Source organism: Streptomyces poriticola, from assembly GCF_036689765.1.
GTDB classification, from domain to species: Bacteria; Actinomycetota; Actinomycetes; order Streptomycetales; family Streptomycetaceae; genus Streptomyces; species Streptomyces poriticola.
The window spans coordinates 226,203-282,273 of record NZ_JBAGKH010000004.1 but is presented as its reverse complement, the minus strand read 5'-3'; the positions used below and the strand labels follow the sequence as shown (position 1 = coordinate 282,273).

The window sequence follows — 56,071 nt, the reverse complement described above, 5'->3', positions numbered from 1 at the left end:
ACCGCGGCGTTGGGCGGCAGGGTCCGCGGCAGCAGACTGCGCTGCAGGGCCAGCGTCGTCTCCCGCTCGCGCGAGTAGCGGCGGGCGTTGTCGATGCAGACGGCGGCGCGTGCCGTGACCTCCTCGGCCAGCAGCACGTCGTCGTCGGTGAACGGCTCCGGCCGCCGGAACCGGGTGAAGACCGCGACGCCGAGAGTGGTGCCGCGGGCCTGCAGCGGGACGGACATCGTGGAGTGGACGGCGTCGTCCACGGCCGGGCGGTGGCGCACCTCGTCCGAGGTCCGCCACTGCTCGGCGGCATCGGCGGGCACCGCGGCCACCACCGCGCCGCCCGTCGTCAGCGACTCGGCCTGCGGGGACCCGGCCGGGTAGAGGTCCACCTGCCCCGGCACCGCGACCGCTTCCGGGCAGCCCGGGGTGACCGACGCGTGTGCCGCCCGCCGCAGGCTCACCGGCGCGGTCGGCGGCCCCGCCGGCTCGGCGCCGTACTCGCGGGTGTCCAGCAGGTCGACGCTGACGAAGTCGGCGAGCGCGGGCACGCACACGTCGGCCAGCTCCTCGGCGGTACGGGTGACGTCGAGGGTGCTCCCGATCCGCACGCTGGCCTCGCTGACCAGTTGCAGCCGCTCGCGGGCCAGATGCTGTTCGGTGAAGTCGTGTGCCGTCACGCACACGCCGCGCACCTGCCCGCCGGCGTCGGTGAGCGGGGCGAGCCGGGCCAGCCAGGCGTGCGCGCCGCGGCTCTCGCCGGCCGCCTTCATGTAGGTGTGCATGTCATGGCCGTGACCGGTGTCGAGCACGCGCCTCAGATGGTCCTCGAGCTCGGTGTGCTGCGGCCGGCTGCCGATGTCGGTGGGGCGCAGCCCGCGCAGCCGGTCGGCGGGCATCTCCAGCAGCCGGGCCATGGCGTCGTTGACCCCGTGCAGCCGCAGCTCCCGGTCGAAGATCATCGTGGCGCAGGGGGACTGCGTCAGGGCCGCCCGGACCAGCGGGTCGTCCGCCGTCCCGGGGCCGTCGTGGTCCGCGGACCCGACCACCAGCCAGGTGCCCGGCCCGTCGTCCGGCCCGGGCCTGCGGTGGGCCAGCACCCACACGGATACGGTGCGGCCGTCGCGGTGGCGCAGCGCGAGGGTGCCGCTCCAGCGGTCGGCGCGCGGGACGGGCGGGGCGGCGCGGTCGCCGTCGGCGAGCAGTTCGGCGGCGGGCCGGCCCACGACGTCCGCCGAGGTGTGGCCGAGCAGCCGGCGCGCTCCCTCGTTCCACGCCAGCAGCGTGCCGGTGGCGTCGATGACGACCCGCGCCGTGGCGGCATCGTCGAATCGGTTGACCGGGCTCATCGTCGCCACTCCATCGCGCACACTCACCGTGAACAGGTGTGTCACTTGGGTCCCAGCCTAGTGCGTTCCGCCGCGGGTGCGGAGCCGAACCCCGCCGCCCGGGGAGCAGTTGCGCGGGACCGGAAGCTGTGCGCCACAGCCCCGCCGCGCTCTGCCGACCCTGGGTGCACGCGCTCGGTGGTACCGCTCGAACACAGGTCTGACCTGCTGCTATTTACGGGTCAGTACCCGCGCTGTACCGTGGGGCCATGCCAGCTCTGAACGTGGAGTTCAGCGACCGTGAGCTCGAGGACCTGCGGCAGATCGCCAAGGAGCGGGGTACGTCGATGAAGGCCCTCGTACGGGAGGCCGCCGCCGCCGACATCGCCCGGCACCGGGCGCTGCAGGAGGGCGCGGAGGAGTTCCGCCGGTTCTTCCGGAACCACGCGGCCGAGTTCGCCGCCGCCTTTCCCGACGACGAACCACCCGCCGGCGGCGAGGGGCGGGTCGCCTGACCCATGGCACCGGTCATCCACATCGATGTGCCCTGGCTGCTCCAGCGCCACGAGGAGGTGCTGCCGGACCAGCCGACGGTCAACGATTTCTCCGCCCTGGTCGCCGCCGTCGCCCGGCACCGCGTCGACCCGCCCCGCCTCGGTGTGGACTCCGACCCCGCCTGGCGGGCCGCCGCGCTGCTGCACACCCTCGCGATGCTCAAGCCGCTGCCGTCGGCCAACGCCCGCTTCGCCTGCGCCACGGCGGTGGCGTACATGTTCGTCAGCGGGGCCGGCATCGATCCCCCCTACGGGGCGCTCGTCGACCTCGCCCGCGATCTGATGTCCGGCAAGGCCGACGTCTACGGCGCGGCCGACCGGCTGCGCTCCTGGCAGATCTGACCCCGCCCCGGGCGGGGGAGCGCGGCCGGCGGTCCCGTGGCCTGTCGTGCCGGCCGGGCCGCCGGCGCCGGAGATCCGCCGTCCCGCGCGCGGCCCTTTTCCGGGGAGTGCCGGCATTTGCCGAATCTGACTTTCTTTCAAAGGTCTGCTCCGGTGGCGCAAGTTGCCCGAGCGCCTTGTTGACCATGAGGGTTTGTGCGAGAGTGAGGCACCCGCGCGGGGGGTAATGACCGGGTGTCGCACGCGCCTTGAAGAACTCGGGTCCGAATCATCGGTGAGATGTTCGAACTCCCCATGCGGCACCCAAAAGGTATGCACCAATTCGAGCTCCTTTTCGGGTGACACAGACTCGTGTGCACCGTGCGCGTGGGAAGGAACCGTCTCAGTGCCCACCCCCCACCCCCCTCGCCCCCTTCTCCGCCCCTCCGGCGGTGATCCCGGGGAGTCCGACGAGTCCCTCGCCGCCGGACTGCGGGACCGTCCGGAGTACGAAGCCGCCGACGCCGTGGCACAGCTGACCGCCCGGCACTGGCAGCCCGTCCATGACTACGCGTCCGTCTGTCTCGCCTCGTCGGGCAGCGTCGCCGCCATGGTCACCGCCGCCGCGTTCCACCGTGTCCTGGACCGGCTCGCCCAGGGCGAGTCGGCCACCGCGCTGCGCCCCCGGCTGCTGGTGGCCGTGCGGGACGCGGTCCGTCAGTGGTCGGCCGACGACCGGCTCTCCGGGACTCTGCCGGAACTGCTCAAACCCGCGGGCGGACGCGGTATGCGGACCGCCAAGTCGCTGATCGCGGAAAACCGCACCCTGGCCGCGCGGGCATTCGCCGCCCTTCCCGCCCCGTCCCGCTGTTTGCTGTGGCACGCCGAGGTCGAGGCCGAACCGATATCCGTGCCGGCCGGTCTGCTGGGCATGGACGCCGACACTGCGTCGGCCACCCTCGCGCAGGCTCGCGAGAAATTCCGTGACGGTTGTGTACATGCCCATCAGCAGCTGGCTCCGGGCCAGGACTGCCGGTTCTACAACCGCCTTCTCGACGTCCCCATTCGCCGGGGCGGCAAACTGCTGCCGGATGTCAAGGAACATCTCGCGCAGTGCCGGCACTGCCGGCACGCCGCGGAACAACTCAGCAACATCGAGAGCGGGTTGGGGCTGCTGCTCGCCGAAGCGGTGCTCGGCTGGGGGGCCCGCCGCTACTTCGACTCCCGGCCCGGGCGCGCGGCCCACGGCTCCCGCGGCCAGGGTGCCGCCCGGCACCGCGGCGGGCGCACCGGACCGCTGGCCCGGATCCCCGTCCCCGCCCTGCGGGGCGTGCGCTCCGTACGCTCGGTCCTCAGAGGGGTCGGTGCCGCCTCGGCCGGGGTGCTGGTCACGATGCTCGTGGTGAACGTGTGGTCCTACGACGGGGGCGGCGCCGACCCGGCCGCCTCCACCGGCGCCGCCGACCGCCGCGGCACTGCCACCCCGCCCGAACCCGGACCGGCCACCGCGCCCGGCCGGACCCGGCTGCGCAACGTCGGCGCCGGACTGTGCCTCGACGTACCCGGCGAGCCCCGGGCCGGGGCGGGCGCACGGCTCGCGGGATGCTCCGCGGCCTGGACCCAGCAGTGGACGTACGAGGACGACGGACGGCTGCGGAGCGTGGCGGACCCCGGGCTGTGCCTGGACTCGCGCGCGGACGCCGGCATCGTCGTCCTCGGCACCTGCGCCGACGAGGGCACCGCGCGCGCCGACGACGTCCGCTTCGACCTGACCGTGCGCGGCGAGCTGCTGCCCCGCTGGCAGAAGCAGCTCGCCCTCGCCGCCACCACCCCCGACACGAGCGCTGACATCGTAGTCAAGGTGCGCGACGGCTCGGAGTCCCAGCTCTGGCGGCCCGAGACGGTGACCGAGGGCTCCTCCCTGTCCCTGCCGGCCGCCGGGGCCCCGGCGGCCGCCGGCGGCGCCGGGTCCGGGCGGCCGGCCTGAGCAGGTCGGGCGAGGTCCGCTGCGGTTCGGCAGTGCCCCGAAGGGGCACGGGGAACTGCGCGACCGGCCACGACGGCGCCGCGGACGAGCGACGGCACAGCGCGGCACTCCCAGCGGAGCGCTCAGGCGTTCACCACGTCCCGGGGCGGCTCGCCCGACAGGAACGCGGTCACGTTCTCCACCGCGGCCAGGGCGATCCGGACCACCGTCTCCCGGGTCACCCCGGCGACATGCGGGGAGAGGACCACGTTGGGCGCCCTCAGCAGGCGCAGCGCCGGGGTGGGCGGTTCGGGGTCGAAGACGTCGATACCCGCCCCGGCCAGGGTGCCCCGCTCCAGTGCGTCCGCGAGGGCGTCCTGGTCGATCAGCGCGCCCCGCGCGGTGTTGATCACATACGCCGTCGGCCTGAGCAGCGCCAGCCGCCGGGCGTCGAGCAGCCGGTGGGTCTCGTCGGTCAGCGGCGTGTGCAGGGTGACGTAGTCGGCGGTGCGCAGCAGTTCGTCCAGCGGAAGGTGCCGGGCGCCGCCGAGCCGCTCCTCGGTCTCGGGGGAGACCCGGCGCCGCCCGGCGTAGACGACGGTCATGTCGAAAGCGGCGGCGCGGCGCGCGACCTGCTGCCCGATCTGCCCCAGGCCCACGATGCCGAGCGTCTTGCCGGACAGCTCGGTCAGCGAGCCCTGCAGCCGGGGCAGCGCCCAGTCGGCCTCGGCGAGCGCCAGATGGGCCGGCACCAGCTGCTTGGCCAGCGCCAGCATCAGGGCGAAGGTCTGCTCGGCCACGTTCTGCGCCTCGGCGCCGCTGGATCCGATCGTGCACACCGGGATCCCGCGTGCCCGCGCCGCGCCGACGTCGACGTAGTCGAAGCCGTGGCTGGCGCACTGGACCAGTTCCAGCTGCCGCGCGGCGGCGAGCTGACCCGCCGTCACCGGGGCGAGGGCGGTGACGAGGACCTGGGCCTCGCGCAGCGCCCGGGGGTCCTCGTCGGCCGTTTCCACGACGGTGACCTGCGCGTCGCCCGGGAACAGCGAGGCGAGCCCGGCCCCTGCCGAACGGCCCCCGACATGCGGGGAGACGACGGCGAGCACCTGCTTGCGGCGGTCGTCCCCGGCCGCGCCCCCGCCGACGGCGACGCCCTTGTCCGTCTGCTCGTTCATGCCGGCTCCGCCACCAGGTCGGCGGGGCCCACCGTGGCGGGGGTGGCGTGGCCGGACAGGGCGAGGGTGAGGTCGAGTTCGGCCAGCAGACACCGGATCACGTGCTCGACGCCCGCCTGCCCGTCCAGGCCCAGGCCGTACACGTACGGCCGGCCCACCAGGACCGCCCGTGCCCCGAGCGCGAGCGCCTTGACCACGTCGTCTCCGGTGCGCACCCCGCTGTCGAACAGGACGGTGAGCCGGTCTCCGACCGCCTCCGCCACCCCGGGCAGCGCATCGGCCGCCGCGACCGAACCGGCCACCTGCCGGCCGCCGTGGTTCGACACCACCACGCCGTCCATCCCGGCGTCGGCGGCCAGCCGGGCGTCGTCCGGGTGCAGGACGCCCTTCAGCACGATCGGACCGTCCCAGTGCTCGCGCAGGAACGCCAGGTCGGGCCAGGTCTTGCCGGGGTCGGCGAACATGCCGACGAAATGCATCACCGCCGCGTCCGGGTCCTCGTGCACCGGCTTGGCCAGGCCCGCCCGGAACGCCGGGTCGGAGAAGTAGTTGGCGGTGCCCACCCCGCGCAGGAACGGCAGATAGGCCTGGTCCAGGTCGCGCGGGCGCCAGGACAGCAACGGGGTGTCCAGCGTGACGACCAGCGCCGTGTACCCGGCGGCCCCGGCCCGCTGCAGGAAGCTGCGGGCCACCTCGACGTCCTTCGGCCAGTAGAGCTGGAACCAGCGCTCGCCGTCGCCCATCGCCTCCGCCACCTCCTCCATCGGTGTGCTGGAGGCCGAGGACAGGATGTACGGCACACCCTGCACGGCGGCGGCCCGGGCGGCGGCCGGCTCGGCGTCCGGATGCATGATCGACAGCACCCCGACCGGTGCCAGCGCCAGCGGGGCGGGCAGGGCGCGGCCCAGCACCTCGACGGACAGGTCCCGCTCGTGCACGTCGCGCAGCATCCGCGGGACGATCCGGCGCCGCCGCAGCGCCTCCCGGTTGGCGCGGGCGGTGCTGCCGTCGCCGGCGCTGCCCGCCACGTATCCCACGGGGCCCGGGCCGAGCCGCCGCTCGGTGAGCTCCTCCAGGCGGGTCAGATCGGTGGGCAGCCGGGGCACGGCACCCGTCGTCCCGTTCAGATAGATCTCGTACTGGAAGTCCGCCCAGTGCTTCGCCATCCGCACGTCCCGCCTCTCGTCGTCGAGTTCGCGTCGTCCCGACGATACTCGCGAGTAGGCGCGCGGAATGTTTCAGGCCGATTGCGGAACGCGGGAAACACGCCATCCAGCCACCGCGCTCGATCAGAAGCCGCTTGGTAACCGCGTAGAAACGTTCGCAGTCCGTAACTTCACGCCACTGATTCAATACGCAATGTTACTCAAACCCGAGGGGTCGACGTGTGTTTCGGCGCCGGACTAGGCAGACTCGCGCTCGCCGTCCCCGGCACCGACCGGTCCGGGCCGGCACACCCCCGTCGAATCGAGCGGAAGGAAGCACACAATGCGGAACACCGCGCGCTGGGCGACCACCCTGGGCCTCGCGATCACCACCGCCCTCGGGCCCCTCGCCGGCGCCGCAGGCGCCGCCCCGGCCGGACCGGCCGCCCAGGCCGCCCCGGACAGCGCCCCCGCATCGCTCTACGCGCCCTCGGCCCTGGTGCTCACCGTGGCACACGGCGAGAACGCGGCGTCGGCCACGCCGATGCGCGCCGCCACCCTCAGCTGCGCCCCGACCCCCTCGGGCACGCATCCCGACCCGGCTCTCGCCTGCGCCGAACTGCGCGGTGCCGGAGGCGACCTGCACGCCCTGACGGCCACGGACGGCGTGATGTGCACCAAGGAGTACGACCCGGTCGTCGTGACCGTCGAGGGCGTCTGGGAGGGCCGCCGCATCGCCGACGAACGCACCTTCGCCAACCCCTGCGTGAAGAACGCCCACAGCGCGAGCGTCTTCGCGTTCTGAGGACCGGGACCGTATACCTTCCCGCGGCGTGACCGGCGGCTCGTGACTGGGGAGTGCGAGCGCCGCCGCGGAGTCTGCGGTCCCGCAACGGGGGCGGCGGGCGGAGTGGGGCCGCCCGCCGTTCCCCGGATCTTCCCCCCTCGGTGCCGGCGTCCCGCCGGCACCGCTCCGGTGCGGCGGCGGCCGGCGGGTCTCACGCCAACTGCCGCCGCACCAGCTCGTGCAGCCGGCCCCCGGTGTCCGCCAGCAGCTGGGCGGGCGGACCCTGCTGCGCGACCCTGCCGTCCTCCATCACGACCACCCGGTCCGCGTCCAGGACCGTCGACAGACGGTGCGCGATCACCACACGGGTGGCGTTGAGGGCCTTGGTCGACTCGATCACCGTGCGCTGCGTCTCGTTGTCCAGGGCGCTGGTCGCCTCGTCGAAGAACAGGATCCGCGGCCGCCGGACCAGCGCCTGAGCGATCATCAGCCGCTGCCGCTGACCGCCGGAGACCGCTCCGCTGCCCGAGACGACGGTGTGCAGCCCCATCGGCATCCGCTCGATGTCCTCGGCCAGCCCCGCCATGGCGGCGGCGGCCATCGCCTCCTCCGGCGTATACGGCTCGGTGCCGCAGATGACGTCCAGGATCGACCCCGTGAACGGCTGCGCGTGCTGCAGCACCACCCCGCACTGGCGGCGCACCGCCGACCGGTCGAGGGCGGCCAGATCCTGACCGTCGTACAGGACACTGCCGGACAGCGGCCGGTCGAAGCCGATCAGCAGCCGAAGCAGCGTCGACTTGCCGCAGCCGCTGGGACCGACGACCGCCACGAACTCACCCGGCCGTACCTCGAGCGACACGTCGTCCAGCACCAGCGGACCGTCGTCGGAGTACCGGAACGACAGCCGCCGCGCCTCGATCGCCCCGGACAGCGGCCCCGGCCGGGTGCTCGCCGTGCGCACCTCCGGCGTCGCCTCCAGCACCGGCCTGATCTGTTCGAACAGCGGCAGCGCGGCCACCGCCGAGACGAACGCGCCGGTCAGCTGGGTCACCGAGGTGAGCAGCATGGTCACCGAGGTGTTGAAGGTCAGGAACGCCGCCGCCGACATCGATCCGCGCGCCGGACCCGCCAGCAGCATGAACATCAGCAGCGTGCACAGCGGCAGATACACCGCGCCGAGCACCGCGTTGAGGTTCTTGACGCGGCCGGCCCCCTGCTGCAGCTCCCGGCTGCGCGCGAACTGCGCCGCCCAGGCCGCGTACGCGTAGTTCTCCGCCGCCGCCACCCGCAGCTTGGGCAGGCCGCGCAGCGTCTGGAAGGCCTGGTTGTTCAGCTTGTTGGTGAGCACCACCAGCCGCCGCTGCCAGCGCACCTGCCACAGCCCCAGCCCGAGGAACACCCCGGCGACCACGACCAGCATGCCGATCGCCGCGAGGGCCATCGGCACGCTGAACCACAGCAGCAGCCCGAGGTTCATCGCACCGACCGTCACCGACTGCGCCACCGTCGGCCCGACCCCGGCGAGCAGTCTGCGGATCTGGCTGACGCCCATGGCCGCGCTCGCCAGCTCACCGGTGGACCGGTCGGCGAAGAACGACGTCGGCAGCCGCAGCAGACGGTCCCACACCGCCGGTTGCAGCGTGGCCTCGATCCGGCCCTCCAGCCGCAGGATGGTGAGGTTCTGCAGCAGCATGAAGGCCGCCGCCACCACGCTGCTGAGCATCACCGCCAGACAGACCTGCACGATCAGCCCGGTCCGCGCCGCCGGCACGAACTCGCCGAGCACCTGGCCGGTGGCGAGCGGGACCAGTGCCCCGACGGCCACCGTCACCAGCCCGCCGGCCAGCAGCGCACCCAGATCGCCGCGGGTGCCGCGCAGACTGAACCGCAGCAGCCGCAGCGGACCGAGCCGGCGCTCCGGCAGCGGCCGGTAGAACACCACCGCACGAGGCTCGAACTCCCCGGCGTTCGCCTTCTCCACCGGCGTCTCCCGGCCGGTCGCCGGATGCACCGCCACATAGCCGCCGCGCCGCCACAGCAGCGCCACCGGCGCCCCCGACAGCGCGCGGTGCCCGACCAGCGGCCCGACGTTCTCCCGCCACCAGCGCCCGTCCAGCCGCACCGCCCGGGTGCGCACCCGCGAGGCGAGCGCCACCTGTTCCACCGGGTCGAGCCGGTCGGCCCCGGTGCCGCCCTGGGTGGGCTCGGCCAGCGTGATCCCGGCCGCCTTCGCGACCACCTTGCAGACCGCGTAGGTGGCGTCCGCGTCGGCGCCCGTGGCCCGCTGCCGGGACCGCTTGCCGATCGACGCCAGCAGCGTCCGGTCGGCCTGGACGCGCACCGCCTCCCCGGCCCGGATACCGGCCGCCGTACGGGACTCGTGGGTGCGCTCCAGCTGCTCGATCCAGCGGTCCAGCGTGGTCAGCAGCCGGTACTGCTGGTCGACCATGCCCTGCCACAGCGCCGGGTCCATCAGCAGATCTGCGGCGGCCTCGGCGCCGTACAGCGAGCCGTACTGCACGCTGCCCGGCGGCACCTGCATCCAGAACACGTCGTCGTCGGCGGGCGCGGCCGCCCCCTCGGTCGCCATCGGCGCCTGGAACAGGATCGACAGGCTGCGGCCGGCGCCGAGCGCGAGCGCGTACTCCAGCGGACTCGTCGTCGGCGAGACGTACTGCGGGTTGCCGTACGCGTCGTACGACCACGTCTCGGTGGGCGCCGGCTGGTACAGCTCGCGCAGCCCGATGCGGTGCACCACGCAGTCCCGCAGCGGCCGGGCGACCAGTGTGTGCTGCGGACCGGCGACCGGACCGAGCAGCAGCGAGCCCGCCTCCAGCCGGCCCAGGTGGTGCCAGTGGCCCTGCTGGGCGGCGTCCACCGCGAACAGGTCCACCGCGCCCGCCGCCACCAGCCACAGCACCTGCGGACCCGCCAGGTCCAGCCGGTTCAGCCCGGCGCAGTCGACCGGGGTGCCCAGCGCGCCGAACGCGCCCAGGACGAGGTCGTCCCCCTCGTGCACAGCCGTCATCTCACCGCTCCCTGACCAGCGCCGCATACGCGCCGCCGCGCGCCACCAGCTCCGCGTGCCGGCCGCGCTCCACGACCGTGCCGTGCTGCAGCACCACGATCTCGTCGCTGTCCCGGACGGTGCTCAGCCGGTGCGCGATCACCACACAGGCACAGCCCCGCCGGCGCAGGTTGTCCATGACCACCAGCTCGGTCCGGGCGTCCAGGGCGCTGGTCACCTCGTCCAGCACCAGGATGCTGGGCCGGCGCACCAGCGCCCGCGCGATCTCCAGCCGCTGGCGCTGTCCGCCGGAGAAGTTCCGGCCGTCCTGCTCGACCCGGCTGTGGATGCCCCCGGGGCGGCGCATGACGACGTCGTGCAGCGCGGCGTCCCGCAGCGCCTCGAGAACCGCCTCGTCCGGGACGGACGGGTCCCACAGCGCCACGTTGTCCCGGACGGTGCCCTCGAACAGGAACAGCTCCTGGTCGACGAAGGAGACGGAGGCCGCCAGCGCCCCGCGCGGAATGTCCTGCAGACGCTGCCCGTCGATGCGGATCACCCCGTCCCACGGCGTGTACAGGCCCGAGATCAGCCGGGAGACCGTGGACTTGCCGCTGCCGGAGCCGCCGACCAGCGCCACCTGCTGCCCGGGGCCCACGGTCAGGTCGAAGCCGGTGAGCAGCGGCTTGTCGAGCGGGTTGTAGCCGAAGGAGACGTTCTGCAGTTCGACGTGGCCGTGCAGCCGCCGGGCGGAGTCGCCGCCGCCCGGGCGGTCGTAGAGCGGGTCGGCGCGGAAGTTCTCCACGTCCTTCAGCCGGGCCACGTCGGCCGCGAAGTCCTGGATGCGGCCCGCCACGCCGTTCAGCCGGGTCAGCGGGGCGGTGAACCGGGTCACCAGCGCCTGGAAGGCGACCAGCAGCCCGATGGAGACATGCCCCTCCACCGCCCGCAGCCCCCCGATCCACAGGATCAGCGCGCTGTTGAGGGTGGCCAGCGTCGGCGCCACCACGCCCAGCCACGCGGTCGGCACCCCGAGCCGCTGCTGCTCCTCCAGCGTGGTCGCGTGCTGCCCGGCCCACTTGCGGAAGTAGCCGTCCTCGCCGCCGGTCGCCTTCATCGTCTCGATCAGCTGCAGACCGGTGTACGCGGTGTTGGTGAGCCGGGCGGTGTCCGCGCGCAGCTTCGCCGTGCGCGTCGCCCGCAGCCGGACCACGACCCGCATCGCCACCACGTTCAGCAGCGCCACCCCGACGCCCACGAACGTCAGCTGGGGATCGTAGGTGTACAGCAGCAGCGCGTAGACCACCACGACCACCGCGTCCACGCCCGCCGCCGCCAGGTCGCGGGCCAGCGTCTCGGCCACCGCGTCGTTGGACTGCAGCCGCTGCACCAGGTCGGCCGGGCTGCGCTGACCGAAGAACGTCACCGGCAGCCGCAGCAGATGACGCAGGAAGCGTGCGCTGGAGAGGGTGGAGGAGATCAGCCTCCCGTGCAGCAGATTGGCCTGCTGGAGCCAGGTCAGCACGAGGGTGAGCAGCACGCAGGCCGCCATGGCCGCGAACAGGACGCCCAGCAGCGAGGTCTGTCCCCCGATCAGGAACATGTCGATATAGGTGCGGCTGAGTGCCGGCACCGCCGCGCCGACCAGCACCAGCAGCAGACTGGCCAGCACCGCGGCCGGCAGGGTGCCCGCGGTGCCGCGCAGCCGGGCCGGCATCGCCCCGAGCACGCCGGGCCTGCGCCCGCCCCGGGTGAAGTCCTCGCCGGGCTCCATGGTCAGCACCACGCCGGTGAACGAGCCGTCGAACTCCTCCAGCGGCACGAACCGGCGGCCCTTGCCGGGGTCGTTGACGAAGACGCCGCGGCGGCCGAAGCGGCGGCCCATGCCGTCGTAGACGACATAGTGGTTGAACTCCCAGAACAGCACGGCCGGCGCCGGTACCCCGGCGAGGGCGGCCAGGTCCATCTGCATGCCCTTGGCGGTCAGCCCGTAGGAGCGGGCCGCCTTCAGCAGATTGCCGGCGCGCGAGCCGTCGCGGGAGACACCGCAGGCGATGCGCAGCTCCTCCAGCGGGACATGCCGGCCGTAGTGGCCGAGCACCATCGCCAGGGCGGCGGCGCCGCACTCCACGGCCTCCATCTGCAGCACGGTCGGGGTGCGCACGGTCTTCGCGCGCGCCCGGGGCACCGTGCGTTTCGGCGGGGCGGCGCGGCGTCTGCCCCGGGCCTCCGGTGCGGCGCTCACGGCAGCAGCCAGTCGACGGGACGCTCGTCGGCCAGCCGGATCGAGCCGGTGGCCAGGGTCATGGAGGTGAGCGGATACGGCGGCCCGGCCGCGGAGGACCACGCGTAGCCGCTCCGCGTGGCGGAGGACCTTCTCAGCTCGACGGTCACGGCCACCGGCCTGCCCCCCTGGGCGAACTGCTCGGCGAGCTGCGCATCCCCGAGGAACGCGGCGATCTGCCGAGCCGACTGGGCGGTGCGGTCCACCGACTTCACCTCGCCGCGCAGTACCCCGTACTCCTGGCTGGGCACCGACTGCACGGTCAGGTCGACCGCGGCGTGCGCGGGAATGGCCGCGGCGTTCCGGGCGGGGACGTAGACGGTGGCGTACAGCGGGTCGTCGGCGCCGGCGATCCGCTCCACGGCGGCGACGTCGGCACCGGTGGTGATGATCTGGCCGACGGTCGCGGCGAGCGCGCTGATCCGGCCGGCCTCGACCGTGCGCACCACGGTCTCGCCGTCGCCGGTACGGACCTTCAGGACCGGGGCGTCCGCCGGGAGCCGCCGGCCCTGCTCGGTGAGCACGGCGGTGACCTGACCCGCGACGGGGCTCTGCAGCAGGTAGCTGCCCTGCCCGTGGGTGAGGACGGCGGGCGCGCCGACCGTGGAGGTCACCGAGCCGGTGACCGCCCACACGGAGGCGGCGGCCATCGCGAGCACGGTCACGGACAGCACCAGCCAGCCCTGGGGGCGGGCGAGGCGCACGGGGATGTCGAGCTCCTCCGGTGACTGGAGCTTGGCGAGGGCCTGTTGGCGGAATTGCACGTCAGAGGGTCCAGCGGTGCGAAGGGAGCGGGCTCTCGGGGGGAGCGGGTCTCCGGGGGAGCGGGTTCTCGAGAGCGGGACGGCCGAAAGCCCCGGAGCCGTCAGGGGCTCCGGGACCTCGGCGGCACCAGGGCGCGATCAGAGACCGGCGACCAGGTTGGTGACCGGGGCGGTGTTCAGGCCGGTGACACCCTCGACGGTGCCGACGGCCGTGTCGACCAGGCCCGAGACCGGGGCGACGCCGTCCAGAACGCCGGCGGCGGTGCCCACGGCGTTCACGGAGAGGCCGCCGGAGACGTTGTCCAGCTCGGCGTCGGAGATCTCGACGGTCTCGACCTGGGGGGTGGAGTTCATGTGGGAACTTCCCTTCCTGTAGCCAATTCACAAGGGGGGAGCGGCCCCCTCTGGGGACAGATGACGGCCGCGACACGGGCGCCGGGCGCCCCGGGAAGGGCTCTCCGCGGCCCCCGCGGTGCGATGGATCAAAGCACGCGGCAGCGCCCCCCTTCCAATCAACCACCCCCTCCCACCTGGGCACTTGCGTCCGGCAGGCAACCAAGCGTGCAGGTGTGCGCACGCCTTCGCGGCGACTTCTTCACATGCCCCACGGCATCGGTGCACCCCGGCCCTTGCCGCCGGGGCCGCGAATCCGGCACTCCCGCCCCAAAGGCGTGTGCGGGACCGGGCGGGTGTGCAGAACCTCGGGCGGCGGTGACCGGCTTGGGCATTGGATGTGCAGATTCCCTGAAGCAGTGATTCCGCTCAGTGACCGGAACTGACCGTCGCCGATCGGTCGCGGAGTGTGCCGGTCGCGGGGGATTGAACGCCCCACCGGGCCCCTGCGTACCAACAGCCAGCCAGGCGCCCGGAATTGCCGCCGACCGGCGGCACGGACCCCGATCCAGGAGGCGGAGTAGGTTGAGTCACAAGCGAATGCCGAAGCGCAAGGCGGCGATGGCCGCAGGCGGTGTCGTCGCGCTCGGCGCGGCCGCGATCCTGCTGCCGCACGCCAACGCCTCGCAGGACGGTGCGTCGGACGACACCGCCGCAGCGCCGCGGACCCTGAAGGCGGCGGACGCCCCGGATCTCGCCTCACAGCTCGCCGGCCTGCTCGGCGACGCCTTCGCCGGCTCGTACTACGACGCCGACGAACAGCAGCTCGTCGTCAACGTGATCTCCGGCGACAACAACAACGTGATCGTGCAGGCCAAGAAGGCGGGCGCGGCGGTCCGCGAGGTCGACAACAGCATCGCCGAACTCCGCGCCGGGGCGCAGACCCTGAAGGCCGAGGCGACCATCCCCGGCACCTCCTGGGCCGTCGACCCGCGCACCAACAAGATCCTGGTGACCGCGGACTCCACCGTCACCGGCGACAGGTGGGACCGGCTGGAGTCGACCGTGGGCAAGCTCGGCGCGGGTATGGCGACCATCAAGAAGTCCCCCGGCACCTTCAAGACGTTCGCCTCCGGCGGCGACGCCATCTTCGGCGGCGGTTCCCGCTGTTCCCTCGGCTTCAACGTCACCGCGGGCGACGGCTCGCCCGCCTTCCTGACCGCCGGGCACTGCGGGGTCGCCACCGCCCAGTGGTCCGACCAGCAGAACGGCGCCCCCATCGGCACCGTCGACCAGGCCGTCTTCCCGGGCCAGGGCGACTTCGCGCTCGTCACCTACGACGACCCGGCCACCGACGCCCCGAGCGAGGTGAACCTCGGCAACCAGACCGTCCCGATCAGCGCGGCGGCCGAGGCCACGGTCGGCCAGGAGGTGTTCCGGATGGGCAGCACCACCGGTCTCGCCGACGGCCAGGTGCTGGGGCTGGACGCGACGGTGAACTACCCGGAGGGCACCGTCACCGGGCTCATCCAGACCGACGTGTGCGCCGAGCCCGGCGACAGCGGCGGCTCGCTGTTCACCCGGGACGGCCTCGCGATCGGCCTCACCTCGGGCGGCAGCGGCGACTGCACCGTCGGCGGAGAGACCTTCTTCCAGCCGGTCACCACCGCCCTCGCCGCGGTCGGCGCGACACTCGGCGTGGGCGACGGGTCAGGCGGCCAGGCGGGCGACGACGCGGGCGACGGCCAGGGCATCGGCGGCGAGCAGCCCGGTGACGAGGGCGCCGGTGGCGACACCGGTGACGACGGCATCGGAACCGGCGAGGACGCGGACGACGACACCGGCGAGGACGTCGGCGACGGCGCCGCGGACGGCTCCGGACCGGCGCAGACGCGCTAGCCGCGACGCCTCACCGAACCACCGGCGACCCCACCCCGGTGGACAGGTCCGGCCCTCCGGCGGGAGGGCCGGACCGACATGTGCGGCCGGTTCAGGAGGACTCGCGGGCCCGGAGCAGCAGCAGGGCGATGTCGTCGAGCCGCTCCTCCGCGTCGGCCTCGTGCCGCACCAGGGCGTCCGCGAGCTCGTCCAGCGGCAGATCCCCGGCCTCGCCCAGGCGCCGGCCCAGGTCGGCGAGCGCCTCCTCGAAGTCCGCCCCGGGGGACTCCACCAGGCCGTCGGTGTACAGGGCCAGCAGCGAACCGGGCGGGAGGCCGACCCGTGTCGTCGGGTACCCGGCCGCGGCATCGATGCCCAGCAGCGGCCCGCCGGCCAGGTCCAGCACCCGCACCCGCCCGTCCGGCCGGCGCAGCAGCGGCGGCGGATGACCGGCGCGGGCCATCACGGCGCAGCGCTCGTCCGGGTCCAGCCGCAGGTACAGACAGCTCACGAACAGCTCGGTGCCGAAGTCGATCAGCAGCCGGTTGGTGCTGCGCATCACCTCCTCGGGCGGCTGGCCGACCGCCGTGTACGCGCGCACCGCCGTCCGCACCTGTCCCATCAGCCCCGCCGCCGTCACGTTGTGCCCCTGCACGTCCCCGATCACCGCCGCCGCCGTACCCCCGGCCGGCACCAGGTCGTAGAAGTCACCGCCGATGTCCATGCCGCGGGTGGCCGGCAGATAGCGGGCCGCGGTCTCCATGCCCGGCAGCGCAGGCAGGGAGCGCGGCAGCAGCGCCTCCTGCAGCCCGTGCGCCAGCCGGTGCTTGGCGTCGTACAGCAGCGCCCGGTCCAGGGCCTGGGCGACCAGCCCGGCCAGGCTGGTGAGCACCGCCCGTTCCTCCGTCGGGAAGGAGTGCGGCTCGGCGTAGGCGAGCACACAGGTGCCCACGGACCGCCCGGAGGCGATCAGCGGCAGGAAGGCCCAGGCCGCGTAGCCGTCCGGGGTCGTCCGCCGGGCCGGGTACAGCCGCTGCAGCTGGTCCCAGGACTCGATGAACGCGGGCACCCCGGACTTCAGCACCTGGGTGCCCGGTGTCCGCTCGGTCAGCGGCATGCCCTCGAACTGCTCCACGGTGTACGGGTCCGGATAGCCGCGGTGCCCCAGCACATGCAGCCGGCCAGCCCGGGAGCCGAGGACGACCAGCGCCTGGCTGCCCACCGTCGGGGCGATCTCGTCCGCGATCAGCTCGACCACGTCCCGGACGCCCACCGCCTCCGACAGCGCCCCGGTGAGGCTCACCACCTGGGAGATGGTGACCAGCCGGGACGGCGTCTCCCGTACCGGCGGGGCGGTCCCCGCCGACCGCGACACGCCACGGGCCCGGGTGATGCGCACGCTCAGCCCGTTCCGGCTCGGATACAGCCGGAACGACAGCCACTCGCCCGGCGGGCGCAGCGCCACGAAGGACGTGGTCTGCTGGCTCAGCAGCGCCGCCCGGTAGCGGTCCTCGTACACCGGGTCGTTCAGCCACGGCACCGACGTCCACAGATGGGTGCCGAGCAGCCGGCTCGCCGGGACGCCGAGCAGCTCGCCCGCCGCGGCGTTGGCGAAGCCGACCTTGGCGTGCAGATCGAGCGAGCACAGCCCGTACGGCAGCCGCGCGGCCATCCGCACCGCCTCCAGGGCGCCGAGTGTGCCGGCCACCCCGCCGAGCGTGGGCGCGGCGAGCAGATCGGGCTCGGCGTGGACCGGCACCTGTGCCTCGGCCGCCCGCTCCAGCCGGACCGCGAGCCGCCCGCAGGCGGAGACCAGATGCTCCCGCTCCCGCTCCGACAGCTCCTGCGACCGGGTGCCCGGCCAGGTCAGAAAGATCGCCCCGAAGACCGTGGACCCGGTCGCGACCGGTAGCGCGACCAGCGCGAACGGATAGGGGAGCACCACGGCGACACGTGGGTAGCGCCGCGCCATCTCCTCCTCGCCGCCGACCCAGACCAGCCGCCGCTCCCGCACCGCGTCGGCGACCGGCACGTTCGAGTTGAGGACCACCCGCTCCCAGGGCGCCGCGAAGGTGCGGGGCAGCCCCGCCATCACGGCCAGCTCCAGCACCGGCGGGTCCCCGGACAGCAGATACACGGCTCCGGCATGCGCGTGGGAGTCCTCCATCATCGACGCCAGCGCCAGGGACAGCACGGGCCGGCCGACCGTGTTCCCCGGTGCCGGGGGCTGCGCGGGCGAGTTCCCGTCGGACACGCCGACCACCTCCTCGCACGGCCACGCGTACGGCCCGGTACTCAAATCTCTCTCCTGGCGCGCCGCCGCGCACGGCGAGCCGTGCGGCGCCGTACGGCCGAAGGGGCTGCGCAGTCGTCCCGCAAGCGCTGTAATGGCGGCGTGGTCGGTGAGGGTGCTGTGCGACGCGGATCGAGAACGCTGCGTGCCGAGAGCGCCCTGCGGGCCCTGCTCTCCCAGCGGGACACCGCCGAGAGGCCGCGGCGGATCCTGGAACAGGCGCTCGTCTTCGCCGGGGCCGCCTTCGCCGCCGTGTACGTCCCGGGCCGGGACGGCGAACTGCTGTGCCTGGCGGAGTCGGCCGGGGTGCCGGGCACGCTGTACGGACTGCGCGACGTCCACCCGGCCCGCGACGGCTCGCCGGTGGCCGACGCCCACCGCACGGGGCGCCCGGTCTGGCTCGGTCCAGGCGAGCTCGCCGAGGGCGCCGTGGCGCGGCGCGGGCCGTCCGGCGACTTCTGGCTGGCGGCGCTGCCGGTCCCCGGGGACGGCGGCGGCTGCCTCCTCGCCGTCACCGAGCAGCCGGGCGGATTCGGCACCGACGAGCGCGCCGCCCTGGCGCTGATCGCCGAGGCCGCCGTCCGCCCGGTCCCGGCGGCCGGCGGCGAGGGCGGCCGGCTCCCGGCGGACGCCTTCGGGCTCGCCATGGACACCGGGCGCATCGAGGTCGGCGACGCCGTTCTCGGCCTGTTCGGCCTCGACCCGGACGGCTTCGACGGCAGGGTCGAGACGCTGCTCGCCCTGACGGTCCCCGAGGACCTGCCCTCGCTGATGTCGGTGGTGGAGGCCGACCACATGTCCATCGGCGACCGGGAGCTGGAGTTCCGCGTGGTGCAGCCCACCGGGCCGCCCAGGTGGCTCCGGCTGCGCGGGCGGCTGCTGCCCGGCGGCGAGGGCCGCCCGGCTCGCCTGGCCGGCACGGTCGCCGACGCCTCCACCCAGCGCCCCGGCATCACGGACGTCACGCGGGTGCAGCGCCTGGCCGCCGCGCTCGCCACCGCGGGCACCGTCCGTGATGTCGGCCAGGCCGTGGTCGCGGCGCTGCGTGCACCGCTGCGCGCCGACCGGATGGCGCTGGCCGAACTGGAGAACGACCGGCTCGTCGTGACCGTCCTGGACCCGTCCGAGCCCGAGGCGTGGCCCGAGCTGTGGCGGCTGGAGTGGCGCACCGAGTGGCCCGACGCCCCGGTGCGCGCCATGCCCACGCTCGCCGCGGCGCTGCGGGAGGGCCGCGCCCGGATCTGGCCGGCCGGCACCGCGGACCTGGAACCGGCCCTCGCCGAGGTCGGCCCCGGCGGGCTCGCGGTGCTGCCGCTGCCCGCCGGAGGGCGCATGGCCGGCGCCTGCCTCATCGGCTGGGACCGCCCGCACCACTTCGGCCCCGACGAACGCGCCCTGCTCACCGCGTCCGCCGGCCTCGCCGGGCAGGCCCTGATGCGTGCCCACGCCTTCGACGCCGAACACGAACTCGTCGGCATGCTCCAGCGCCAGCTGCTGCCGCGCCGCCTGCCGGAGCTGCCGGGGGCGGTCGCCGTCGCCCGCTATCTGCCCAGCACGGCCGGACTGGAGCTGGGCGGCGACTGGTACGACGTGATCCCGCTGCCCGACCACCGCGTGGCCCTGGTCATCGGCGACGTCCAGGGGCACAGCGCCGGCGCCGCCACTCTCATGGGCCAGATGCGCACCGCCCTGCGTGCCTACGCCGCCGAGGGCCACCCGCCGGACGTGGTGGTCTCGCACGCCAACCGGCTGCTGGTGGACATGGAGACCGACCTCTTCGCCACCTGTGCGTACGTCGAGCTGGACCTGGAGGAGGGGACCGCCTGGTGTGTGCGGGCTGGGCATCTGCCGCCGGTGCTGCGCCACCCGGACGGCAGTACGGAGATCGCGGAGGTGGAGGGGGGCCTGCCGCTGGGCGTGGCCGACCGCGCCGACTTCCCGATGAGTCCGCTCCGGCTCCGGCCCGGCACGCTGCTGGCGCTGACCACGGACGGTCTGGTCGAGTCCGCCGACGCCGACATCGACGAGGGCGTCGACCGGTTCGCGCAGGCGCTCGCTGCCGCCGACCCCGCGCGTCTCGGACCGGTCGCCGACGCCCTGCTCGGCAGCGCCCACCGCAGCGACGACGTCGCGCTGCTGCTCCTGCGCTACGACGGCATGGCGCTGCGCCCGCTGCGCGAGAGCTGGACGGTGTGGCGGGTGCCCGAGGCCGTGTCGCACGCCCGCCGGTTCACCCGCCGCACCCTGCGCGGCTGGGGCATCGCGTCGGACGGCCTCGACGCCGTGCTGCTGGTCGTCTCCGAGCTCGTCACCAACGCCCTCGTGCACACCCGGGGCCAGGTCCGGCTCGATCTCACCCTGGTCGGCGACCGGATGCGCGTCGCCGTCGCCGACGCCTCGCCCCGCGCCCCGGCCAGGCCCACCAGCGTCAGCTGGGAGGCCACGGGCGGTCGGGGCATCCTGCTGGTCGAGGCGGTGTCGGCGGCATGGGGGACGCTGCCCGCCGGCGGCGGCAAGCAGGTGTGGAGCGAGCTCCCGCTGGGCCGCTGACCACCGGCCCACACCCCCGCGCCGCACCGGCCGGGCCCCGGACCGGCGTTTGACGGGCACGGCGCCGGGCACCCGACCGCCGACAAAACTGGTCAAATCCACACTGAGGAGGATGAAACCCTTGGTCACGGACACCAGCGAGGAACCCGTCGACCCACACCCGGAGACCGGCTGGTCCGAGGCTCGCCGCAGGCGCGGTACGGCGGTGCCGCGCACCTGTGTGCCGGCCGTCGAGGACGGCAAGGGCCCCCGCCCGCCGCAGCCCGGCCCGGAGCCGCACATCATCAGGGGTGAGGACTGACCCCGCCGGGGGCAGGCGGCGGCAGGGGCGGGCCCCGACCTCGCGGGATCCGCGGATCACCGAACGGCACACCATCCCTCTCATGAACCTCCTCGTCACCGGCGCCGCCGGCTTCATCGGATCGCGCTACGTCCGCATGCTGCTGGAGTCCGGCGCCGCCGACGCCCCGCACATCACCGTGCTGGACGCCCTCACCTACGCCGGCACCCCCGACAACCTCGAACTCGGCCACCCCCGGCTGGAGTTCGTCCACGGCGACATCCGCGACCCGACCTCGTCGACAAACTGACGGCCCGGGCCGACCAGGTGGTGCACTTCGCCGCCGAGTCCCATGTCGACCGGTCGATCCGCACCGCCTCCGACTTCGTCCTCACCAATGCCGCCGGCACCCAGACGCTCCTCGACGCAGCCGTGCGGCACCGGGTGGGGACCTTCGTGCACATCTCCACCGACGAGGTGTACGGCTCCGTCGGCACCGGCTCGGCGACCGAGCGGTGGCCGCTGCGGCCCAGCTCCCCCTACGCCGCCTCCAAGGCCTCCGCCGATCTGCTCGCCCTCGCCCAGCACCACACCCACGGTCTCGACGTCCGCATCACCCGGTGCTCGAACAACTACGGCCCGTACCAGTTCCCCGAGAAGATCGTCCCGCTGTTCGTCACCCGGCTGCTGGACGGCCGCCGGGTCCCGCTGTACGGCGACGGCCGCAACGTCCGCGACTGGCTGCACGTCGACGACCACTGCCGCGGAGTCGAACTGGTGCGCACCCTGGGCCGGGCCGGCCAGGTGTACAACATCGGCGGCGGCACCGGGCTGAGCAACCGGGAGCTGACGGGTCTGCTCCTCGACGCCTGCGGTGCCGGCTGGGACCGCGTCGCGTACGTCGCCGACCGCAAGGGCCACGACCTGCGCTACTCCGTCGACTGGAGCAAGGCCCGCGAGGAGCTGGGCTACCGCCCGCACCGGGACCTCGCGGCCGGCCTGGCCGAGACGGTCGCCTGGTACCGGGACCACCGCGCCTGGTGGGAACCGCTGGTCCGGCGGGCCGGCTGAGAGGCCCCGCACATCCCCGTCCGGCGCGGCGGTGCGGGGCCGGCCCCGAAGGCGGGCTGAGAGGTGCGCGTCAGGATGCGGCGGGCGGCGCGTCCAGGTCGCACCCCCGCACAGGACCGCATGGCGTCGAGCGCGGCCCGCACGGCGCCGGGCGACTCCGCGCTGATCGTGCCCACCGGCGCGGCCCGTCGACCCGGACCGCGGATCCGCGCGGGAGGCCCGGTCCCGCCGGCTCCGGCCGCACCACGGCCGCCACCCGCACCGCCCGTACGCCGGCAGCCGCAGCGTGCCCGACCGGGTGGCGCCCGGGGACAGGCCGGGCCGACCCGCTCCGGCAGGCGGTCCGTCCGTCCGCGCCGGCTACTCGTCCCAGGCCTGGATCATGGTCTGGTCGACGATCCTGCCGTCCCGCAGCGACGCCATCGACTCGGCGAGGACCCGCACGCCGTCCGGGTACCTGCACGACTCGACGAACGCGACGCGGTCGCCCTCGACGACGCACTGGTCCAGGGAGTGCGTCATCTCGCGGCTGTAGACGTCGCCGATCATCGCGGCGATCTCGTCCCGGCCGTGCAGCACCTTGGGACGACTGGGCTGGGTGTTGCGGTCCACGATGCGCATCTCCGCGTCGTCCGCGTACAGCGACACCAGGTCCGCAGCGGAGTCTCCTTCGATGGCCCGGCGCAGTGTCTCGGTGTCGAATCCGGGGGTTGCCGTAGTGCCCATGACGGCCTCCTTGCGATGGCCGCGGCCCTGGGACACCCCCCGGGCCCTCGAGGCACCGGGGCGGCCACGGGCCGCGTGGGGCTTCTCCTTCGAGGCTCCTCCGACCGGGGGGCCGATGGCAAGCCGTGCCGGGGCGCTCGGCCTCTCGGGTGAGCGGCGCCCGTCTCCCGTGTCCGCCGACGCCCCCGGACGTTGCTGAGGACATGATGTCCACACGACGTATCGCCGCCGCCGTTGGTCTCGCCGCCGGGATCACCGGCCTCGCCGCGCCCCTGGCGAGCGCCGCCGACGCGGGGGCCCGGGAGGCCGTCGGTCTCAGCCAGGGGCTCAGCCCGATGAAGACGCTCGACTCGCTCGCGCTCGGCGACATCCCCGCCGAGCACCGGGGCGAGATCCTGCAGCCCTCCGCCCAGCTCAACCGCCTCAACGACCTCAACCAGCTGCGCCAGGTCACCGGCCTGGTCTCGCCGGTCTTCGGCGCGATCCCCGCCGTCCAGACCTGACCGCCGCCGCACCGCACCGGCCGGGTACCCGCCGAGTACCGGCCGAAGGGCCGCCCTGTTCGGGGCGGCCCTTCGTGCGCGGACGTAGGGTCGGAGGGAACCGACGCGGCGACGAAGGGGTCACCACATGGCGCAGGAAGTACGCGGCGTGATCGCACCGGGCCGGGACGCGCCCGTGCGGATCGAGCCGATCGTCGTGCCCGATCCGGGGCCGGGCGAAGCCGTGGTCCGGGTCCAGGCCTGCGGAGTGTGCCACACCGACCTGCACTACAGACAGGGCGGCATCGGCGACGACTTCCCCTATCTGCTCGGGCACGAGGCCGCCGGTGTGGTGGAGTCGGTGGGGGAGGGGGTCGCGGACGTGGCGCCCGGCGACTTCGTGGTCCTCAACTGGCGTGCGGTGTGCGGACGGTGCCGCGCCTGCCGGCGCGGGCGGCCGTGGTACTGCTTCGACACGCACAACGCCGGGCAGCGGATGACCCTCGCCGACAGTGGCCGGGAGCTGTCCCCGGCGCTGGGCATCGGCGCGTTCGCCGAGAAGACGCTCGTCGCGGCCGGCCAGTGCACCAAGGTCGACCCGGCCGTCTCCCCGCAGGTCGCGGGACTGCTGGGGTGCGGCGTGATGGCCGGCATCGGTGCCGCGGTCAACACCGGGAACGTGGGGCGGGGCGACACCGTCGCCGTCATCGGCTGCGGCGGCGTCGGCGACGCGGCGATCGCCGGATCCCGGCTGGCGGGCGCTGCCCGGATCATCGCCGTGGACATCGACGACCGCAAGCTGGACACCGCCCGTGCGATGGGCGCCACCCACACCGTCAACTCCCGGGACACCGACCCGGTCACGGCGATCCGCGAGCTCACCGGGGGCTTCGGCGCCGACGTCGTCATCGAGGCGGTCGGCCGCCCGGAGACGTACCGGCAGGCGTTCTACGCCCGCGACCTGGCCGGCACGGTCGTGCTCGTCGGTGTGCCCACCCCGGAGATGAGGCTGGAGCTGCCGCTGCTGGACGTCTTCGGGCGCGGCGGCGCGCTGAAATCCTCCTGGTACGGCGACTGCCTGCCCTCCCGCGACTTCCCGATGCTCGTCGACCTGCACCTCCAGGGCCGCCTGGACCTGGCCGCGTTCGTCACCGAGACGATCCGGCTGGACGAGGTGGAGCAGGCGTTCGACCGGATGCACGCCGGCGACGTGCTGCGCTCGGTGGTGGTCCTGTGACCGCCCCCCGGATCGAACGCGTCGTCACCTCGGGGCGGTTCACCCTGGACGGCGGCAGCTGGGACGTCGACAACAACGTGTGGCTGATCGGAGACGACCACGAGGTGGTCGTCGTCGACGCCGCCCACGACGCCGACGCCGTGGCCGCGGCGGTCGGCGACCGGCGGCTCACCGCGATCGTGTGCACCCACGCCCACAACGACCATGTCAACGCCGCACCCGCGCTCGCCGAGCGCACCGGCGCGGTCATCTGGCTGCACCCCGACGACCTGCCGCTGTGGCGGCAGACCCACCCCGAGCGGGAGCCCGACGCCTGGCTCACCGACGGCCAGGTGATCGAGGCCGCCGGCGCCGACCTGAGGGTCCTGCACACCCCCGGACACGCCCCCGGCGCGGTCTGCCTGCACGACAGGGGCCTGGCCACCGTGCTCACCGGCGACACCCTGTTCCGGGGCGGGCCCGGCGCCACCGGGCGTTCCTTCTCCCACTTCCCGACGATCATCGGCTCGATCCGCGACCGGCTGCTCACCCTCCCGCCCGGGACCAGGGTCCTCCCCGGGCACGGCGCCCCCACGACCATCGGAGAGGAAGCCCCCCACCTGGAGGAGTGGATCGCACACGGCCACTGACGGACGCGGCGGCCGGGGCGCCCGGGAGCGCGGTGGCACCCGCAGCGGACGACACCGGTAAAAGGTGACAGAGGATGTCTGGTTTGCCCGCCACTCTCGTTCCCGGAGCCACACATCCGACAGGAAACGGGAGGCCGGGCATGTCACGTCCGCTGCAGGGCAGGGTCGCACTGGTCGCCGGGGCGACCCGGGGAGCCGGACGCGGCATCGCCGTCGAACTGGGCGCGGCCGGCGCCACCGTCTACGTCACCGGACGCAGCACCCGGGCCCGCCGCTCGGAGTACGACCGTCCCGAGACCATCGAGGACACCGCAGACCTGGTCACCGAGGCCGGCGGGCGCGGCATCGCCCACCCCGCCGACCACCTGGACCCCGGCCAGGTGCGTGCGCTCGTCGACCGCATCAGCCGCGAGCAGGACCGGCTCGACGTGCTGGTCAACGACATCTGGGGCGGCGAGAACCTCTTCGAGTGGGAGAGCCCCGTCTGGGAGCACGACCTCGGCAACGGACTGCGGCTGCTCCGGCTCGCCGTCGAGACCCACGCCGTCACCAGCCACCACGCGCTGCCCCTGCTGCTGCGCCGGCCGGGCGGTCTGGTCGTCGAGGTCACCGACGGGACCGCCGACTACAACCGCGACCACTACCGCAACTCCTTCTTCTACGACCTCGCCAAGACGTCCGTGCTGCGCATGGCCTACGCCCTCGGCCACGAACTCGGTCCGCGCGGCGCCACCGCCGTCGCGCTCACTCCGGGCTGGCTCCGATCCGAGATCATGCTGGACCACTTCGGCGTGACCGAGGACACCTGGCGCGAGGCCCTGGACCGCGTCCCGCACTTCGCCATCTCGGAGACCCCCCGCTATGTGGGCCGCGCCGTGACGGCGCTCGCCGCGGACCCGGACGTGGCCCGCTTCAACGGCCGCTCCCTGTCCAGCGGCGGCCTCGCCCAGGTCTACGGCTACACCGATCTCGACGGCAGCCGCCCCGACGCCTGGCGCTACCTCGTCGAGGTGCAGGACGCCGGCAGGCCCGCGGACGTCACCGGCTACCGGTGACCGGAAGCGGCCAGTGCGCGGAGTGGCCCGGGGGCAGCGCCAGATCCTCCCGCACGGCCGCGTAGTAGCCCTCACGGCCCTGGCGCTGCCGCTGCAGCAGCGCCTGCCAGGCCGCCGCGTCCCGCCGCTCCTCGCGCAGGAACGCCTCCATCTGCAGCAGCGTGACGACCCACTCCCGCGCCCTCTCCACCACCTCCGGGCTGCCCAGCATCAGCAGCGCCTCCCCGGACGGGTCCCGGGCCACCGCGGCCTCGGCCAGCAGGGGCGCGGCCTCGCGCGGTGCCAGAGGGTGCGGGTGCGGGTCGTTGCCGAGGTGTGCGGCGACCCGGTAGGTCAGCGTCACGGACTTCTTCAGCGCCCGTGCGTAGTCGGCGTAGACGGCGAGCTTGCGCTCCTCCCAGCGGGCTGCGGTCTCCCGTCGGAACCGGGCCCGGTCGCTGCGGACGATCGCGAGATACGAGCCCAGGGCGCCGATCACGACGCCTATGAGCGCGGGGAGTTGCTGGATGACCTCGGACATGCGGGCACCGTATCCGCAGGGCGCCCGCGCCGCCGACGGGCCCTCGGCCGGGAACGGCCCGCACGGCCGCCGCCCGGCTGTGAGCAAGCTCATGGCACCGCCAGGAGTGTGCCTCGCCACAGTCCGGCACGACCCCGCAGGCCACGAACTCCCCGGTGCCGCACGCCAGATGGACGTGACCAGCAACACGTCCGATATGTCCAGTTAGGGCGAGCTTGCTCACATCGCCTTCACCTGCACAGCCGTATGCTTCACAGCATGTCCACCACTGTTGAACCCCCCTCCGAGCGATCGGCGGCCGAGGTCAACGCGGAGATCCGGGCCCTGTGGATCCGGTCGGGCGGGACACTGAGCGTCGAGCAGCGCGAGGAGTACCAGCGCCTCGTCATGGAGTGGGCCGCCGCGGCCCCGCAGTCCGAGCGGGCCGCCTGACCGGCAGCGTCCCGGGACGGGCCGGCTGACCGTCCCGGAGTCCGTGCGGCCGGCCGCCTCGACGACATGCCGTCGGACGCACTCCCCGGTCCCGTCAGCCCCACATCGCCGAGTACTGGCGCCGGTAGGCGCTGCGGTCCTGCTCCGCGCGGATCCATCGCGTGGCGACCAGCGCGATCAGACTGCCCGCGATCACCAGCAGCCCGGGGCCGAGGTTGCGGCGGTCCGTCAGCCGCGCCAGCAGCGTAGCTCCGTCGATACCCGTCACCGGTGCCGACGCACCGGGCGAGGCCTTCTCCGGAGCCGCCGACCCCTCTCCGGGCGACGGGGCGGGTCCGGCACCCCCGCCGGCCCCGTCCTCCCCGGCGACCAGCAGCGACACGCCCAGCGAGGCCATCGCCTCCTCGACCGGCTGGAAGTACGTCGTGCCGCCCCGGGTGCAGTCCCCGTTGCCGCCCGAGGTCAGCCCCAGCGCGATCCCCTCGGAGAACATCGGCCCTCCGCTGTCGCCGGGCTCCGCGCACACATCCGTCTCGATCAGCCCGGTCACCGTGCCCTCGGGATAGTTCACCGTCGCGTTCAGCGCCGTGACCTGCCCGTCGCGCAGCCCGCTCGTGCTGCCGCTGCGGAACACCCGCTGCCCCACCGCCGCCTCGCCCGCCCCCGTGATCCGCACACCCTTGCCGCCGCCGACCGACACCACGTCGGCGCCCTCGCCCGCCCCGCCGCCGGCGTACTCCACCAGGGAGAAGTCGTCCCCGGGGAAGCTCCCGGCGACCGTCTCGCCGACCTGCTCCTCGCCCCCGCCGTCCGCGAACCACACCGACCCGGTCGGCCCGCAGTGACCGGCGGTGAGAATGAACTCGCGCCCGCCGTCGGTCACATTGAACCCGGCGGAGCAGCGCCCGGCCGTGGACAGAATGGGCCGTGCCCCGTTCAGCCGAGTGGTGAACGTCCCCTCGGTGCGCTCCATGCGGACGAAGCCGCCGATGCCCTCGGCGACGTCGGTCAGCCGGGACCAGTCCGCGCCGGACACCGTGCTGTCGCCCCGGACCACCACCTCGTTCGACCGGTAGTCCACCACCCATGCCGTCCCGGTCACCCGCGGGGCGGCGCGCAGGCTCTCCGTCGCCGAGGTCAGCTCGCTCATGCTGTGCCGCACGACCTGCGCCTCGGCCCCCGCCCCCCGTACCTCGGCCGCCGCCTCCTCGTCCGTGACCGCCACGACCGGTCGCCCGTCGGCGCCGATCCAGTGCCCCGCCGTACGCGAGGTGCCGAGCCCCGCCACCAGGTCGGCGCCGGTGCCGCGGGAGGACTGTGCCAGGGTGCGCGGTCCGGGCCGGCCGTCGGCGGGCTCGCTCGCCACCGCCCCGGTGACCATGACGGTCCCGAGGAGGAGTCCGCCGACGGCGGCCAGCCGCGCCGCTCGCCGGACCATGCGTCGTCGTGCGTGCCTCATCCATGCGCTCCCGTAGCAGACTCGCGGCGGCAACACCGCGGGGCCCTCCGGAAGTCGAGCGCCCTGAACTCCATACGGCGCCGGGCCCGGCCGCGTTCAGCGCACCGGTGATCCCGTCCGTGCGCAGGCCGGGCCGCCGCCCCGGCCCAGTGCCGCCCCGGCCCCGTGTTCCCCCGTCGCCCCATGGCGCCCTATCTTGTGCCCCATGACCAGCATCCCGCGGGACCGCCCCGGTGGACCGAATCCCCTGCGCGCGCTCGGCCTGGACCGCCTCCGGCGCCGTACCAGCATGAAGTGGCGCGCGTACCCGGAGGACGTGCTGCCGTTGTGGGTGGCGGAGATGGACGTGCCCCTCGCCGAACCCGTGGTGCGCGCGGTCACCGACGCGCTGGACCTCGGCGACACCGGCTACTCCGCCGGCACCGGGTACGCCGAGGCGCTCGCCGCCTTCGCGAGCAGGCGCTGGGGGTGGGACGGGCTCGAGGTGGAGCGCACCGCGATCGTGCCGGACGTGATGCTGGGCGTGGTCGAGATGCTCCGACTGGTCACCGGGCCGGGCGACGCGGTGATCGTCAACCCGCCCGTGTACCCGCCGTTCTACCAGTTCGTCACGCATGTGGACCGGCGGGTGACCGAGGCCCCGCTCGGCGCGGACCTGCGCCTGGACCTCGAGGTGCTGGAGGCGGCGTTCCGGCGGGCCGTCGCGGACGGCGGGCGCGCCGCCTACCTGCTGTGCAGCCCGCACAACCCGACCGGCACCGTGCACACCGCCGAGGAGCTGGCCGCCGTCGCCGCCCTCGCCGAGCGGTACGGCGTCCGGGTCGTCGCCGACGAGATCCATGCCCCCGTCGTGGCCGGCGGGGTGCGGTTCGTGCCGTATCTGAGCGTGCCGGGCGCCGAGCGGGGCCTCGCGCTGATGTCCGCGTCCAAGGGCTGGAACCTGGCCGGCCTCAAGGCGGCGCTCGCGCTGGCCGGACCCGGCGCCGCCGCCGACCTGGCCCGGATGCCGGAGGAGGTCGGCCACGGCGCGAGCCATCTCGGCGTCATCGCCCACACCGCCGCCCTGCGCGACGGGACCGGCTGGCTGGACGCGTTGCTGGCCGGGCTCGACGCCAACCGCCGGCTGCTCGCCGACCAGCTCGCCGGACGGCTGCCCCGCATCGCCCACCGCCCGGCCGAGGCGACGTACCTGGCCTGGCTGGACTGCCGTGCGCTCGGCCTGGGCGACGACCCCGCCGAAGTGTTCCTGCGCAAGGGCCGGGTGGCTCTCAGCTCCGGGCTGCCCTTCGGTACCGGAGGGGACGGCCGTGTGCGGTTCAACCTGGCCGCGTCCCCGGAGGTCGTCGAGGAGGCGGTACGGCGGATGGCGGCGGCGACCGCCTGAGTCCCCGGACGGCCCGGGCAACGGCCTAGACTGCGGGACCATGGACGCGTCATGGGCCCGGCTCGGTGCGGGCAAGTACCTCCTGCTCACCAGCCACCGGAAGAACGGCACCCCGGTGGCCACCCCGGTCTGGGTCGTGCCGGACGGGGATGCGCTGGGCGTGTGGACCGTCGCCGACTCCTGGAAGGTCAAGCGGATCCGCAACCGCGCCGACGTCCTGGTCGGCCCCTGCGACCTGCGCGGCAACCCGACCGGTGAGCAGGTCCCGGCGACCGCCGAGATCTGCGACGCGGCCACCACCGCGCGCTACCGTCGGCTGATCGCCGGCAAGTACGGCCTGGTCGGCCGGCTCACCCTCCTCGGCAGCAGGCTGCGCCGCGGCCGGGACGGCACCGTGGGCCTGCGCATCGTCCCGTCGTCGTGACCACCGGACCGGGGCCGGGGCCGGCCGGACCGGGCGGACCGTCCCCCGCCGAGCGGATGTTCGGCGCCGACCGGGCCTCCCGCAGCCTGGGCATCGAGCTGCTGGAGCACGCCGAGGGCCGCGCCGTGCTGCGGATGGAGGTGACGGCGCGCATGGTCAACGGGCACGGTCTCGCCCACGGCGGCTATGTGTTCCTGCTCGCCGACACCGCGTTCGCCTGCGCCTGCAACAGCCGCGGCCCGGTGACGGTCGCGGCCGGCGCCGACATCGACTTCGTGACGCCCGCGCTCGAGGGCGACGTGCTGACGGCCTTGGCCGAGGAACGCACCCGGTTCGGCCGGAGCGGCGTCTACGACGTCACCGTACGGCGCGGCGAGGAGGTGGTCGCCGAGTTCCGCGGGCGCAGCCGGACCCTGCGCGGAGCCGGACCGGGACCCGGACCGGGTGCGAGGGCTTCCGCCGCGCCGTGAGCAACCGTCAGGTCCAGGCCCGGAACGCCTCGTCGACCAGCTGGAACACCGGCTCGCCGCGCACCGGGTCCTGGGCCGTGGACAGCCGCACCCGGTCACCGCTGTGGATGCCGATGGGCGGGCCCATCACCCGGCCCCGCACGACGAAGCCCTCGGCCATCTCCACCAGCGAGACGTTCCGTGCGGCGGGGGTGTTGCGGTGCACCACGCTGGAGTGGCGCACCGTTCCGGTGCCCTCGCTGCGCTCCGTCCGCAGCTCGCTGCCCCGGCACACCGGACAGAGCAGCCGGTGGTACATGGCGGTGCCGCACCAGGTGCAGCGCTGGAAGAAGATCGCCTCGGAGTCCCGGGGTCCCGGGTCGAGCAGGCCCGTCGCGGAACCGGTCGCCTGCTGAGCGGCACTTCCTGAGTGGTGGTACACGCTGGTCAACTCCCTGCACTCGGCCGGAATCCCGGATGCGCGGTCACCCGGGCACGCGTGTGCCCGGTGCGTCGTGCCACCGTGCACGGGCCCCAGAGTATGGCACTGAGTGTCACTCGTAAAGGCACTCCGTACCCTTGAATGGACCGGATCCGCGCGCTCAGCCGCGACCCAGCACCGCCTCCAGCTGCTGCACCACCCGCCACAGCGGTACGTCCCGCCGGGCGACGACCACCACCACGTCCTCGGAGTCCGCCCCGGGGCCCGTCGCCGCCGGTGCCGCGCCGAAGGCGGACTGCACCAGCCCCAGCGCATGGTCCACCTCGGTGCTCGCATCCCCCAGGCCGCCCGAACGCAGCCAGGAGCGCAGTGCGTTGTTGTGCGCCGCGACCACCGCCGCCGCGATCACGTCGGCGCGCAGGGTGCCGTCCGGGCGCCCGGCGAACCGGCCGCGCAGATAGGCCGCCAGGGCGCGCTCGTAGCGCCACACCACCGACAGTTCGTAGGCGCGCAGCCCCGGTACCTCCTTGGTCAGCCGGTACCGCTGCACCGAGAAGGACGGGTCCTCGGCGTACATGCGCAGCACCAGCCGGGCCGCGTCGCACACCCGCCGCACCGGCTCCGCGCCCTCGGGGGAGGCTGCCAGGAAGTCCGTCATGTCGGCCAGGCACCGCTCGTGGTCGGGGAAGACCACGTCCTCCTTGGAGGGGAAATAGCGGAAGAACGAGCGCCGGCCCACCCCGGCCAGCGCCACGATGTCGTCCACCGTCGTCTGCTCGTAGCCGCGCTCCACGAACAGCCGGAACGCCGCCGCGACCAGGGCCTGGCGCATCGGCGGACGCCCGGACGCGGACTCCGCCCTCCCCTCGCGGCGGGCCGCCGCACTGCTGGAGCTCATGAACGGGAACGTAGCAGCCCACCCCACTGCACCTGGCACTCGGTGCACCATCGGAGGGAACCGAGTGCTCCCGCTCGGTGCTCGTGCGGTTGCCCGCCTACGATCGTGACCAGCCGGCCCCGAAGAGTCCCGCATGCCCACCCGACGTCCCCGGATCCTGTGCGTCACCGACCTGGCCTACCCGGCGCGCGGACGGCGCTACTGCGACGAGGACATCTTCCTCACCGCACGGCTCCGCGAGGACTTCGACCTGGCGCTGTGCCATCCCCGGGACGCCGCCGCTCTGCTTGGACGCCTTCGACGCCGTCGTGGTCCGCAACAGCGGCCCCGTGCTCACCCACCGGGGCGCCTACGACGCGTTCCGGGCGCGCGCCGCCGAACTCGGCGCCCGGGTCCACAACCAGCTCACCGGCCGGGCGGACATGGCCGGCAAGCAATATCTGCTGGACCTCACCGAGGCCGGACACCCGGTCATCCCCACCGTCGACCGCCCCGAGGACCTGCACCGGCTGCCCGGCGCCGACGAGTAAGTCCTCAAGCCGAAGCTCGGCGCCGACTCCGAGGGTCTGCGCTGCGTGCCCGCGGACCGGGTACGCGAGGAGCTGGCCGCCGCGCCGGGGGAGCTGCTGGCACAGCCGCGTACCGTTCCGCCGAAGCCAAAGACCTCGCCGTCTCACTTCCCCGACGAGGACGAGTACAACGACCAACTGCGGCGCTGCCTCAACGACAGTTGGGCGGACTACCTCGTCGCCTGCCAGGACGAGGAATAGCGCAAGCGGAACACCGTCTCTTCACCCCACCGGGCGACCTACGAGGTCACCGAAGTGCACGGGCACTCGTTCGCGTGCGAGAGGGGGAGGGCGACGGAGATGGCAGCTGGAACGAGGGACCGGCTCGCTCGGTTGGCGGCTCGTCGGCAAGACCGAGTCCGAAGCCAGGAGCGGGACTGGTCGCGGATCTCTATCGCAGTCAGCGCTGTTGTGGCGGGGATCGGGCTCATCCTCACAGCAATCAGCACAGGCATGGGCACCTTGGTTGCTGAAGACCAGCTTGAGCAGTCACGTCAGGCCGCTGAAGAGGACGCCCGACGTCAGGCCGCCCAGGTCGTCATGTGGTTCAGGCTCGGCGAGAACGGAAAGGCGGAGGCGGTGATCTCGAACCATTCGCGGCTACCCGTGTTGTCCCTGTACACCACCCACTACATCAACGATATCGGGGAGGTCGAGACCGCGTTTCCGGACCTCCCCGCTTGCTCTCAGGTTGTTCTGGACGGGACTGACCTTCCCACGGAGAGTGCCACAGGACGGCCACCGAGCCCTCTCGCAGACTTGCACTGGATCATCTTCACGGACAGTAATGGATCGGCGTGGAAGCGTAACAAGTGGGGGAGCCTTGAGCGGTATCCGGCCGCGGACGGTGGCCGGAGCTCGGTGGTGAGCCCCCGGTTCGTCATCGAGCCAGTTCCAAAGTGCGGTGGAGCTGTCAAGGAATAGCACCACCTCGGAACTCTGCCTCTTCACCAGTCGAGCTCCAGGCATACGAGGTCGCGGTCATCCGGGAGAAACGCACCGAGATCCGCCGGTTCATCACCGGCGTCGTCGCCCCGCACGCCGTCCTCCAGCCGAAGGGACGGTGGATCAAGCACCTGAACACCCAGCTCAGCTCGGTCGAGTCCACCCTCGACGTGATCGCCGACTACATCGACGCCTGACCGGCGGGACCGGCCGCAAAGCGGTCGGCCCCGCCCTGTCCTGGAAGGAGGGGAAGTTGCTGCGGCGACGCTGCCATCCCTCCGGCACCTGGGACGACGAGTGGGCCCTGATCGAACCGCTGTTGCCGACCCCGGCCTGCGAAACGAAGGCGTGCGGCCGTCCCGAGAAGCACCCGGCGCTGGGTCGTCGAATGCTCACACGCCTGGATCATGCACGCCTGCCGACACGCGCGCGACTGCGAACGGCTCATCCAGCACTCGGATACGCTCATCACCTGGGCCGCGATCACCATCATGACCAGGCGAATCACCCGCCGAAGCTCCCGCCGGAGCGGACAGCCAGCCTCCCGCGAAGCCCAGCGGGACTGATCGTTCTCAAGGCCAGGCCCATCACCTCGGCCCTGCCCCGACCGGAACCGCCGCCCTGAGTAACCCTCTCCCACCGTCGACGGAGCCTGTCAGGCGCTTCACAGACCGGCCCCCGGGGCCAAGCGCACCGGACCAGCACCGTTCGATTTCCGAGCTGGGCAAACACCGAAACCCGCCCGACCTGCATGTCATGCCCGCTTCGGAAGCAGGCACTCACGGCTGCCATCCGACGACGCCAACACGGCCGTGCGACGTCAGAGAAGGCGCTGTCCCAGTTTCGCCGACTGCCGGTTGTGTCCCTTGGTGTCCCACCATTCCTCCAGCAGGGCACGGACGAGGTGCACGAGCTGCCGCAGCCGCTCGGGTTCGGGGGCCGGTGAGACGAAAACGTCCGTGAAGGACTTGTCTTCCCAGGGCAGGGTAACGGCCCAGCGTTCGTCGGGCAGGCCTTGGCGCACTACCCGCAACTGGTAGGTCAGCAGGGCGTGGCCCCGGGGCAGGCGGTCGATAGACAGAGCAGCGATGTCGAAGCGCACGCTGCCGTCTCCTGTGGTGCAGGAACGGGCCAGCGCCTGCTCGGCAGGTGTCTGTGCCATCATGAGTGCCTTCCTTGCCCAGAGCCACCTTGCGTCGGCTGCCCTCAAGTCCTACCCGGTATCAGCACTTGGCGACGGCGGCGGTCTGGGTGACCTTGTACGCCGTCAGCAGGTCGTTCGTCCCCGCCGGAGTGCCGATGATGGTCCGGAACTTCTCGATACTGGGGCAACTGTTCGTGTAGGTGGAGAACCCGCCGCGGCCGTTCGGCTTCCCGGACCAGATGGCCGTGCTGATCTTCTGGTCCATGGTCCTGTTCCAGCCGTGGCGAGCCTTGATGTGCTTCCATCCCCACGTCTTGGTACCGCAGCGCAGTGTGTAGAACTGGGGGCCGAGCTGGGCGAACGCTCACCAGAGCTTTGCAAACAGGCACTGAGCCACCCCGCACCGCGCAGCGCCGTCCCGGTCCCGCCCGATGGCAGGCGGGCCGGTGACGTGATGGGGTGAGAGACCGGGGCGGCAGGAGAGAGGGCGGCGGGAGACGAGGAGACGCCAGCGCATGGCGGACATGGACGTGTTCACCGGCCGGCTCGATCCCGACATGTGCGTGGTGACGGCCGCGGCGGGCGGTGACCGGGCCGGCTGCCTGGTCGGCTTCGCCTCGCAGTGCTCCCTGCGCCCCGTGCGGTTCGCGGTGTGGCTGTCCGAGCTCAACCACACCTTCCGGGTGGCCCGGACCGCCCGCGTCCTCGCCGTCCATCTGCTCGCGCGCGACCAGCTTCCGCTGGCCGAGATCTTCGGCGGCACGACCGGCGACGACGGGGTGGACAAGTTCCGCACCGTCCGGTGGCGGCACGGGTACGGCGGTGCCGTCGTCCTGGAGGACGCCGAGGCGTGGTTCGTCGGCCGCGTGCTGAGCTACACGGGCGGCGGCGACCACATCGGGTTCGTCCTCGACCCGGTCGAGTGGGGCGGGCGTGCGGAACCCGGTGGTCCGCTGCTGCGGCTCGGCGACACCCGCGGTATCACCCCCGGCCACCCCGTGGACTGAGGTCTCAGCGTCCGGGGGCCGGCCCGGCCAGTGCCTCGGTGACCGCGCGGACACTGCGCGCGATGTGCTGCAGGTGCGCCACCTCCGCCGCGTACAGCTTGATGGTGTGCTCGATGACGGACTCCTGCAGCCCGAGCCGCGGCAGGTCCGCCCGGGCGGTCTGCAGGGCGGTGCGGGCCACCCGGATCTCGTGCTGCACCTGGATCTGCGCGTGCCGGGCGAGGAGCACGGGGTGGCGGACCAGTGCGGGGTAGCCGGCATAGCGGGCCGGCACCAGTTCGCGCAGCCACCTGGCGGCCGAGCGCTCCCAGTCGTAGCTGCCGGGGATCTTCACCTGGCACGGCCAGTCCGGGCCGGTGCGCGGGGACGTCAGAGGCATGTTCTTCGCTTCCGGTGGTGCGGGGCGTCGTCGGGTCATGCGACGGCTGGGGGCGGTCCCGGCCTAGGGGATGACCGGGACCGCCACGGGCGCTCGCGCAGGCGATGCCCGGACGAACACCCCGGACGCCTGAGCGGGTAGGAGTCGGCGACCTGGGTGTTCGCACAGATGCGGACGCGATCCGGGGACGGGTCGGGCCGCGTGAGCAGTATTTATATATGCCTTCCGGATGGCAAGGCGCATGAAAACATTCATGCGCGCTGGTTGCGGGCGAGCCGCCTCCTCAGTCCCGCAGGAAGAAGTGGTGCTGCTCGGCGAGATGCTCGTACTCCTCCAGGCGGGCCTGCGTCCGCTCCGGGTCGGCGTCCGTCATGGCCTGCAGCAGCGCGGCGCACACCACGCCCGGCGCCGCGTAGGAGTCGAAGACCAGCCGCGACCCGGTGCCCGTGGCGAAGGCGACGTCGGCCTCGTCCACCACCGGGCCCAGCGCCAGATCCGTGATCAGCGCCACCTTCAGCCCGGCGCCCCGCGCCACCCGTACCGCCGTCAGCGTCTCCTGGGCGTGCCGCGGCATGGAGAAGGCCAGCACCCAGGTGCCGCCCGCCTCCCGGGACTGCAGCAGCGCGTCGGAGGCGACGCTGCCGCCCAGCGTCACCAGGCGCACGTCGGGGTGGATACGGCGGGCGGCGTAGGCGAAGTACTCGGCCAGCGACACCGAGATCCGCAGCCCCAGCACCGTCAGCGGGGCCGACTCCGACAGCCTGCGGCCCAGGTCGATCAACCGGTCGGGGTCGGCGAAGTCGCGCCGCAGGTTCTCCAGGTTCTCGATCTCCGCGTCCACCGCGGCCTGCAGTTCGTTGCCGCGGCTCTCCTCGGCCGGGGCGCCGACGCTCCGGGCACCCAGCGCGATGGCCTGCAGCCGCTCCCTGAGCGCCGGGTAGCCGCTGAAGCCGACCGCCGAGGCGAACCGGGTCACCGACGGCTGGCTCACCCCGACCCGGTCGGCGAGGTCCGTGATCGACAGGAACGCCGCCTCGGTGAGGTGCTCGATCAGGTACTGCGCGATGCGCCGGTGACCGGGGGAGAGCCGGGGCCGGTCGAACAGTGTCCGCAGCTGGGACGTGGCGGAGACCTCCGCCTCCGGCGCGGACCGGCCCGAGGTGATCGCCGACGCCTGCGCGCGTGCCTGCTGAGACGACGGCACGGCCGCGCCTCTCTTGTCTCCGCTGGAATCTCCCACGGAGGTTCAACATAGCCCACCGGCTGCCCTCACCAGGGCACCTTCCACCGCTCCCAGCGTGCGTCCGGCACCGGCGGGGCGCGGGCCGACCGGGGTTCACCCCGCCCGGTCCCCGCCCTCCAGGTCGCCCACCCGCACCAGGAGATCGGCCCCGTGCCGGGTCGCGGACACCAGCTCGGCGTTGCGCCCGTCGGTGCCGTGCACCCAGGCCACCGCCGCCTCGTGCGGCTTGCCGAACTCCTCGTGACGGGCGACCAGCCGGCGGATCCGCTCGGCCTCGTCCAGCTCGCAGAACCACACCTCGTCCAGGTGCGCCCGCACCCGCGTCCACGCCCCGCCGTCCAGCAGCAGGTAGTTGCCCTCCGTCACCACCAGCCGGGCCGTCGGCGGTACCGGCACGGCCCCGGCGAGCGGCTGCTCCAGCACTCGCTCGAAGCCCGGCGCGTACACGGTCTCGCCGGAGGCCGTCTCCCGGCGCAGCCGGCCCAGCAGCGCCGCGTACCCGGCGGCGTCGAAGGTGTCCGGCGCGCCCTTGCGGTCGCGCAGGCCCAGCCGGTCCAGTTCGGCGTCGGCGAGGTGGAAGCCGTCCATCGGGACGTGCGCCGCCCACGGCTCGCCCGGCCCGTTCAGCTCCCGCACCAGCCGTTCGGCCAGCGTCGACTTGCCGGCGCCGGGCGGCCCGGCGATACCGAGGAGGGCACGGCGCCCGCCCCGCGGCAGCCGGCGGGCCCGGGACAGCAGATCGTCGAAGGTCGGCGGCATGCCGCCGAGTCTGTCACCCGACCGGCCGTGCCGTCCCCCGCTGCCGGGTGCGCAACCACTCGAAGGGAGGCGCCGCCGCGGGGAACTGTGGGGGTATGACGACGCAACTGGGGCTCCCCGACGACATCCAGGCCTGCCTCTTCGACCTCGACGGGGTCGTCACCCGGACGGCGGTGGTGCACGCCGCCGCCTGGAAGGAGACGTTCGACGCGTTCCTGCGCGAGCGGGAGGGCGAGGCGTTCCGGCCGTTCACCGACTCCGACTACGACCAGTACGTCGACGGCCGCCCGCGCGCCGACGGTGTGCGCACCTTCCTCGCCTCCCGCGGCATCGAACTTCCGGAGGGCGACCCGGACGACCCGCCCGACGCGCAGACGGTCAACGGCGTCGGCAACCGCAAGAACGCCCTGCTGCTGCAGCGGATCCGCACCGACGGCGTCCAGGCCTACCCCGGCTCGCTGCGCTACATCGAGGCCGTCCGTGCCGGGGGGCTGCGCACCGCGATCGTCTCCTCCAGCGCCAACACCGTCGACGTGCTGCGCTCCATCGACGCCGAGCGTCTGTTCGACGTGCGCATCGACGGCGTGGTCGCCCGCGAGCGCGGCCTGCCCGGCAAGCCGCACCCCGACACCTTCCTCGCCGCCGCCCGTGACCTCGGCGTGGAGCCGCGGCGCGCCGCGGTCTTCGAGGACGCGCTGGCCGGCATGGACGCCGGCCGCTCCGGCCGGTTCGGCTACGTCGTCGGCGTCGACCGCGTCGGCCAGAGCGACGCCCTCTATGCGCACGGTGCCGACCGCGTCGTCACCGACCTCGCGGAGCTGGGAGGCCGGGCGTGATCACCAACCTGACGTACGCAGTGGAGCCGTGGTCGGTCCGCGAGACCTCCCTCAACCTGGACCTGCTGGCCCAGAGCGAGTCCGTGTTCGCGCTGTCCAACGGGCATGTCGGCTGGCGCGGCAACCTCGACGAGGGCGAACCGCACGGCCTGCCCGGCACCTATCTCAACGGCGTCCACGAACTCCACCCGCTGCCCTACGCCGAGGCGGGCTACGGCTACCCCGAGTCGGGTCAGACGGTCATCAACGTCACCAACGGCAAGCTGGTGCGGCTGCTGGTCGACGACGAGCCGTTCGACCTGCGCTACGGACGGCTGATCAAGCACGAACGGACCCTGGACCTGCGCCGCGGGGTGCTGGAGCGCCTGGTCGAGTGGACCTCACCGGCCGGGTCGACGGTACGGGTGCGCTCCACCCGGCTGGTCTCCCTCACCCAGCGGGCCATCGCCGCCGTCGAGTACGAGGTGGAGCCGCTCGACAGCCGCACCCGGGTGGTCATCCAGTCGGAGCTGGTCGCCAACGAGAGCCTGCCCGCCCCCGACGGCGACCCGCGCGCCGCCAGGGCCCTGCAGTCCCCGCTGGAGCCGGAGGACGCCTTCGCCGCCGGCCGCCGGCTGCGCCTGGTGCACTGCACCCGGCGCAGCGGGCTGCGGGTCGCGGTCGCCGCCGACCATGTGGTCGAGGGCCCGGACGGCGTTCTCACCAGCAGCGAGAGCGACGTGGACGTGGCGCGGCTGACCGTCACCGCCGTACTGGATCCGGGCCAGGCGCTGCGGGTGCAGAAGACGGTCGCGCACGGCTGGTCCGGCACCCGGTCCCGGCCTGCGATGGCCGACCAGGTCGACGCCGCCCTGGCCGCCGCCGCACACAGCGGCTGGGCCGGACTCCTCACCGAACAGCGCTCCTACCTGGACGACTTCTGGGGCCGCGCGGACGTCGAGGTCGACGGCGACGAGGAGATCCAGCAGGCCGTCCGCTTCGCCCTGTTCCACGTGCTGCAGGCCGGTGCCCGCGCCGAGCAGCGGGCGATCCCGGCCAAGGGGCTGACCGGCTCCGGCTACGACGGCCACGCCTTCTGGGACACGGAGATGTTCGTGCTGCCCGTGCTGGCCTACACCGAGCCCCGGGCGGTCGCGGAGGCGCTGCGCTGGCGCCGGGACACCCTGCCCGCCGCCAAGGACCGCGCCGCCCAGCTCGGTCTGAGCGGCGCCGCGTTCCCCTGGCGGACCATCGACGGCTCGGAGGGGTCCGCGTACTGGCCGGCCGGCACCGCCGCCTTCCACGTGGGCGCCGACATCGCGCATGCCGTCGTCCGGTACGTCGCGGTCACCGGGGACACGGACTTCGAACGCGAAGCAGGCCTCGAGCTGCTGGTGGAGACCGCCCGGCTGTGGCGTTCCCTCGGTCACCACGACCACCACGGCACCTTCCACATCGACGGGGTCACCGGACCCGACGAGTACAGCGCCATCGGCGACGACAACATGTACACCAACCTCATGGCACGGGCGAACCTGCTCGCCGCCGCCGACGCCTGTGAACGCCACCCCGACGACGCGGCGCGGCTCGGCGCCGACGACGAGGAGAGCGCCGCCTGGCGGGACGCCGCCGAGGCCGTGTGCATCCCCTACAACGACGAGCTCGGCGTGTACGAACAGCACGCGGGATTCACCCGGCACCAGCGCTGGGACTTCGCCCGCACCACCGCCGACCAGTACCCGTTGATGCTGCACTTCCCCTATTTCGACCTGTACCGCAAGCAGGTGATCAAGCAGTCCGACCTGGTCCTGGCGATCTACACCTGCGGAAGCTGGTTCGACGCCCACTGCGACGACGACGAGATCGCCCGCAACTTCGCCTACTACGAACCGCTGACCGTCCGGGACTCCTCGCTGTCGGCCTGCTGCCAGGCCGTGGTCGCCGCCCAGACCGGGCATCTGCGCCTGGCCTACGACTACACCGCCGAGGCCGCGCTGATGGACCTGGCGGACCTGGAGCACAACACCCGGGACGGCCTGCACGTCGCGTCCCTGGCGGGGACGTGGATGGCGCTGGTCGCCGGGTTCGGCGGCACCCGCCGGGACGGCGAGACCCTGCGGTTCGCACCGCGGCTGCCGGAGAAGTTCAGCCGGCTGGCCTTCCGGCTGCAGTTCCGCGGCCGGTGCGTACGTGTGGAGATCTCCGCCGGCAGGGCGACGTACACGCTGCTGTTCGGCGAGCCGCTGACGATCCGCCACCACGGTGCGGAGGTCGAGCTCACCGGCGACGAGCCGGTCACCCGCACCACCCCCAGGATCAAACGCCGGCCGTCCCCCGAACAGCCCCCGCACCGGCGGCCCAACGCCCGCTGACCGGCCGTCACCCGGGGGGAGGCCGGACGGCGGGCCGCTTTCCTCCCGGTACGACCATCATGCAATGGTTGCTCTGTTCGAAGTGTGACGTTTCATCAGGGTTCCCGTGTGTTCACGATGGAGAGGCGGACGATGGCCAACGGTGTGAGCACCCTCCGCGCCGGCAGGCGCCGGCGCGGCCCGGCGACGGCCCCCGGCGCGCCGGGCCGGGCCCGCGACACCCGCCTGCTCGCGGCGGTGGCCGCCGTCTTCACCCTGGCCCAACTGCTGCTGGTGCGCCCCGGAATGGGCCTGGGCTGGGACGAGACGGTGTACGTCAGCCAGGTCACCACCCACACTCCGGCCGCGTTCTTCAGCGCCCCCCGATCCCGCGGCGTCTCCCTGCTGGTGGCGCCCGTCGCGTCCTGGTCGTCCTCCACCGAACTGCTGCGGGTCCACCTCGCTGTGCTGTCCGGCCTCGGCCTCTTCCTGGCCCTGCGCGCCTGGCGGGGCCTGTTCCCGGCCCGGGTCCTGGCCACCGCCGGCGCCCTGTTCGCCACCCTGTGGGTGACCCTCTTCTACGGCCCGCAGGCCATGCCCAACTACTGGGTCGCCGTCGGCGCGCTGATCTGCGTCGGCTGCTTCCTGCGCGCGGACGCCGATCGCGGAGGCAGGGCGGTGCTGTGGGGCGTGGCGGCCGGCGCCGTCCTGATGGCCCTGATGCGGCCCACCGACGCGGTGTGGGTCACCCTGCCGCTGCTCGTCCTCGCCCTGGTCCGCCGCCGGTGGCCGCTGCTGCTCGCCCTGGCCGCCGGGCTGGCCGCCGGGGGAGGGGAGTGGGTGGCCGAGGCGTACGCCTGGTACGGCGGGCCGGGGGCGCGGCTGTCCCGGGCCTCCGAGATCCAGGGCGGGCTCGGCTGGCACTTCGCCGTCGACGACCAGCTGCGCAGCCTCGGCGGGCGTGCGCTGTGCCGCCCGTGCGACGTGTCCATGCCGGCCCTGCCGGTCCTCCTGTGGTGGTACCTGCTGCCGGTGCTCGCCGCACTGGGGCTGGCCGTCGCCGTCCGCGCCGGGCGCACCGCACGCACCCTGGTCCCGCTGGCGTGCGCCGCCACGGCGGCCCTGCCGTACCTGTTCATGATCGGGTACGCGGCGCCCCGCTTCCTGCAGCCCGCCTACGCCCTGCTGGCGCTCCCCGTCGCCGACGCGCTCTGGCACCTGGTCCGACGGCCCGGCGGCGCTTGGCGGCCGGTCGCCACCACCCTGGTCGCAGTGGGGCTGGCAGCGCATCTGGCGGTGCAGCTCAGCGTCCTGGTGCACACCGTGGACCGCAACACCGACAGCCGCCGCGACTGGGCCCGCACCGCAGGCGAACTGCACGGACTGGGCGTCCGCCCGCCCTGCCTGCTCACCGGGTACCAGGCCATCCCGATCGGCTACTACACGGGCTGCTCCTCGGGCGCCACCGCCGGCAACAACGAGAACACCACCGAGGCCGAGATCGTGCGCACCGCCCGCCGCATCCCGGTCGCCGCGCTGACCGGTCCCGACGGCACCCCGCCCGGCTTCGCCCGCACCTGGACCCCGTACCGGATCGGCGACCTGGAGATCCGGGTCGCACCGCCGCCGAGGGCCGACGGGCAGGACGGGTCCGGCCGGGAGGACTGATCCCGGCCGGGCGCTCCGGGGTCAGGGGAGCAGCTTGTCCAGGGCGGCCGGCCCCTCCGCGGCCAGCTTGCGGCGGGCCCACTCCAGGGTGCGCTCGCTGAGGTCCTTGCCGGACGCCAGAACCAGGTCCTCGGGCGACACGTCGGTGCCCGTGCGGGTGTGGAGCAGGTCGTCCGGGGTGGCGCGGTCGTCGCGTACGCGTACCTCGGACGGCCGGGAAGCCTCAGGCTGTGACATCTCCATGACGGAAGCTCCTCCGGTCCGGTGGCTGATCCGGTCCCGATACTGCCATCGGTCCCGAATATCCCGATATCACACCCTAGCGTCCCTGCCTCCGCAGCGCCGCGCGCTCGAACTGCCTGCCCGGGCGGACAGACGCCGCGGAGCCGTCCGGCGTCCCCCACGGACATGCGCCCGGAAGCCGCACGGCATCCAATGGACACGAGCAGGACGAGCGGAGATCCGGCCCGGCCGGCCCGGGCAGAAGGGCAGGGAGCATGGCAGGCAACCGTACCCGTGCCGGTGAGCGGGGCCCGGCCGCGCGCGGGGGTCTGCGGCGACTGGGCGAGTGGTGCGCCCGGCACGGAGTGGTCGTCCTCGTCGCCTGGCTGGCGGCGCTGGTCGCCCTGCAGCTCTCCGAGCGCTCCTTCGGCGGGGACTACTCCGACAACTTCACCATCTCCTCCACCCAGTCCGCGCAGGGCCTGGACGTCCTGCAGCAGCACGACCCGGCGGCCGCCGGCTACAGCAGCCAGATCGTCGTCCACGACGCCGACACCTCCCTGACGTCGCTGAGCTCGCAGTTCGGCACCACCGTGGGCGACCTGGAGAAGCTGCCGCACGTGCTGTCCGCGCAGAACCCGCTCACCGCCCCCTCCCAGACCGCCGAGGGGCCCGTCTCCTCCGACGGCCGCACCGCCTACATCAGCGTCCGCTTCGACGTCCAGCCGTCCACACTGGACGACTCCTACCTCGACGGGGTGGACGACGCCGTACAGCCCCTGCGGTCGGCCGGTGCCGAGGTCGAGTACGGCGGACAGCTCGGCGAACTGGCCCGGCCCGCCCCCGACGACCGGATCAGCGAGATGATCGGCTTCGGGGTCGCGATCGTCGTCCTGCTGATCGGCTTCGGCAGTGTGATCGCCGCCGGGATCCCCCTGATCACCGCACTGCTGGGGGTCTTCGGCGGACTGGCCTGCCTCGGCCTGCTGGCCGCCGCGTTCACCTTCGCCACGGTGTCGCCCACCCTGGCCACCATGATCGGGCTGGGCGTCGGCATCGACTACGCCCTGTTCCTGATCACCCGGCACCGGCAGAACCTGATGAACGGCGCCGACCCGGTGCACGCGGCCGGCCACGCCACCGCCACCAGCGGCCGGGCGGTGCTGGTCTCCGGCTGCACGGTGATCGTCGCGCTCTGCGGCCTCTACGCCTCCGGCGTGTCCTTCATCGGCAAGCTCGGCCTGGCCGCCGCCGTCACCGTGGTCTCGGCCGTCCTCGGGGCGCTGACCCTGGTCCCCGCCCTGATGGGCCTGATCGGCCGGCGCCTCGACCGCTACCACGTACGCCGCCCCGTCGCCGAGACCGACGCCGAGCCCGGCGCGGAGCCGCACGGCGTCTGGCACCGCTACGCCCGGCGCGTGGAGCGCCGGCCCTGGCACTTCCTGGCCGCCGGCCTCGCGACCATCGCGGTCCTGGCCATCCCGGTCTTCTCCATGCAGCTCGGGCACATCGACGACGGCGCCGACCCCACCTCCTTCACCGACCGGCGCGCCTACGACCTGATGACCGACGCGTTCGGGCCCGGCTCCAACGCGCCGCTGACCGTGGTCGTCGACCAGTCGGACGTACCGCAGGCGCAGCGTTCCGACCTCGCCTCCCAGGCGAACCGGACCCTCGCCGACGTCTCCGGCACCGCCGCCGTCACCCCGCTCACCGCGACCCAGGACGGCGACGTGCTGATCGGCACCGTCTACCCGGAGCACTCCCCGCAGAGCGCCGAGACCACCGACCTCACCAACCGGCTGGTCGACAGCACCCTGCCCGAGGCGGTCTCCGGCACCGACGCCCGGGGCTACGTCACCGGCACCACCGCCGCCCAGGTCGACTTCCGCGACATCGTCGCCGACCGGCTGCCGCTGATCATCGCCGTCGTGGTCGCCCTAGCCTTCCTGATCATCCTCACCGTCTTCCGCGGGCTGCTGGTCGCGGTCAAGGCCGCCGTGCTGAACGTGCTGTCCATCGCCGCCTCCTACGGTGTCGTCGTCGCCGTCTTCCAGTGGGGCTGGGGCGGGCCCGCGCTCGGGGTCAACGGCACGGTGCCCATCGAGAGCTATGTGCCGATGATGATGTTCGCGATCATCTTCGGGCTGAGCATGGACTACGAGATCTTCCTGCTCTCCCGGGTGCACGAGGCCTGGCTGCGCACCGGCGACGCCAAGGACGCGGTGGCCCACGCACTGGAGATCACCGCCCGGGTCATCACCTGCGCCGCCCTGATCATGGTCAGCGTCTTCGCCGCGTTCATCATCAGCGACAACATCGTCGTCAAGATGCTCGGGCTCGGGCTGGCCGTCAGCGTGCTCATCGACGCCACCGTGGTCCGGCTGCTGCTGGTGCCGGCCGTGCTGACGCTGCTCGGGCGGCACGCATGGTGGACACCCGGGTGGCTGGACCGGGTCCTGCCGCACATCGACGCCGAGGGCGAGCACGAACGGGCGGCGGCCGGGGCGGTCAGCGGTGGCCCGGGGGAGCAGGGCTCAGGACGAGCATCGTGACGTCGTCCTGCAGATCCCGGCAGAACCGCGACAGATCGCCCCACACCAGTTCCGTGAGCCGGGCCGGATCGGCGCCCGCCTGTTCACCGAGCCCGGCCAGCCGCTCCAGCAGCGGATAGAAGCCGCCGCCCGCGTCCCGGGCCTCGCCCACCCCGTCGGAGGCGAGGAACAGCCGGTCACCCGGGTGCAGCCGTACCGACTGGGCGCCGATCGCCGAGGCGTCCGCAAGACCCAGCCCCAGCGGCGTCCAGGGCGCCAGCCCCAGCTCCGTGACCGCCGCCCCGCGCAGCAGTAAGGGCGGCGGATGCCCGCAGGTCACGATGCGCACCTCGGCGGCGTCGGCCGAGAACTCCAGCAGCGCGGCCGTCGCGAACAGTTCGGCGTGCCGCACGTCCGCCGAGTCCACCCGCAGCCTGCGGTCCAGCCGCCCGGCGACCTCCGCGAGCTCCTGCTGGTCCAGCACCGCCTCCCGGAACGCCCCGAGCAGCGAGGCCACCGTGGCCACCGCCGACAGCCCGTGCCCCTGCACATCACCGATGACCGCCCGGACCCCGAACGGGCCGTCGCGCACATCGAAGAAGTCACCGCCGACCAGCGTCCCGCGCTGCGCCGCCCGGTACAGCCCCGCACACCGCACCGGTCCCACCTGTTCCGGCAGCGGCGGCACCACGGCCCGCTGTGCCGCCTCGGCGACGGTGCGCTCGAGATTCAGCTGCGCGTCCCGGCGACTGCGCACGAACGACACGAACACGCTCAGTACGACGACGAAGGCGACGGTGAGCAGGTCCGTTCCGCCGGGCCGGTCCAGCTGGAAGGCGGGCACGGTCAGCATCGCGAGCACGGCGGCCCCGAGCACCGCGGTCACCAGCGGGCTGTACGACAGCACGGCCAGCGGCGGGATGGCACCCAGCAGAAAGCCGATGTCGAGGGGGTCGGGACTGATCAGGGTCGCCGCGCCGACACCGGCGACGAGGGCGACCGGCAGCAGCCGCACCCAGCGGGGCGGCGGCGCACCCCGCAGCCAGCCCCGCCGCTCCGCACCCCGGCGCGCGACCGCTGCGGACACCTTTCCCACACCACCACGCTCCTACGCGGGCATCCCTCCCGCACGCCGGGCACCGGGAGGTCCGGCGTCCCGGCCACCGCGGCCCGCACCGTCCAGCAGCGCCTCGGCGGCGGCGAGGACCTCCGTCACCCGCAGCCCGAACGCCGCGTCGCACGGATGCCGGTGCCCGCCGCGGGCGGCGGCCAGCAGCGCGTCCGCGGCGCGCAGCAGCGCCGGAACCGCCCCCTGCGTGCTCTCCGGGAGCACCGTCACGCCCGCGCCGCCACGCAGTTCCACCGTGGCGCCCGCCGCCGCGGCCGGGGCCGAGAGACTGAGCGTGAGCACGCTCGACGCGCCGCCGGCGTGCTCCAGGACCACATGCACCGTGTCCCCGGGCCCCGGCGCCGCCGCCGCCACCCGCCGCACCTCGCCCAGGACCGGGAGCAGCACCGACAGGGCGTGCGGGCCGACGTCCCACAGGGCGCCCTTCTCCCGCCGCCACGGCGACCGGCCGAACGGGCTGTCGCCGGTCAGCACCGAGCCGAGCCACTGCGCCCGCGCCGTGAACCAGTCCGCGCGCCCGGCCTGACCGGCGATCCACGCCTCCGCCTCGGGCTGGAAGCGGGCGGTGAAGAACACGACCGAGGCGACACCGGCCTCCCGCACCGCGCCGGCCACCGCCCGGCCCTGCGCCACCGTGGCCGCCAGCGGCTTGTCCAGCAGCAGATGGCAGCCGGCCCGCGCCGCGCGCACCGCGAGTTCCGCCTGCACGTCGGGGGGCAGTGCCAGGGCTACGGCGTCCACCTCGGCGAGCAGCCCGTCCACGTCCTCGTAGGCGCGGGTGCCGTGACGTTCCGCCAGCTCCCGGGCCGCCTGCGGGCGGCGCCCCCACACGCCCGTGAACTCCAGCTCGCCGTGGAGGCTCAGGGCGGGGGCGTGCGCCAGCTCCGCCCACGGTCCGGTCCCCAGCAGTCCGATGCGCATACCGCAGCCCCTCCTCGCCGGTCACCGGTCGCCGGCCCGTCGCCGTCCGGCCCGGGCCGAGCGTGCCACACCGGCCCGGTCCCGGCACAACCCCGCCGGGACCGTACGGCGGTGGCGGCCGGGGCCGGTCCGCGCCCGGCCGCGGAGACCGGTGATGTCGCCGGCCCCGCACGGCGGGTCGCCCGCCGGCAGTGGCACGGCCGGCCCGGCGGCGACACCCGTCCGACGGCGTCGTGGAACGCCGCCCCCAGGGGTTCCGAGCCGGGGCGGCCACCGGCCGGGCCCCTCGCCACGGCAGGAGGCCGACGCGTCGTGCAGCAGAACCTCCCGTTGCACAACCCTAGGGACCGACCGGACGGTATGTCATCCTTCGGGGCAGAAGGAGGCCGGTGCGCGGAGCGCGGGGCGGCATGCCCCCGCGCCGTGCCGCCGCCGGAAGCCCGAGCCTGGGGGAGGGCCGCGATGCACCACGCTGCCGCGACACAGCACACGACCCGGCCACGAGCCGCGTTCCGCACCGGACCCACACCCGTGCCGCGTCCACGGACCCGGGCCGTCCGGTCACTGACCGATGCCGACGCACTGCGCGTCCTGCACCGGGCCGCCGGTGTCCTGCTCGACGACCTGCCCGACCTGACCGACCGGCTGGTGGCCCTTCTGCAGGAGCAGGAGCCCGCCTACCGGGCCGCCGTCACCGGTGACCCCACCGGCACCTGGCAGGAGGTGCACCGCTCGCTGCGGCACAGCGTCGCCTCGCTGATCGACCCGCGCAGCGCCCGGGAGGCCGCCCGCAACTGCTCCTGGCGGATCGGCGCCACCCGCGCCGAGCAGGGACTGCCGCTGGACGCCCTGCTGCACGCGTTCCGGCTGGGCGGCTCCCTGGTGTGGCAGCGTCTGGTCGAGGAGACCTCCCGCACCGCCCCCGAGGACGTCCGTCTGCTGGTGCACGTGGCCGCGGACGTGTGGAACTTCGTGGACCAGCACTGCACCCTCGTGGCCGACGCCTACCGGCAGGTCGAGTGGCAGCTCAGCCGGCGCCGCGAGAACCGGACCCGGCTGCTGGCCGCCGCGCTGCTCGACGGAACCAGTCGGATCGCCGATCTGCCCGAGGCCGCACACGCCCTCGACCTGCCCGAGCACGGCCGGTTCGCCGTCGTGGCCGTCGCCGGAAGCCTCCCCGCGCACTGCGCGGCGGACGCGCGAGCCGCCGCCGTACCGGACTCGCTGCGGGTCCACTGGCACACCGGAGCGGACGTGGACTACGGCATCGTCCTGCTCGGCGGGGGCGAGTTCCCCGGACCCGCCCCCGCTCCCGCCGACCCCGCACCGGGCGTCCGGATCGGAGTGGGCAGTCCCGTGGACGGACTGGCCGCCGTCGGCGAGGCCCGCCGGCTCGCCGACACCGCCCTCAGCATCTGCCCGGACGCCGGCGGCACCGTCCGCCTCGCCGACCAGCTTCCCGCCGCGCTGGTCGTCGCCAGCCCCGAACTCGGCCGCGCCCTCGCCGACCGGGTGCTCGGTCCCCTGCTGCGCCTGGAGCCCGCCGACCGCCAGGTACTGCTCGACACCCTCACCACCTGGCTCGCCTGCGGAGGCTCCGCGCAGCGCGCGGGCGAACGCCTCTACTGCCATCGCAACACCGTCCTGAACCGGCTGCGCCGCTGCGAGCAGCTCACGGGCCGCACCCTGACCCGGCCCGCCGACGTGGTGGAGGTCAGCCTCGCCCTGACCGCCAGGAGACTCCTGCGCTGAGCCGGACGCCCGCCGGTGGGGCTGGGCAGCCGCACAGCCCCACCGGCGCAGCACTGTCACCCCGCAGCGGCCCCGGCCCGAGCGCTGTACCGGCCCCGGCACCCGTGCTGTCGTGAGCGCGTTCTTCATCGAACGTCCGAACGACACCCCGAACCGCGCCGGGCCCGGCACGGTGTCCAGGAGCCGCAATGCCCCAAGCACCACCGGACGAGGCGCCCACGCTGCACGTCGAGGAAGTCGACGTCACGTACGGGCGCGCCCTGTCCGCCCTCCGATCCGTGTCGCTGACCGTCCCGCCCGGCGGTGCCGTCGCCCTGCTCGGCGCCAACGGCGCCGGCAAGACGACACTGCTGCGAGCCGTGTCCGGGACGCTGCGCCTGCACCGCGGCGCCGTCACGGCCGGCCGCATCCGCTACGGCGGGACGGTCCTCGACGGCCGCGACCCGGTGGCCGCCGTCCGCGCCGGTGTCGTCCAGGTGCCCGAGGGCAGGCGCGTGTTCGCCGGGCTCAGCGTCGACGAGAACCTGAAGGCGGGCGGGCTCGGCCTGTCCCGCCGCGCCCCCGCGCGGATCCGCGGGGCCCGCGACCGCGTCTTCGCCCTCTTCCCCCGGCTCGCCGAGCGCACCCGCCAGGCCGCCGGCCTGCTCTCCGGCGGCGAGCAGCAGATGCTGGCCATCGGCCGTGCCCTGATGGCCTCCCCGCGCCTGCTCCTGCTCGACGAACCCTCCCTCGGCCTCGCCCCCCAGATGGTGCAGCGCATCGCCGAGGTGATCGGCGAGATCAACGCCCAGGGCACCGCGGTACTGCTCGTCGAGCAGAACGCGGGCATGGCCCTGTCCCTCGCCGGCCATGCCCATGTCCTGGAGGTCGGCGAGGTCCGGCTGTCCGGACCGGCGGGCGAACTCGCCCGCACCGATGCCGTGCGCCGCCTCTACCTGGGCGAGGCCGCCGACGACGGCGAAGCCGGTCAGGGGGCCGCGTGACCACCCGAACCGCATCCCCGCACCCGCTCGAGGTCCAGGACGTCACCGTCCGCTTCGCCGGGCTGACCGCCCTCGACGCCGTCTCCTTCACCGTCGCCCCCGGTACCGTGCACGCCGTCATCGGCCCCAACGGCGCCGGCAAGTCCACCTGCTTCAACGTCCTGTCCGGCCTCCACCGGCCCGCCCGCGGCAGCGTCCGCCACGGCGACGCGGAGCTGACCCGGTTGGCTCCGCACCGCATCGCCGCCCTCGGCGTCGCCCGCACCTTCCAGAACATCGTCACCACCGCGGGCACCGTCGCCGACAACCTGATGCTCGGCCGGCACGCCCTGACCCGCGCGGGCTTCACGGCCAGCGCGCTGCGCCTGCCGGCCGCCGTGCGCGAACAGCGCGAACACCTCGCCAAGGCCCGAGAGATCGCCGAACTCACCGGCCTCGGTGCGCACTTCGACCAGCCGGTCGCCCTGCTGCCGTACGGCGACCGCAAGCGGGTCGAACTCGCCCGCGCCCTCTGCCTGGAGCCCACCGTGCTGCTGCTCGACGAACCCGTGGCCGGCATGAACGCCGCCGAACGCGCCCGCACCGCCGAGGTGGTCCGGCACGTCCGGGCCGAACTCGGCCTCACCGTCCTGCTCGTCGAGCACGACATGGGCCTGGTGATGCGGCTCGCCGACGAGGTCACCGTCCTCGACTTCGGCAAGGTCATCGCGCACGGCACCCCGGAGGAGGTCCGCCGTGACCCCGAGGTGCTGCGCGCCTACCTCGGCACCGACGGCACCGGGGAGGACGCGGCATGACCGGTGTGCTCGACAGCCTCTTCAACGGCCTGGCCCTCGGCTCGGTCTACGCCCTCATCGCCCTCGGCTTCGTCACCGTCTTCAAGGCCTCCGGCGTGCTCAGCTTCGCCCACGGCTCCCTGCTGCTGCTCGGCGGCTACCTCGTCGCCGTCCTCCACGACGACCTCGGCTTCGCCGGAGCGCTCGCCCTGGCGGTCGTGGTCACGGGGCTCGTGGCCGGGGCACTGGACCGGCTGCTGCAGCGGATCGGCACCGACTCGCACGCCGCCCACACACAGACCATCGTCACCATCGGCATAGACATCGTCCTCGTCACCGACCTGGCCCGGCGCATCGGCGGTGACCTGCTCAGCCTCGGCGACCCCTGGGGCGACGCGGTCACCGAACTGGGACCGGTGACCGTCGCCGACAGCCGGGTCGCCGCCATCGTGGTGTCCGCCGCGGTCATCGCCGGGGCCTTCGCCCTCTTCCGGTTCACCCCCTGGGGCCTGTCGCTGCGCGCGGCGGCCGAGGACGCCGAGGCCGCCGCCCTGATGGGGGTGCGCCTGTCCCGGGTGCGCACCGTCGCCTGGTGCCTGGCCGGCGCGCTGGCGGCGCTGGCCGCCGTCTTCCTCGTCGCCTTCCCGGCCCCCGGTCTGGAACGCACCACCGGGCAGATCGCCCTCAAGGCCTTCCCGGCCGCGGTGCTCGGCGGCATGGCCTCCCCGGTCGGCGCCCTGGTCGGCAGCATGCTGATCGGCCTGACCGAGGCGTTCGTCGCCGGCTACCAGTCCGATCTGCACGTCCTCGGCGAGGGCTTCGCCGGCGTCGCCCCCTACGCGGTGATGGTCCTCGTCCTCCTGGTGCGCCCGGCCGGGCTGTTCGCGGCGAAGGGAGCGGCCCGTGTCTGACCTCCTCAAGCGCGGCAGGTCCGACCTCCTCAAGCGCGGCAGGCTCCTGCTCCCTCTCCTGCTGCTGTGCCTCCCGCCCTTCTACCTCGACGCGTTCTGGCTGCGCATCGGCCTGTTCTCCATGGCGGCGGCCATCGGCGCCGTGGGCCTCGCCCTGCTCAGCGGTACCGCCGGCCAGCTCTCCCTCGGCCACGCCTTCTTCCTCGCCGTCGGCGCCTACGGATACGTCTGGCTGGCGGGCGAACCCGGTCCCGGGCTGCCGCCCGCCGTCGCCATGGTGCTCGCCGTGCTGCTCGCGGGCGCCGCGGGCGGCCTGTTCAGCCCCGTCGCCGGCCGGGTGCGCGGCATCTACCTGGGCGTGGCCACGCTCGCCCTGGTATTCCTCGGCCATCACGTGCTGCTCACCGCGGACTCCGTCACGGGCGGCTTCAACGGCCGCTCCGTGCCGCCGCTGGAGATCGGCGGGTTCACCTTCGCCGGCAGCGACCCCGGCCTCACCGTCCTCGGGGTGCCCTTCGGCGCCGAGGAGCGCCTGTGGTACCTGGGCCTGGCGCTGGCCGCGCTCACCTGGTTCACCGCGCGCGGCCTGCTGCGCGGCCGCCCCGGCCGGGCCCTGGCCGCCCTGCGGGACAGCGAGACCGCCGCCGGTGTGATGGGCGTGCACGTGGCCCGCTACCGCTCGGCCGCGTTCGTCGTCTCCTCGATGTACGCCGGACTAGCCGGGGTGCTGCTCGCCCTGTCCTTCCGGCGCGTGGTGCCCGACTACTTCTCCCTCGCCCTCTCCGTCGACTACCTCGCCATGATCGTGATCGGCGGGCTCGGCTCGGTGGCCGGAGCCACGGCCGGCGCGGTCTTCGTCACCGCGCTGCCGCTGCTGCTGACCCGCTACGCCGACCGGTTGCCGCTGGTCACGGCGCCCGGTACGGGCGAGGGGGCGATCGGTCCGACCGAGGCCGCCCGGTACCTCTACGGCGCGGCGATCGTCGTGATCCTGCTCTACGCCCCCGACGGACTGCACGGACTGGCCCTCCGCACCCGTGACCGGCTCCGCCCCCGGAACCCCCGTCCCCGTCCCTCCGCCCCCGGCACTCCGTCCGGGCCCTCCGCGACCGCCGTACGAACCAAGGAGCACACCCCGTGAACGTCACGCACCCCAGGCCCCGCGCCCCCCGTACCACTCTCGTCGCGGCCCTCGCCGCCCTCTTGGTCGCGGCCACCGGATGCAGCTCGAAGGCCGGCGGCAGCGGCGCGGACAGCGCCGGCGGCGTCACCACCGGCCCCGGCGTCGGCGCCGACACCATCAGACTCGGCGCGCTCACCGATCTGACCGGGCCCTACGCCACGCTCGGCAAGAGCATCGTGCAGGCCCAGCAGATGTGGGCCGACGACACCAACGACCGGGGCGGCATCTGCGACCGGGAGATCGAGATCGTCGTCAAGGACCACGGCTACGACGTGCAGAAGGCGGTCACCGCCTACGCCGACATCGCCCCGGACGTCGTCGCGCTGCCCCAGGTCATCGGCTCGCCCGTGGTCGCGGCCCTGCTCGACGACATCGAACGGGACCAGCTGCTGACCTTCCCGCAGGGCTGGGCGGCCTCCCTGCTGGGCAAGGACTCCGTCCAGGTGCTCGGCACCACCTACGACATCGACATGATCGCCGCCGTCGACTTCCTCACCCGCACCGGGAAGGTCGCCGAGGGCGGCACGATCGGGCACGTCTACTTCGAGGGCGACTACGGGGCCAATGCGCTGGAGGGCTCGCAGTGGGCCGCACGGAGAGCCGGGCTGACGGTCGTCGAACAGAAGATCAAGGCCACCGATACCGATCTGTCGGCGCAGGTCTCCGCGCTGCAGAAGGCCGGGGTCGACGCCGTCCTCATCAGCGCGGGCCCGGCCCAGACCGCCTCCCTCGTCGGCGTGGCCGCCTCCCGCGGCCTGAAGGTGCCCGTGGTCAGCAGCGCACCGGGCTACGCCCCGCAGCTGACGGAGACGCCGGCGGCGGACGCTCTGGAGGCGATGCTGCACGTGGTGAGCGCCGCCCCGGCCGTCAGCGCCGACCTGCCCGGTGTGGAACGCATGGTCCGTGACTACCGGGAGAAGTACCCCGACTCCCCGGTCGACTCCGGTGTGCTGTCCGGGTACAACGCCGCGCTGGTCATGGGCGACGATCTCAAGAAGGCCTGCGCACTGGGCAGCCTCGCCCGGGAGGACGTGGTCGCGGCGCACCGCTCGCAGGACGACGCCGACACCGGCCTCGGCACCCCGCAGGACTTCACCGACGTCACCCGTCCCGCCAGCACCTCCTCCTATGTGCTCCGGCCGGACCGCAAGGCCGTCGGCGGACTGGTGATCGCCGAGGACACCCGCAAGGTGCCCGGCGCGGAGGACTACCTGGCCGGACGCGACTGACCCGCGGCACGGTCCGGGCGGGACGCCCCTCCCGCCCGGACCGGGTGCCTCCGCACGTCCGCCGGATCCCGTGGAAGAGACCTGCGTCACGTTGTACTCTCTGTCCCGTCAGTGCAGTTGGCGCCGCAGGGAGCTGGGGGAAAGATGCAGGGCGACAAGCAGCTGTCCACGGAGATCGACGCCAATGTGCCGACAGCCGCCCGTATGTACGACTTCTACCTGGGCGGCAAGGACAACTACGCGGCCGACCGGGCGGCGGTCGGGGAACTCGACAAGGTGGTCCCCAGTACCCGGGCGCTGGCCCTGAACAACCGGCGCTTCCTGCAGCGGGTCGTCCGGACCCTCGCCGAGGAGTACGGCATCCGCCAGTTCCTGGACCACGGATCCGGCCTGCCGACACAGGACAACGTGCATCAGGTGGCACAGCACGTCGCCCCCGAGTCCCGGGTCGTCTACGTGGACAACGACCCGATGGTCCTGGTCCACGGCCGTGCGCTGCTGGACCAGAACGACCGCACCGCGGTCATCCACGCGGACATGCGCTCGACCGACGAGATCTTCTCCCACTCCGACACGCGGCGCCTGATCGACTTCTCCCAGCCGGTGGCGGTGCTGTTCAACTCGGTCTTCCACTGCATCCCCGACAGCGTGACCGACGGGCCGGCGGCCGTGGTCCGCAGGGTCACCGAGCGGCTCGCGCCGGGCAGTTACGCCGTGATGTGCCAGCTGGTCAGTGACGACCCTGAGGTCCGCGAGTCGGTCACCGCCTTCATGGACCAGGCGACGCAGGGCAACTGGGGCCGGGTGCGCGAGGAGAAGGACGTCGCCGAGTGGTTCGAGGGCATGGAGATCCTCGAGCCCGGACTGGTGGAGGTCTCCACCTGGCGGCCGGACAACGAGGTGGCGCCCCGTCAGCTCACTCAGGAGTGGATCGAGTTCGGCGGCCTCGGGCGCCTGCGCTGACGCCCTCTCACTCCGCCGGGTAGCGGGCCTGCAGCGTCGTACGGAGCAGCTCCAGCGACTCGCGCGGGGTGAGCGCCTCGTCGGCGAGCCGGTCCAGCGCCACCCGGTACTCCTCGGTCTCGTCCCGGTCCTCCAGGAAGTTCGCGCTTCGGATGTGCTCCAGATAGACCACGTCGGGCAGGTCGGCGCCCCAGAACCGCAGATAGGTGACCGGGATGGCGGGCGCCGACGCATGCGTCACGTCCAGCGGCACGATCTGCAGCGTCACCTGCGGCCGGCCGGCCATCTCCACCAGATGGGCGAGCTGCTCCCGCATCACCGCGCGGCTGCCCAGCACCCGCAGCAGCACGGACTCGTCGATGACCGCCCACAGCTGCGGGGCGTCCGCGCGCCGCAGCAGCTCCGCCCGGCGCATCCGCAGCTCGACCCGCCGCTCCACCTCTCCGGCCGGTGCGTTGGGCAGACCCCGCCGTACCACCGCGCGGGTGTAGTCCGCCGTCTGGAGCAGCCCGGGAACGTACTGGATCTCGAACGTCCGGATGGTCGCGGCGGCCTCCTGCAGCCCGACCAGCCGGTCGAACCACTCCGGCATCAGCCGCTTGTCGTACCGCTGCCACCAGCCGGGTTCACCGGCCCGCTGCAGCAGCTTGACCAGCACCGAGGTCTCGTAGTCGTCCGTGCCGTACAGCCGCAGCAGGGCCCGGACGTCGGACTCGGCCGGTGG

51 protein-coding genes and 3 pseudogenes (2 of these 54 only partly in view) are annotated in these 56,071 nt (G+C 73.7%); 32 read left to right on the top strand and 22 right to left on the bottom strand.

All coding sequences use genetic code 11. The features are described from left to right. Positions 1–1,337 carry the 5' portion of a SpoIIE family protein phosphatase gene (locus V5O46_RS08910; RefSeq protein WP_332883939.1) on the bottom strand. It extends 1,048 nt beyond the left edge of the window, so the window shows 1,337 of its 2,385 coding nt (coding positions 1–1,337); the start codon lies at positions 1,335–1,337; its stop codon lies beyond the left edge, outside the window. A 248-nt stretch (positions 1,338–1,585) separates the two neighbouring features. Between V5O46_RS08910 and V5O46_RS08905 the strand changes: the two genes are divergently transcribed. The 3 genes from V5O46_RS08905 to V5O46_RS08895 all read left to right on the top strand — a co-directional run bounded on the left by V5O46_RS08905 (position 1,586) and on the right by V5O46_RS08895 (position 4,178). After that, on the top strand, positions 1,586–1,831 hold the full coding sequence (locus tag V5O46_RS08905; protein ID WP_332883938.1) for a hypothetical protein: 246 nt from the start codon (positions 1,586–1,588) through the stop codon (positions 1,829–1,831). Positions 1,832–1,834: 3 nt separating this feature from the next. Then, a complete protein-coding gene (locus V5O46_RS08900) occupies positions 1,835–2,212 on the top strand; it encodes a toxin Doc (protein WP_332883937.1) in 378 nt (125 codons plus the stop codon). A 385-nt stretch (positions 2,213–2,597) separates the two neighbouring features. After that, a complete protein-coding gene (locus V5O46_RS08895) occupies positions 2,598–4,178 on the top strand; it encodes an RICIN domain-containing protein (RefSeq protein WP_332883936.1) in 1,581 nt (526 codons plus the stop codon). Positions 4,179–4,300: 122 nt separating this feature from the next. On the opposite strand, the gene V5O46_RS08890 is transcribed toward V5O46_RS08895, so the two are convergent. Together V5O46_RS08890 and V5O46_RS08885 are read right to left on the bottom strand one after the other, a co-directional pair. Continuing rightward, on the bottom strand, positions 4,301–5,332 hold the full coding sequence (locus V5O46_RS08890; RefSeq protein WP_332883935.1) for a 2-hydroxyacid dehydrogenase: 1,032 nt from the start codon (positions 5,330–5,332) through the stop codon (positions 4,301–4,303). Continuing rightward, positions 5,329–6,498, bottom strand: coding sequence for a lactate 2-monooxygenase (locus V5O46_RS08885; RefSeq protein ID WP_332883934.1), 1,170 nt, complete (start codon positions 6,496–6,498; stop codon positions 5,329–5,331). Before V5O46_RS08885 ends, V5O46_RS08890 begins: the two co-directional genes overlap by 4 nt. A 322-nt stretch (positions 6,499–6,820) precedes the next feature. Here V5O46_RS08885 and V5O46_RS08880 point away from each other — a divergent pair, with 322 nt between their 5' ends. After that, positions 6,821–7,282, top strand: a complete 462-nt coding sequence (locus tag V5O46_RS08880; RefSeq protein WP_332883933.1) for a subtilase-type protease inhibitor — start codon at positions 6,821–6,823, stop codon at positions 7,280–7,282. A gap of 193 nt (positions 7,283–7,475) precedes the next feature. Here V5O46_RS08880 and V5O46_RS08875 read toward each other — a convergent pair whose 3' ends face one another. The 4 genes from V5O46_RS08875 to V5O46_RS08860 all read right to left on the bottom strand — a co-directional run bounded on the left by V5O46_RS08875 (position 7,476) and on the right by V5O46_RS08860 (position 13,676). Continuing rightward, positions 7,476–10,295: an NHLP bacteriocin export ABC transporter permease/ATPase subunit gene (locus V5O46_RS08875; protein ID WP_332883932.1), complete on the bottom strand. Its 2,820-nt coding sequence runs from the start codon at positions 10,293–10,295 to the stop codon at positions 7,476–7,478. Between the two features lies 1 nt (position 10,296). Then, the gene (locus V5O46_RS08870) at positions 10,297–12,519 is read right to left on the bottom strand and encodes an NHLP family bacteriocin export ABC transporter peptidase/permease/ATPase subunit (protein WP_332883931.1); all 2,223 of its coding nucleotides are present in this window, start codon (positions 12,517–12,519) and stop codon (positions 10,297–10,299) included. Then, a complete protein-coding gene (locus V5O46_RS08865; RefSeq protein ID WP_332883930.1) occupies positions 12,516–13,322 on the bottom strand; it encodes an HlyD family efflux transporter periplasmic adaptor subunit in 807 nt (268 codons plus the stop codon). Before V5O46_RS08865 ends, V5O46_RS08870 begins: the two co-directional genes overlap by 4 nt. Positions 13,323–13,460: 138 nt before the next feature. After that, on the bottom strand, positions 13,461–13,676 hold the full coding sequence (locus V5O46_RS08860) for a type A2 lantipeptide (protein WP_332883929.1): 216 nt from the start codon (positions 13,674–13,676) through the stop codon (positions 13,461–13,463). A gap of 564 nt (positions 13,677–14,240) precedes the next feature. Between V5O46_RS08860 and V5O46_RS08855 the strand changes: the two genes are divergently transcribed. Next, positions 14,241–15,554 (top strand): S1 family peptidase, encoded by a 1,314-nt coding sequence (locus V5O46_RS08855; RefSeq protein WP_332883928.1) that lies wholly within the window; start codon positions 14,241–14,243, stop codon positions 15,552–15,554. 91 nt (positions 15,555–15,645) lie between these two features. Here the strand turns inward: V5O46_RS08855 and V5O46_RS08850 are convergent, their stop codons facing one another. Beyond that, positions 15,646–17,796 (bottom strand): SpoIIE family protein phosphatase, encoded by a 2,151-nt coding sequence (locus V5O46_RS08850; RefSeq protein ID WP_408648952.1) that lies wholly within the window; start codon positions 17,794–17,796, stop codon positions 15,646–15,648. Between the two features lie 132 nt (positions 17,797–17,928). On the opposite strand from V5O46_RS08850, the gene V5O46_RS08845 reads away from it, so the two are divergent. The 3 genes and pseudogenes from V5O46_RS08845 to rfbB all read left to right on the top strand — a co-directional run bounded on the left by V5O46_RS08845 (position 17,929) and on the right by rfbB (position 21,727). After that, positions 17,929–20,376 carry a SpoIIE family protein phosphatase gene (locus V5O46_RS08845; protein WP_332883926.1) on the top strand — a complete coding sequence of 816 codons (2,448 nt, stop codon included), beginning with the start codon at positions 17,929–17,931 and terminating at the stop codon, positions 20,374–20,376. 112 nt (positions 20,377–20,488) lie between these two features. Beyond that, positions 20,489–20,677, top strand: coding sequence for a hypothetical protein (locus tag V5O46_RS08840; protein ID WP_332883925.1), 189 nt, complete (start codon positions 20,489–20,491; stop codon positions 20,675–20,677). Positions 20,678–20,759: 82 nt separating this feature from the next. Next, positions 20,760–21,727, top strand: a pseudogene (rfbB, locus tag V5O46_RS08835) (dTDP-glucose 4,6-dehydratase). Positions 21,728–22,087: 360 nt separating this feature from the next. Here the strand turns inward: rfbB and V5O46_RS08830 are convergent. Continuing rightward, positions 22,088–22,453 (bottom strand): nuclear transport factor 2 family protein, encoded by a 366-nt coding sequence (locus tag V5O46_RS08830; protein ID WP_332883924.1) that lies wholly within the window; start codon positions 22,451–22,453, stop codon positions 22,088–22,090. A 203-nt stretch (positions 22,454–22,656) separates the two neighbouring features. On the opposite strand from V5O46_RS08830, the gene V5O46_RS08825 reads away from it, so the two are divergent. From V5O46_RS08825 to V5O46_RS08810, 4 genes are all read left to right on the top strand, one after another. After that, positions 22,657–22,956: a hypothetical protein gene (locus V5O46_RS08825; protein ID WP_332883923.1), complete on the top strand. Its 300-nt coding sequence runs from the start codon at positions 22,657–22,659 to the stop codon at positions 22,954–22,956. Positions 22,957–23,083: 127 nt separating this feature from the next. Next, positions 23,084–24,172, top strand: coding sequence for an S-(hydroxymethyl)mycothiol dehydrogenase (locus tag V5O46_RS08820; RefSeq protein ID WP_332883922.1), 1,089 nt, complete (start codon positions 23,084–23,086; stop codon positions 24,170–24,172). Beyond that, positions 24,169–24,801 (top strand): MBL fold metallo-hydrolase, encoded by a 633-nt coding sequence (locus tag V5O46_RS08815; protein ID WP_332883921.1) that lies wholly within the window; start codon positions 24,169–24,171, stop codon positions 24,799–24,801. Before V5O46_RS08820 ends, V5O46_RS08815 begins: the two co-directional genes overlap by 4 nt. A gap of 140 nt (positions 24,802–24,941) precedes the next feature. Then, entirely contained in the window at positions 24,942–25,856 is a 915-nt protein-coding gene (locus V5O46_RS08810; protein ID WP_332883920.1) for an SDR family oxidoreductase, read from the top strand. Here V5O46_RS08810 and V5O46_RS08805 read toward each other — a convergent pair. After that, positions 25,840–26,376, bottom strand: a complete 537-nt coding sequence (locus V5O46_RS08805) for a hypothetical protein (protein ID WP_332883919.1) — start codon at positions 26,374–26,376, stop codon at positions 25,840–25,842. The genes V5O46_RS08810 and V5O46_RS08805 overlap by 17 nt on opposite strands. A gap of 246 nt (positions 26,377–26,622) precedes the next feature. Between V5O46_RS08805 and V5O46_RS08800 the strand changes: the two genes are divergently transcribed. Beyond that, complete coding sequence (locus V5O46_RS08800) at positions 26,623–26,808, top strand: hypothetical protein (RefSeq protein ID WP_332883918.1); 186 nt, start codon at positions 26,623–26,625, stop codon at positions 26,806–26,808. 94 nt (positions 26,809–26,902) lie between these two features. Here the strand turns inward: V5O46_RS08800 and V5O46_RS08795 are convergent, their stop codons facing one another. Then, positions 26,903–28,267: a S1 family peptidase gene (locus V5O46_RS08795; RefSeq protein WP_332883917.1), complete on the bottom strand. Its 1,365-nt coding sequence runs from the start codon at positions 28,265–28,267 to the stop codon at positions 26,903–26,905. A gap of 205 nt (positions 28,268–28,472) precedes the next feature. On the opposite strand from V5O46_RS08795, the gene V5O46_RS08790 reads away from it, so the two are divergent. Genes V5O46_RS08790 through paaI form a run of 3 tightly spaced genes read left to right on the top strand, consistent with a single transcriptional unit; the run spans position 28,473 to position 30,545 of the window. After that, on the top strand, positions 28,473–29,651 hold the full coding sequence (locus V5O46_RS08790) for a MalY/PatB family protein (protein WP_332883916.1): 1,179 nt from the start codon (positions 28,473–28,475) through the stop codon (positions 29,649–29,651). Between the two features lie 40 nt (positions 29,652–29,691). Then, on the top strand, positions 29,692–30,075 hold the full coding sequence (locus tag V5O46_RS08785; RefSeq protein ID WP_332883915.1) for a PPOX class F420-dependent oxidoreductase: 384 nt from the start codon (positions 29,692–29,694) through the stop codon (positions 30,073–30,075). 56 nt (positions 30,076–30,131) lie between these two features. Beyond that, a complete protein-coding gene (paaI, locus tag V5O46_RS08780; protein WP_332884125.1) occupies positions 30,132–30,545 on the top strand; it encodes a hydroxyphenylacetyl-CoA thioesterase PaaI in 414 nt (137 codons plus the stop codon). 7 nt (positions 30,546–30,552) lie between these two features. On the opposite strand, the gene V5O46_RS08775 is transcribed toward paaI, so the two are convergent. Further along, a complete protein-coding gene (locus tag V5O46_RS08775; RefSeq protein ID WP_332883914.1) occupies positions 30,553–30,966 on the bottom strand; it encodes a Zn-ribbon domain-containing OB-fold protein in 414 nt (137 codons plus the stop codon). 160 nt (positions 30,967–31,126) lie between these two features. After that, on the bottom strand, positions 31,127–31,864 hold the full coding sequence (locus V5O46_RS08770; protein WP_332883913.1) for a TetR family transcriptional regulator: 738 nt from the start codon (positions 31,862–31,864) through the stop codon (positions 31,127–31,129). Between the two features lie 133 nt (positions 31,865–31,997). Here V5O46_RS08770 and V5O46_RS08765 point away from each other — a divergent pair. The 4 genes and pseudogenes from V5O46_RS08765 to V5O46_RS08750 all read left to right on the top strand — a co-directional run. Continuing rightward, positions 31,998–32,505: pseudogene (locus V5O46_RS08765) on the top strand (hypothetical protein); the annotation flags it as partial. Between the two features lie 228 nt (positions 32,506–32,733). Continuing rightward, entirely contained in the window at positions 32,734–33,357 is a 624-nt protein-coding gene (locus tag V5O46_RS08760; protein ID WP_332883912.1) for a hypothetical protein, read from the top strand. Next, a complete protein-coding gene (locus V5O46_RS08755) occupies positions 33,333–33,575 on the top strand; it encodes a hypothetical protein (RefSeq protein WP_408648945.1) in 243 nt (80 codons plus the stop codon). Before V5O46_RS08760 ends, V5O46_RS08755 begins: the two co-directional genes overlap by 25 nt. Before the next feature lie 174 nt (positions 33,576–33,749). Beyond that, positions 33,750–33,901: pseudogene (locus V5O46_RS08750) on the top strand (IS5-like element IS4811 family transposase); the annotation flags it as partial. Positions 33,902–34,198: 297 nt separating this feature from the next. Here V5O46_RS08750 and V5O46_RS08745 read toward each other — a convergent pair. After that, entirely contained in the window at positions 34,199–34,543 is a 345-nt protein-coding gene (locus V5O46_RS08745; RefSeq protein WP_332883911.1) for a hypothetical protein, read from the bottom strand. A 58-nt stretch (positions 34,544–34,601) separates the two neighbouring features. Further along, positions 34,602–34,787 carry a hypothetical protein gene (locus V5O46_RS08740; protein ID WP_332883910.1) on the bottom strand — a complete coding sequence of 62 codons (186 nt, stop codon included), beginning with the start codon at positions 34,785–34,787 and terminating at the stop codon, positions 34,602–34,604. A gap of 250 nt (positions 34,788–35,037) precedes the next feature. On the opposite strand from V5O46_RS08740, the gene V5O46_RS08735 reads away from it, so the two are divergent. After that, positions 35,038–35,529: a flavin reductase family protein gene (locus tag V5O46_RS08735; RefSeq protein WP_332883909.1), complete on the top strand. Its 492-nt coding sequence runs from the start codon at positions 35,038–35,040 to the stop codon at positions 35,527–35,529. Positions 35,530–35,533: 4 nt separating this feature from the next. Here the strand turns inward: V5O46_RS08735 and V5O46_RS08730 are convergent, their stop codons facing one another. The 3 genes from V5O46_RS08730 to V5O46_RS08720 all read right to left on the bottom strand — a co-directional run bounded on the left by V5O46_RS08730 (position 35,534) and on the right by V5O46_RS08720 (position 37,910). Beyond that, on the bottom strand, positions 35,534–35,908 hold the full coding sequence (locus V5O46_RS08730) for a hypothetical protein (RefSeq protein ID WP_332883908.1): 375 nt from the start codon (positions 35,906–35,908) through the stop codon (positions 35,534–35,536). Positions 35,909–36,191: 283 nt separating this feature from the next. Beyond that, positions 36,192–37,112 carry a MurR/RpiR family transcriptional regulator gene (locus V5O46_RS08725; protein WP_332883907.1) on the bottom strand — a complete coding sequence of 307 codons (921 nt, stop codon included), beginning with the start codon at positions 37,110–37,112 and terminating at the stop codon, positions 36,192–36,194. 132 nt (positions 37,113–37,244) lie between these two features. After that, the gene (locus tag V5O46_RS08720; protein ID WP_332883906.1) at positions 37,245–37,910 is read right to left on the bottom strand and encodes a nucleoside/nucleotide kinase family protein; all 666 of its coding nucleotides are present in this window, start codon (positions 37,908–37,910) and stop codon (positions 37,245–37,247) included. A 95-nt stretch (positions 37,911–38,005) separates the two neighbouring features. Here V5O46_RS08720 and V5O46_RS08715 point away from each other — a divergent pair, with 95 nt between their 5' ends. The 3 genes from V5O46_RS08715 to V5O46_RS08705 all read left to right on the top strand — a co-directional run bounded on the left by V5O46_RS08715 (position 38,006) and on the right by V5O46_RS08705 (position 42,744). Beyond that, positions 38,006–38,746 (top strand): HAD family hydrolase, encoded by a 741-nt coding sequence (locus V5O46_RS08715; protein WP_332883905.1) that lies wholly within the window; start codon positions 38,006–38,008, stop codon positions 38,744–38,746. Continuing rightward, the gene (locus V5O46_RS08710; protein ID WP_332883904.1) at positions 38,743–41,097 is read left to right on the top strand and encodes a glycoside hydrolase family 65 protein; all 2,355 of its coding nucleotides are present in this window, start codon (positions 38,743–38,745) and stop codon (positions 41,095–41,097) included. Before V5O46_RS08715 ends, V5O46_RS08710 begins: the two co-directional genes overlap by 4 nt. 132 nt (positions 41,098–41,229) lie before the next feature. Then, the gene (locus V5O46_RS08705; protein ID WP_332883903.1) at positions 41,230–42,744 is read left to right on the top strand and encodes a hypothetical protein; all 1,515 of its coding nucleotides are present in this window, start codon (positions 41,230–41,232) and stop codon (positions 42,742–42,744) included. Positions 42,745–42,765: 21 nt separating this feature from the next. Here the strand turns inward: V5O46_RS08705 and V5O46_RS08700 are convergent, their stop codons facing one another. Beyond that, positions 42,766–42,987 carry a hypothetical protein gene (locus tag V5O46_RS08700; RefSeq protein WP_332883902.1) on the bottom strand — a complete coding sequence of 74 codons (222 nt, stop codon included), beginning with the start codon at positions 42,985–42,987 and terminating at the stop codon, positions 42,766–42,768. Positions 42,988–43,241: 254 nt separating this feature from the next. On the opposite strand from V5O46_RS08700, the gene V5O46_RS08695 reads away from it, so the two are divergent. Beyond that, positions 43,242–45,521, top strand: a complete 2,280-nt coding sequence (locus V5O46_RS08695) for an MMPL family transporter (protein ID WP_332883901.1) — start codon at positions 43,242–43,244, stop codon at positions 45,519–45,521. On the opposite strand, the gene V5O46_RS08690 is transcribed toward V5O46_RS08695, so the two are convergent. Both V5O46_RS08690 and V5O46_RS08685 read right to left on the bottom strand, forming a co-directional pair. After that, on the bottom strand, positions 45,478–46,596 hold the full coding sequence (locus V5O46_RS08690) for a PP2C family protein-serine/threonine phosphatase (RefSeq protein WP_332883900.1): 1,119 nt from the start codon (positions 46,594–46,596) through the stop codon (positions 45,478–45,480). The two genes, V5O46_RS08695 and V5O46_RS08690, sit on opposite strands and share 44 nt — an antisense overlap. Before the next feature lie 12 nt (positions 46,597–46,608). Then, positions 46,609–47,550, bottom strand: a complete 942-nt coding sequence (locus V5O46_RS08685) for a Gfo/Idh/MocA family protein (protein WP_332883899.1) — start codon at positions 47,548–47,550, stop codon at positions 46,609–46,611. 462 nt (positions 47,551–48,012) lie between these two features. On the opposite strand from V5O46_RS08685, the gene V5O46_RS08680 reads away from it, so the two are divergent. The 7 genes from V5O46_RS08680 (at position 48,013) to V5O46_RS08650 (ending at position 55,347) form a co-directional block, all read left to right on the top strand. Next, entirely contained in the window at positions 48,013–49,302 is a 1,290-nt protein-coding gene (locus tag V5O46_RS08680) for a PucR family transcriptional regulator (RefSeq protein ID WP_332883898.1), read from the top strand. Positions 49,303–49,490: 188 nt separating this feature from the next. Further along, positions 49,491–50,285, top strand: coding sequence for an ABC transporter ATP-binding protein (locus V5O46_RS08675; protein WP_332883897.1), 795 nt, complete (start codon positions 49,491–49,493; stop codon positions 50,283–50,285). Then, the gene (locus V5O46_RS08670) at positions 50,282–51,082 is read left to right on the top strand and encodes an ABC transporter ATP-binding protein (RefSeq protein WP_332883896.1); all 801 of its coding nucleotides are present in this window, start codon (positions 50,282–50,284) and stop codon (positions 51,080–51,082) included. Before V5O46_RS08675 ends, V5O46_RS08670 begins: the two co-directional genes overlap by 4 nt. Further along, entirely contained in the window at positions 51,079–51,972 is an 894-nt protein-coding gene (locus V5O46_RS08665) for a branched-chain amino acid ABC transporter permease (RefSeq protein WP_332883895.1), read from the top strand. The genes V5O46_RS08670 and V5O46_RS08665 overlap by 4 nt, the downstream gene beginning before the upstream one ends. Next, positions 51,965–53,113 (top strand): branched-chain amino acid ABC transporter permease, encoded by a 1,149-nt coding sequence (locus tag V5O46_RS08660; protein ID WP_332883894.1) that lies wholly within the window; start codon positions 51,965–51,967, stop codon positions 53,111–53,113. Before V5O46_RS08665 ends, V5O46_RS08660 begins: the two co-directional genes overlap by 8 nt. Further along, positions 53,110–54,384 carry an ABC transporter substrate-binding protein gene (locus V5O46_RS08655; protein ID WP_332883893.1) on the top strand — a complete coding sequence of 425 codons (1,275 nt, stop codon included), beginning with the start codon at positions 53,110–53,112 and terminating at the stop codon, positions 54,382–54,384. Before V5O46_RS08660 ends, V5O46_RS08655 begins: the two co-directional genes overlap by 4 nt. Before the next feature lie 144 nt (positions 54,385–54,528). Then, a complete protein-coding gene (locus tag V5O46_RS08650) occupies positions 54,529–55,347 on the top strand; it encodes an SAM-dependent methyltransferase (protein WP_332883892.1) in 819 nt (272 codons plus the stop codon). A 7-nt stretch (positions 55,348–55,354) separates the two neighbouring features. Here the strand turns inward: V5O46_RS08650 and V5O46_RS08645 are convergent, their stop codons facing one another. Then, positions 55,355–56,071, bottom strand: partial view of a helix-turn-helix domain-containing protein gene (locus tag V5O46_RS08645; protein WP_332884124.1) — the 3' portion only. Its footprint extends 204 nt past the window's final position; only the last 717 of its 921 coding nucleotides appear in the window; its start codon lies beyond the right edge, outside the window — the gene reads right to left on this strand; the stop codon is at positions 55,355–55,357.

What these genes read in the sequence shown, in the direction of transcription:
- V5O46_RS08905 (WP_332883938.1), top strand. Translation starts at nt 1,586, where the DNA reads ATGCCAGCTCTGAACGTGGAGTTCAGCGACCGTGAGCTCGAGGACCTG.
- V5O46_RS08900 (WP_332883937.1), top strand. Translation starts at nt 1,835, where the DNA reads ATGGCACCGGTCATCCACATCGATGTGCCCTGGCTGCTCCAGCGCCAC.
- V5O46_RS08890 (WP_332883935.1), bottom strand. Translation starts at nt 5,332, where the DNA reads ATGAACGAGCAGACGGACAAGGGCGTCGCCGTCGGCGGGGGCGCGGCC.
- V5O46_RS08885 (WP_332883934.1), bottom strand. Translation starts at nt 6,498, where the DNA reads ATGGCGAAGCACTGGGCGGACTTCCAGTACGAGATCTATCTGAACGGG.
- V5O46_RS08880 (WP_332883933.1), top strand. Translation starts at nt 6,821, where the DNA reads ATGCGGAACACCGCGCGCTGGGCGACCACCCTGGGCCTCGCGATCACC.
- V5O46_RS08875 (WP_332883932.1), bottom strand. Translation starts at nt 10,295, where the DNA reads ATGACGGCTGTGCACGAGGGGGACGACCTCGTCCTGGGCGCGTTCGGC.
- V5O46_RS08860 (WP_332883929.1), bottom strand. Translation starts at nt 13,676, where the DNA reads ATGAACTCCACCCCCCAGGTCGAGACCGTCGAGATCTCCGACGCCGAG.
- V5O46_RS08840 (WP_332883925.1), top strand. Translation starts at nt 20,489, where the DNA reads ATGAAACCCTTGGTCACGGACACCAGCGAGGAACCCGTCGACCCACAC.
- V5O46_RS08830 (WP_332883924.1), bottom strand. Translation starts at nt 22,453, where the DNA reads ATGGGCACTACGGCAACCCCCGGATTCGACACCGAGACACTGCGCCGG.
- V5O46_RS08825 (WP_332883923.1), top strand. Translation starts at nt 22,657, where the DNA reads ATGATGTCCACACGACGTATCGCCGCCGCCGTTGGTCTCGCCGCCGGG.
- V5O46_RS08820 (WP_332883922.1), top strand. Translation starts at nt 23,084, where the DNA reads ATGGCGCAGGAAGTACGCGGCGTGATCGCACCGGGCCGGGACGCGCCC.
- V5O46_RS08810 (WP_332883920.1), top strand. Translation starts at nt 24,942, where the DNA reads ATGTCACGTCCGCTGCAGGGCAGGGTCGCACTGGTCGCCGGGGCGACC.
- V5O46_RS08805 (WP_332883919.1), bottom strand. Translation starts at nt 26,376, where the DNA reads ATGTCCGAGGTCATCCAGCAACTCCCCGCGCTCATAGGCGTCGTGATC.
- V5O46_RS08800 (WP_332883918.1), top strand. Translation starts at nt 26,623, where the DNA reads ATGCTTCACAGCATGTCCACCACTGTTGAACCCCCCTCCGAGCGATCG.
- V5O46_RS08795 (WP_332883917.1), bottom strand. Translation starts at nt 28,267, where the DNA reads ATGAGGCACGCACGACGACGCATGGTCCGGCGAGCGGCGCGGCTGGCC.
- V5O46_RS08790 (WP_332883916.1), top strand. Translation starts at nt 28,473, where the DNA reads ATGACCAGCATCCCGCGGGACCGCCCCGGTGGACCGAATCCCCTGCGC.
- V5O46_RS08785 (WP_332883915.1), top strand. Translation starts at nt 29,692, where the DNA reads ATGGACGCGTCATGGGCCCGGCTCGGTGCGGGCAAGTACCTCCTGCTC.
- paaI (WP_332884125.1), top strand. Translation starts at nt 30,132, where the DNA reads ATGTTCGGCGCCGACCGGGCCTCCCGCAGCCTGGGCATCGAGCTGCTG.
- V5O46_RS08770 (WP_332883913.1), bottom strand. Translation starts at nt 31,864, where the DNA reads ATGAGCTCCAGCAGTGCGGCGGCCCGCCGCGAGGGGAGGGCGGAGTCC.
- V5O46_RS08760 (WP_332883912.1), top strand. Translation starts at nt 32,734, where the DNA reads ATGGCAGCTGGAACGAGGGACCGGCTCGCTCGGTTGGCGGCTCGTCGG.
- V5O46_RS08745 (WP_332883911.1), bottom strand. Translation starts at nt 34,543, where the DNA reads ATGATGGCACAGACACCTGCCGAGCAGGCGCTGGCCCGTTCCTGCACC.
- V5O46_RS08740 (WP_332883910.1), bottom strand. Translation starts at nt 34,787, where the DNA reads ATGGACCAGAAGATCAGCACGGCCATCTGGTCCGGGAAGCCGAACGGC.
- V5O46_RS08735 (WP_332883909.1), top strand. Translation starts at nt 35,038, where the DNA reads ATGGCGGACATGGACGTGTTCACCGGCCGGCTCGATCCCGACATGTGC.
- V5O46_RS08730 (WP_332883908.1), bottom strand. Translation starts at nt 35,908, where the DNA reads ATGCCTCTGACGTCCCCGCGCACCGGCCCGGACTGGCCGTGCCAGGTG.
- V5O46_RS08720 (WP_332883906.1), bottom strand. Translation starts at nt 37,910, where the DNA reads ATGCCGCCGACCTTCGACGATCTGCTGTCCCGGGCCCGCCGGCTGCCG.
- V5O46_RS08715 (WP_332883905.1), top strand. Translation starts at nt 38,006, where the DNA reads ATGACGACGCAACTGGGGCTCCCCGACGACATCCAGGCCTGCCTCTTC.
- V5O46_RS08705 (WP_332883903.1), top strand. Translation starts at nt 41,230, where the DNA reads ATGGCCAACGGTGTGAGCACCCTCCGCGCCGGCAGGCGCCGGCGCGGC.
- V5O46_RS08700 (WP_332883902.1), bottom strand. Translation starts at nt 42,987, where the DNA reads ATGGAGATGTCACAGCCTGAGGCTTCCCGGCCGTCCGAGGTACGCGTA.
- V5O46_RS08695 (WP_332883901.1), top strand. Translation starts at nt 43,242, where the DNA reads ATGGCAGGCAACCGTACCCGTGCCGGTGAGCGGGGCCCGGCCGCGCGC.
- V5O46_RS08685 (WP_332883899.1), bottom strand. Translation starts at nt 47,550, where the DNA reads ATGCGCATCGGACTGCTGGGGACCGGACCGTGGGCGGAGCTGGCGCAC.
- V5O46_RS08680 (WP_332883898.1), top strand. Translation starts at nt 48,013, where the DNA reads ATGCACCACGCTGCCGCGACACAGCACACGACCCGGCCACGAGCCGCG.
- V5O46_RS08675 (WP_332883897.1), top strand. Translation starts at nt 49,491, where the DNA reads ATGCCCCAAGCACCACCGGACGAGGCGCCCACGCTGCACGTCGAGGAA.
- V5O46_RS08665 (WP_332883895.1), top strand. Translation starts at nt 51,079, where the DNA reads ATGACCGGTGTGCTCGACAGCCTCTTCAACGGCCTGGCCCTCGGCTCG.
- V5O46_RS08650 (WP_332883892.1), top strand. Translation starts at nt 54,529, where the DNA reads ATGCAGGGCGACAAGCAGCTGTCCACGGAGATCGACGCCAATGTGCCG.